Origin of the sequence: Endozoicomonas sp. G2_2, assembly GCF_017744135.1 — a bacterium.
Taxonomy (GTDB): domain Bacteria; phylum Pseudomonadota; class Gammaproteobacteria; order Nevskiales; family Salinisphaeraceae; genus Salinisphaera.
This window is the reverse complement of record NZ_JAGHQU010000008.1, coordinates 111,447-168,231: the sequence shown is the minus strand read 5'-3', so window position 1 is coordinate 168,231 and position 56,785 is coordinate 111,447. Positions and strand designations below refer to the sequence as shown.

At 64.5% G+C, this 56,785-nt stretch carries 55 protein-coding genes (2 of these 55 only partly in view); 20 read left to right on the top strand and 35 right to left on the bottom strand.

What is annotated here, in order from left to right; all coding sequences use genetic code 11:
- From J7355_RS11545 to J7355_RS11530, 4 genes are all read right to left on the bottom strand, one after another.
- On the bottom strand, window positions 1-72 hold the 5' end (the start) of the coding sequence (locus J7355_RS11545) for a tetratricopeptide repeat protein (RefSeq protein ID WP_209062824.1). The gene continues 519 nt to the left of window position 1, outside the view; the window shows 72 of its 591 coding nt (coding positions 1-72); its start codon is at window positions 70-72; its stop codon lies beyond the left edge, outside the window.
- Between the two features lie 15 nt (window positions 73-87).
- Window positions 88-1,614 carry a CoA-acylating methylmalonate-semialdehyde dehydrogenase gene (locus tag J7355_RS11540; RefSeq protein WP_209062822.1) on the bottom strand — a complete coding sequence of 509 codons (1,527 nt, stop codon included), beginning with the start codon at window positions 1,612-1,614 and terminating at the stop codon, window positions 88-90.
- Window positions 1,615-1,702: 88 nt separating this feature from the next.
- A complete protein-coding gene (locus J7355_RS11535; RefSeq protein ID WP_247739934.1) occupies window positions 1,703-2,926 on the bottom strand; it encodes an ABC transporter substrate-binding protein in 1,224 nt (407 codons plus the stop codon).
- A 245-nt stretch (window positions 2,927-3,171) separates the two neighbouring features.
- On the bottom strand, window positions 3,172-6,621 hold the full coding sequence (locus J7355_RS11530) for a pyruvate carboxylase (RefSeq protein WP_209062818.1): 3,450 nt from the start codon (window positions 6,619-6,621) through the stop codon (window positions 3,172-3,174).
- Window positions 6,622-6,733: 112 nt separating this feature from the next.
- On the opposite strand from J7355_RS11530, the gene J7355_RS11525 reads away from it, so the two are divergent.
- Window positions 6,734-6,877: a hypothetical protein gene (locus J7355_RS11525; RefSeq protein ID WP_209062816.1), complete on the top strand. Its 144-nt coding sequence runs from the start codon at window positions 6,734-6,736 to the stop codon at window positions 6,875-6,877.
- Window positions 6,878-6,935: 58 nt separating this feature from the next.
- Here J7355_RS11525 and J7355_RS11520 read toward each other — a convergent pair whose 3' ends face one another.
- From J7355_RS11520 to J7355_RS11500, 5 genes are all read right to left on the bottom strand, one after another.
- Window positions 6,936-7,298 (bottom strand): hypothetical protein, encoded by a 363-nt coding sequence (locus tag J7355_RS11520; protein WP_209062813.1) that lies wholly within the window; start codon window positions 7,296-7,298, stop codon window positions 6,936-6,938.
- Window positions 7,299-7,462: 164 nt separating this feature from the next.
- A complete protein-coding gene (locus J7355_RS11515; protein WP_209062812.1) occupies window positions 7,463-7,690 on the bottom strand; it encodes a hypothetical protein in 228 nt (75 codons plus the stop codon).
- A 2-nt stretch (window positions 7,691-7,692) separates the two neighbouring features.
- Window positions 7,693-9,753 carry a TonB-dependent receptor gene (locus J7355_RS11510; protein WP_247739933.1) on the bottom strand — a complete coding sequence of 687 codons (2,061 nt, stop codon included), beginning with the start codon at window positions 9,751-9,753 and terminating at the stop codon, window positions 7,693-7,695.
- A gap of 214 nt (window positions 9,754-9,967) precedes the next feature.
- The gene (locus tag J7355_RS11505; RefSeq protein WP_209062808.1) at window positions 9,968-11,014 is read right to left on the bottom strand and encodes a methyltransferase domain-containing protein; all 1,047 of its coding nucleotides are present in this window, start codon (window positions 11,012-11,014) and stop codon (window positions 9,968-9,970) included.
- A 73-nt stretch (window positions 11,015-11,087) separates the two neighbouring features.
- Window positions 11,088-12,626 (bottom strand): methyl-accepting chemotaxis protein, encoded by a 1,539-nt coding sequence (locus J7355_RS11500; RefSeq protein WP_209062807.1) that lies wholly within the window; start codon window positions 12,624-12,626, stop codon window positions 11,088-11,090.
- Window positions 12,627-12,775: 149 nt separating this feature from the next.
- Between J7355_RS11500 and J7355_RS11495 the strand changes: the two genes are divergently transcribed.
- The 5 genes from J7355_RS11495 (at window position 12,776) to sat (ending at window position 17,228) form a co-directional block, all read left to right on the top strand.
- Window positions 12,776-13,054, top strand: a complete 279-nt coding sequence (locus J7355_RS11495; protein ID WP_209062805.1) for a Trm112 family protein — start codon at window positions 12,776-12,778, stop codon at window positions 13,052-13,054.
- A complete protein-coding gene (locus J7355_RS11490; RefSeq protein WP_209062803.1) occupies window positions 13,051-13,926 on the top strand; it encodes a 6-carboxytetrahydropterin synthase in 876 nt (291 codons plus the stop codon). Before J7355_RS11495 ends, J7355_RS11490 begins: the two co-directional genes overlap by 4 nt.
- A gap of 76 nt (window positions 13,927-14,002) precedes the next feature.
- The gene (locus tag J7355_RS11485) at window positions 14,003-15,349 is read left to right on the top strand and encodes a dihydroorotase (RefSeq protein WP_209062801.1); all 1,347 of its coding nucleotides are present in this window, start codon (window positions 14,003-14,005) and stop codon (window positions 15,347-15,349) included.
- Window positions 15,350-15,433: 84 nt separating this feature from the next.
- Window positions 15,434-15,865, top strand: a complete 432-nt coding sequence (gene fur / locus J7355_RS11480) for a ferric iron uptake transcriptional regulator (RefSeq protein ID WP_209062799.1) — start codon at window positions 15,434-15,436, stop codon at window positions 15,863-15,865.
- A 178-nt stretch (window positions 15,866-16,043) separates the two neighbouring features.
- Window positions 16,044-17,228, top strand: coding sequence for a sulfate adenylyltransferase (gene sat, locus J7355_RS11475; RefSeq protein ID WP_209062797.1), 1,185 nt, complete (start codon window positions 16,044-16,046; stop codon window positions 17,226-17,228).
- Window positions 17,229-17,343: 115 nt separating this feature from the next.
- Here the strand turns inward: sat and J7355_RS11470 are convergent, their stop codons facing one another.
- The 6 genes from J7355_RS11470 to J7355_RS11445 form a co-directional block, all read right to left on the bottom strand.
- Window positions 17,344-17,535, bottom strand: a complete 192-nt coding sequence (locus J7355_RS11470; protein ID WP_209062795.1) for a hypothetical protein — start codon at window positions 17,533-17,535, stop codon at window positions 17,344-17,346.
- Complete coding sequence (locus J7355_RS11465; RefSeq protein ID WP_209062793.1) at window positions 17,532-17,885, bottom strand: DUF488 domain-containing protein; 354 nt, start codon at window positions 17,883-17,885, stop codon at window positions 17,532-17,534. Before J7355_RS11465 ends, J7355_RS11470 begins: the two co-directional genes overlap by 4 nt.
- An 80-nt stretch (window positions 17,886-17,965) precedes the next feature.
- Window positions 17,966-18,928 (bottom strand): cation diffusion facilitator family transporter, encoded by a 963-nt coding sequence (locus tag J7355_RS11460; protein WP_209062790.1) that lies wholly within the window; start codon window positions 18,926-18,928, stop codon window positions 17,966-17,968.
- 5 nt (window positions 18,929-18,933) lie between these two features.
- On the bottom strand, window positions 18,934-19,245 hold the full coding sequence (locus J7355_RS11455; RefSeq protein WP_209062788.1) for a metalloregulator ArsR/SmtB family transcription factor: 312 nt from the start codon (window positions 19,243-19,245) through the stop codon (window positions 18,934-18,936).
- 411 nt (window positions 19,246-19,656) lie between these two features.
- Window positions 19,657-21,087, bottom strand: coding sequence for a glutamate--tRNA ligase (gltX, locus tag J7355_RS11450; protein WP_209062786.1), 1,431 nt, complete (start codon window positions 21,085-21,087; stop codon window positions 19,657-19,659).
- A 153-nt stretch (window positions 21,088-21,240) separates the two neighbouring features.
- Window positions 21,241-22,137 carry a LysR family transcriptional regulator gene (locus tag J7355_RS11445; RefSeq protein ID WP_209062784.1) on the bottom strand — a complete coding sequence of 299 codons (897 nt, stop codon included), beginning with the start codon at window positions 22,135-22,137 and terminating at the stop codon, window positions 21,241-21,243.
- Window positions 22,138-22,227: 90 nt separating this feature from the next.
- Between J7355_RS11445 and J7355_RS11440 the strand changes: the two genes are divergently transcribed.
- Entirely contained in the window at window positions 22,228-22,974 is a 747-nt protein-coding gene (locus J7355_RS11440; RefSeq protein WP_209062782.1) for an NAD(P)H-dependent oxidoreductase, read from the top strand.
- 84 nt (window positions 22,975-23,058) lie between these two features.
- Here J7355_RS11440 and metE read toward each other — a convergent pair whose 3' ends face one another.
- Window positions 23,059-25,332 carry a 5-methyltetrahydropteroyltriglutamate--homocysteine S-methyltransferase gene (metE, locus tag J7355_RS11435; protein ID WP_209062780.1) on the bottom strand — a complete coding sequence of 758 codons (2,274 nt, stop codon included), beginning with the start codon at window positions 25,330-25,332 and terminating at the stop codon, window positions 23,059-23,061.
- A gap of 158 nt (window positions 25,333-25,490) precedes the next feature.
- Between metE and J7355_RS11430 the strand changes: the two genes are divergently transcribed.
- On the top strand, window positions 25,491-26,408 hold the full coding sequence (locus tag J7355_RS11430; protein ID WP_348523030.1) for a LysR family transcriptional regulator: 918 nt from the start codon (window positions 25,491-25,493) through the stop codon (window positions 26,406-26,408).
- Window positions 26,409-26,588: 180 nt separating this feature from the next.
- Here the strand turns inward: J7355_RS11430 and J7355_RS11425 are convergent, their stop codons facing one another.
- The 3 genes from J7355_RS11425 to yidD all read right to left on the bottom strand — a co-directional run bounded on the left by J7355_RS11425 (window position 26,589) and on the right by yidD (window position 30,497).
- Window positions 26,589-26,849 (bottom strand): type B 50S ribosomal protein L31, encoded by a 261-nt coding sequence (locus J7355_RS11425; protein WP_209062777.1) that lies wholly within the window; start codon window positions 26,847-26,849, stop codon window positions 26,589-26,591.
- Window positions 26,850-26,916: 67 nt separating this feature from the next.
- Complete coding sequence (gene ileS / locus J7355_RS11420; RefSeq protein WP_209062775.1) at window positions 26,917-30,111, bottom strand: isoleucine--tRNA ligase; 3,195 nt, start codon at window positions 30,109-30,111, stop codon at window positions 26,917-26,919.
- Window positions 30,112-30,215: 104 nt separating this feature from the next.
- A complete protein-coding gene (yidD, locus tag J7355_RS11415) occupies window positions 30,216-30,497 on the bottom strand; it encodes a membrane protein insertion efficiency factor YidD (protein WP_209062773.1) in 282 nt (93 codons plus the stop codon).
- A gap of 972 nt (window positions 30,498-31,469) precedes the next feature.
- Between yidD and J7355_RS11410 the strand changes: the two genes are divergently transcribed.
- Window positions 31,470-31,886 carry a SufE family protein gene (locus J7355_RS11410; protein WP_209062771.1) on the top strand — a complete coding sequence of 139 codons (417 nt, stop codon included), beginning with the start codon at window positions 31,470-31,472 and terminating at the stop codon, window positions 31,884-31,886.
- A gap of 172 nt (window positions 31,887-32,058) precedes the next feature.
- Entirely contained in the window at window positions 32,059-32,829 is a 771-nt protein-coding gene (locus J7355_RS11405) for an SDR family oxidoreductase (protein WP_209062769.1), read from the top strand.
- Between the two features lie 41 nt (window positions 32,830-32,870).
- Here J7355_RS11405 and J7355_RS11400 read toward each other — a convergent pair whose 3' ends face one another.
- From J7355_RS11400 to J7355_RS11385, 4 genes are all read right to left on the bottom strand, one after another.
- Window positions 32,871-34,046: an alpha-hydroxy-acid oxidizing protein gene (locus J7355_RS11400; RefSeq protein WP_209062768.1), complete on the bottom strand. Its 1,176-nt coding sequence runs from the start codon at window positions 34,044-34,046 to the stop codon at window positions 32,871-32,873.
- A gap of 125 nt (window positions 34,047-34,171) precedes the next feature.
- Window positions 34,172-34,702 carry a DUF1043 family protein gene (locus tag J7355_RS11395; RefSeq protein WP_209062766.1) on the bottom strand — a complete coding sequence of 177 codons (531 nt, stop codon included), beginning with the start codon at window positions 34,700-34,702 and terminating at the stop codon, window positions 34,172-34,174.
- 196 nt (window positions 34,703-34,898) lie between these two features.
- On the bottom strand, window positions 34,899-35,312 hold the full coding sequence (locus J7355_RS11390; RefSeq protein WP_209062764.1) for a CoA-binding protein: 414 nt from the start codon (window positions 35,310-35,312) through the stop codon (window positions 34,899-34,901).
- A 5-nt stretch (window positions 35,313-35,317) separates the two neighbouring features.
- A complete protein-coding gene (locus J7355_RS11385; RefSeq protein ID WP_209062762.1) occupies window positions 35,318-36,160 on the bottom strand; it encodes a hypothetical protein in 843 nt (280 codons plus the stop codon).
- A 53-nt stretch (window positions 36,161-36,213) separates the two neighbouring features.
- Here J7355_RS11385 and J7355_RS11380 point away from each other — a divergent pair, with 53 nt between their 5' ends.
- Window positions 36,214-36,717: a hypothetical protein gene (locus tag J7355_RS11380; protein ID WP_209062760.1), complete on the top strand. Its 504-nt coding sequence runs from the start codon at window positions 36,214-36,216 to the stop codon at window positions 36,715-36,717.
- Between the two features lie 42 nt (window positions 36,718-36,759).
- On the opposite strand, the gene gpmA is transcribed toward J7355_RS11380, so the two are convergent.
- The 4 genes from gpmA to gorA form a co-directional block, all read right to left on the bottom strand.
- Window positions 36,760-37,509, bottom strand: coding sequence for a 2,3-diphosphoglycerate-dependent phosphoglycerate mutase (gene gpmA / locus J7355_RS11375; RefSeq protein ID WP_247739932.1), 750 nt, complete (start codon window positions 37,507-37,509; stop codon window positions 36,760-36,762).
- Window positions 37,510-37,553: 44 nt separating this feature from the next.
- A complete protein-coding gene (locus J7355_RS11370; RefSeq protein ID WP_348523029.1) occupies window positions 37,554-37,934 on the bottom strand; it encodes a hypothetical protein in 381 nt (126 codons plus the stop codon).
- 77 nt (window positions 37,935-38,011) lie between these two features.
- Complete coding sequence (locus J7355_RS11365) at window positions 38,012-38,854, bottom strand: alpha/beta hydrolase (protein WP_209062757.1); 843 nt, start codon at window positions 38,852-38,854, stop codon at window positions 38,012-38,014.
- A 32-nt stretch (window positions 38,855-38,886) separates the two neighbouring features.
- Window positions 38,887-40,233, bottom strand: coding sequence for a glutathione-disulfide reductase (gorA, locus tag J7355_RS11360; RefSeq protein WP_209062755.1), 1,347 nt, complete (start codon window positions 40,231-40,233; stop codon window positions 38,887-38,889).
- 149 nt (window positions 40,234-40,382) lie between these two features.
- Between gorA and J7355_RS11355 the strand changes: the two genes are divergently transcribed.
- The gene (locus J7355_RS11355; protein WP_209062753.1) at window positions 40,383-42,455 is read left to right on the top strand and encodes a M3 family metallopeptidase; all 2,073 of its coding nucleotides are present in this window, start codon (window positions 40,383-40,385) and stop codon (window positions 42,453-42,455) included.
- A gap of 39 nt (window positions 42,456-42,494) precedes the next feature.
- On the opposite strand, the gene J7355_RS11350 is transcribed toward J7355_RS11355, so the two are convergent.
- Window positions 42,495-42,965, bottom strand: coding sequence for a DUF1499 domain-containing protein (locus J7355_RS11350; protein WP_209062751.1), 471 nt, complete (start codon window positions 42,963-42,965; stop codon window positions 42,495-42,497).
- An 89-nt stretch (window positions 42,966-43,054) separates the two neighbouring features.
- Between J7355_RS11350 and J7355_RS11345 the strand changes: the two genes are divergently transcribed.
- From J7355_RS11345 to J7355_RS11335, 3 genes are all read left to right on the top strand, one after another.
- Window positions 43,055-43,828: an exodeoxyribonuclease III gene (locus J7355_RS11345; protein ID WP_209062749.1), complete on the top strand. Its 774-nt coding sequence runs from the start codon at window positions 43,055-43,057 to the stop codon at window positions 43,826-43,828.
- Between the two features lie 111 nt (window positions 43,829-43,939).
- Window positions 43,940-44,725 carry a PD-(D/E)XK nuclease family protein gene (locus tag J7355_RS11340; RefSeq protein ID WP_209062747.1) on the top strand — a complete coding sequence of 262 codons (786 nt, stop codon included), beginning with the start codon at window positions 43,940-43,942 and terminating at the stop codon, window positions 44,723-44,725.
- Between the two features lies 1 nt (window position 44,726).
- Window positions 44,727-45,335 carry a hypothetical protein gene (locus J7355_RS11335; RefSeq protein ID WP_209062745.1) on the top strand — a complete coding sequence of 203 codons (609 nt, stop codon included), beginning with the start codon at window positions 44,727-44,729 and terminating at the stop codon, window positions 45,333-45,335.
- A 95-nt stretch (window positions 45,336-45,430) separates the two neighbouring features.
- On the opposite strand, the gene J7355_RS11330 is transcribed toward J7355_RS11335, so the two are convergent.
- The 3 genes from J7355_RS11330 to J7355_RS11320 form a co-directional block, all read right to left on the bottom strand.
- Window positions 45,431-46,495, bottom strand: a complete 1,065-nt coding sequence (locus tag J7355_RS11330; RefSeq protein WP_209062743.1) for a hypothetical protein — start codon at window positions 46,493-46,495, stop codon at window positions 45,431-45,433.
- Between the two features lie 165 nt (window positions 46,496-46,660).
- Window positions 46,661-47,530: a bile acid:sodium symporter family protein gene (locus J7355_RS11325; protein ID WP_209062741.1), complete on the bottom strand. Its 870-nt coding sequence runs from the start codon at window positions 47,528-47,530 to the stop codon at window positions 46,661-46,663.
- Between the two features lie 165 nt (window positions 47,531-47,695).
- Entirely contained in the window at window positions 47,696-48,646 is a 951-nt protein-coding gene (locus tag J7355_RS11320; protein ID WP_209062739.1) for a Gfo/Idh/MocA family oxidoreductase, read from the bottom strand.
- 157 nt (window positions 48,647-48,803) lie between these two features.
- On the opposite strand from J7355_RS11320, the gene J7355_RS11315 reads away from it, so the two are divergent.
- The 3 genes from J7355_RS11315 to J7355_RS11305 all read left to right on the top strand — a co-directional run bounded on the left by J7355_RS11315 (window position 48,804) and on the right by J7355_RS11305 (window position 52,192).
- Window positions 48,804-49,199 (top strand): MerR family DNA-binding protein, encoded by a 396-nt coding sequence (locus J7355_RS11315; RefSeq protein ID WP_209062737.1) that lies wholly within the window; start codon window positions 48,804-48,806, stop codon window positions 49,197-49,199.
- Entirely contained in the window at window positions 49,192-51,627 is a 2,436-nt protein-coding gene (locus J7355_RS11310; RefSeq protein WP_209062736.1) for a heavy metal translocating P-type ATPase, read from the top strand. The genes J7355_RS11315 and J7355_RS11310 overlap by 8 nt, the downstream gene beginning before the upstream one ends.
- Window positions 51,628-51,805: 178 nt before the next feature.
- On the top strand, window positions 51,806-52,192 hold the full coding sequence (locus tag J7355_RS11305) for a DUF2267 domain-containing protein (RefSeq protein WP_209062734.1): 387 nt from the start codon (window positions 51,806-51,808) through the stop codon (window positions 52,190-52,192).
- 79 nt (window positions 52,193-52,271) lie between these two features.
- Here the strand turns inward: J7355_RS11305 and J7355_RS11300 are convergent, their stop codons facing one another.
- From J7355_RS11300 to J7355_RS11290, 3 genes are all read right to left on the bottom strand, one after another.
- Entirely contained in the window at window positions 52,272-53,513 is a 1,242-nt protein-coding gene (locus tag J7355_RS11300; RefSeq protein WP_348523028.1) for an MFS transporter, read from the bottom strand.
- A complete protein-coding gene (locus J7355_RS11295; protein WP_247739931.1) occupies window positions 53,510-53,962 on the bottom strand; it encodes a MaoC family dehydratase in 453 nt (150 codons plus the stop codon). Before J7355_RS11295 ends, J7355_RS11300 begins: the two co-directional genes overlap by 4 nt.
- A gap of 91 nt (window positions 53,963-54,053) precedes the next feature.
- Complete coding sequence (locus J7355_RS11290; protein ID WP_209062732.1) at window positions 54,054-54,662, bottom strand: TetR family transcriptional regulator; 609 nt, start codon at window positions 54,660-54,662, stop codon at window positions 54,054-54,056.
- Between the two features lie 149 nt (window positions 54,663-54,811).
- Between J7355_RS11290 and J7355_RS11285 the strand changes: the two genes are divergently transcribed.
- Together J7355_RS11285 and J7355_RS11280 are read left to right on the top strand one after the other, a co-directional pair.
- Window positions 54,812-55,366, top strand: coding sequence for a carboxymuconolactone decarboxylase family protein (locus J7355_RS11285; protein WP_209062730.1), 555 nt, complete (start codon window positions 54,812-54,814; stop codon window positions 55,364-55,366).
- 52 nt (window positions 55,367-55,418) lie between these two features.
- Window positions 55,419-55,835, top strand: a complete 417-nt coding sequence (locus tag J7355_RS11280; protein WP_247739930.1) for a hypothetical protein — start codon at window positions 55,419-55,421, stop codon at window positions 55,833-55,835.
- 284 nt (window positions 55,836-56,119) lie between these two features.
- Here J7355_RS11280 and glmS read toward each other — a convergent pair whose 3' ends face one another.
- Window positions 56,120-56,785 carry the final stretch of a glutamine--fructose-6-phosphate transaminase (isomerizing) gene (gene glmS, locus J7355_RS11275; RefSeq protein WP_209062728.1) on the bottom strand. The gene runs 1,179 nt beyond the window's last position, so the window shows 666 of its 1,845 coding nt (coding positions 1,180-1,845); its start codon lies beyond the right edge, outside the window; it ends in the stop codon at window positions 56,120-56,122.

Sequence of the window (56,785 nt, the reverse complement as noted above, 5' to 3'; positions counted from 1 at the left end):
GTCGCCGGGAGTCGTACTGCACCCCATTGCCATCATTACTAACGGCGCTATGATAAAAACAAGTCGGCGCATACCTTTTCTCGAAACTCAGCGCATGCTGATCGTCATGTTCGGACCCGCAGGCACGTCGTCCTCGGGCCAGCGCGAGAGCACGGTCTTGGTTTCGGTATAGAAGCGCACGGCCTGTTTGCCGTAGGCGTGCAGGTCGCCGAAGAAGGAGTTCTTCGAGCCGGTGAAGGAGAAGAACGGCGCGGGTACGGGAATCGGCAGGTTGATACCGACTTGGCCGACTTCCGTCTCGTGCTGGTACTTGCGAGCGGCCGCGCCCGACTTGGTGTAGATCGAGGTGCCGTTGCCGTAGGGGTTGGCGTTGACCAGTTCGATCGCCTCTTCGAGCGTGTCGACATGCATCACGCACAGCGCCGGGCCGAAGATCTCTTCGTTGTAGATCTTCATGTCGGTGGTGACGTTGTCGAACAGGGTCGGGCCGATCCAGTTGCCGTCCGGGTAGCCGTCGACTGCCACATCCGAGCCGTCGAGCAGCACATCGGCGCCTTCGGCGGACGCGCCCTGGATCAGGTCGCGCACGCGATCGCGTGATTTTTTGTTGATGAGCGGGCCGTAGGCCGCGCCGTCGTCGCCCGGCGCGCCGGGACGGATCTCGGACAGCGCCTGCTTGATGTCGTCGACCCAGTCGCGAGTCGATTCGCCCACGAGCACCGCGACCGAGATCGCCATGCAGCGCTGGCCGGCCGCGCCGCAGGAGGAACCCACCAGCGAAGACACGACCTGTTCCTTGTCGGCATCGGGCATGACGATCATGTGGTTCTTGGCACCCGCCATGGCCTGCACACGCTTGAGGTTGTGCGTGCCTTTTCGATAGACGTGCTCGGCGACCGGCACGGAACCGACGAAGGACACGGCCTTGACGTCCGGGTGATCGAGAATCGCGTCCACCTGGCGCTTGTCGCCGTGGATCAGCTGCAGCAGGCCTTTCGGGAAGCCCGCCTCGGCGAACAGTTCGGTGAGCATGACCGGGGTGAGCGGATCCTGCTCCGACGGCTTGAGGATGAAGCTGTTGCCGCAGGCCACGGCCAGCGGGTACATCCACAGCGGGATCATGGCCGGGAAGTTGAAGGGCGTAATCCCGGCACAGACGCCGATCGGGTGTACATAGCTGTGCGTATCGATATTGCGGGCGACGTTCTCGGCGGTCTCGCCCATCATATGGGTGGTCATGCCGCAGCCATGTTCGACCACTTCGATACCGCGCCAGACGTCGCCCATGGCATCGGCGAAGGTCTTGCCCGTCTCCTCGGAAAGCACCTTGGCGATCTCTTCCTGGCGCTCCTTGAGCAACGTCTGGTACTTGAACAGATAGCGCACGCGCTCGACCGTGGGCACATCGCGCCATTCCTTGAACGCCGCCTTCGCGGATTCGACCGCGCGCTGCATCTCGTCGTCGGTGGCGACCGGAACCTGGGCGATGACCTCCTGGGTCGCCGGGTTGTTCAGCTCGATCCAGTCACTCGTGGTGCTGTCGACGAATTCGCCGTCGATGAACAGCGGCACCTTGCCGTTGGCACGGATACGGTCAATTTGCTTGTCGGTCATGGTCGGGCACTCGATGGTCAGAGAGGTATAGAAAGAGCGCCGCCGGCGCGAACGCCGGCGGCCTGGGTTTCATGCCGTGAATGGCGCGCTAGTTGTCGAGCATCGCGCAGCCGGATTCGGACAACGGCGGGTAGGCCTGATCGCCGGGAATCGTGCGTTCGACGGTGGCGATGTCCCAGCGGCTTTCGGATTCCGCCGGCTTCTTGACCTTGAGCAGATACATGTCGTGCTCGAGCAGACCGTCGTCGCGAATCTGGCCGCCCTTGGCGAAAAAATCGTCGATCGGCTTGTTACCGATCGCCTTGCGCACGGCGTCGCTCTCGTCGGTGCCGGCCGCTTCGACCGCGTTCAGATAAGCCGTGGTCGACGAATACAGCGCCGCGTGCGGGAAGGTCGGCGTGGTGCCACCGTTGTCGAGATAGCGCTCGGTCCACTCGCGCGACTGCTCGTCGTGGTCCCAGTACCAGCCAACGGTGAACTGCAGCCCGGCAGTACTATCCAGGCCCAGGCTCTGCACGTCGGAAATCAGCACCAGCATGCCGGCCAGCGACTGGCCGCCGGAGACGATGCCAAACTCGTTGGCCTGCTTGACCGCGTTGGTGGTGTCCTGACCGGCGTTGGCGAGGCCAATCACGTCCGCGCCCGAACTTTTCGCCTGCAGCAGATAGGACGAGAAATCGTTGGTGTTCAACGGGGCCCGCACCGAACCCGCGACGCTGCCGCCCAGTTCCTCCACCACCGCGCGGGTGTTCTTCTCCAGCGAATGACCGAAGGCATAGTCGGCGGTGATGAAGAACCACTTCTTACCGCCGTTTTTCACGATGGCGGTCGCGGTACCCACCGGCAGCGCATGAGTGTCGTAGCCGTAGTGGATGCCGTAGGGCGTGCAGGCCTCGTTGGTCAGCTCCGACGTGGCGGCGCCGGTGTTGATGGTGATGATGCCCTTGTTTGATGCCAGTTGCTGAACGGCGAGACCGACCGCGCTATTGGTCAGGTCCATGATCACGTCGACCTTCTCGCGGTCGATCCACTCACGCGCGGTGGCCGAGGCGATGTCCGCCTTGTTCTGGTGATCGGCCGACAGCACTTCGACCTCTTCGCCGAGTGCTTCGCCGCCAAAGTCCTCGACCGCCATCTTCACGGCGGCTACGGCGCCGCGCCCACTGAAGCCGGTGGAGTAGACGCCGGACATGTCGCCCAGCACGCCGATCCGAACCTTGCCGTCGTCGTTGCCGGCGGCGTGTGCCGGCATGCCGACCGCCATCGCGCCGGCCACGGTCAGCGCCGACAGGGCGCCTCGAAGATTGCCCATCGCCATTTCTCCTCGTTAATAATTGTTGTCGTTGCACAGTGCAGCACCCGCCAAACAGCGGCCCATACGACTTTGGTGGAAGACCTCGTCGTCCCGAACGGGTTGCCGAAATTACCGTGCTGACGGCCCGGGCAGCCGCCAGTGCGCGGCACGCGGTCACACCATGCGCCGGCCGGCACGACGCGGCCAGCCACCGATCATGGGCAGCGTGCGGGCGGCCCACGCATTTCAGCCGAAGATTTCGGCTAAGGCGCGTCGAGCGTGACCAGCAGGTCGCCGGCCGCGACCGTCACCCCGCTGGAGACATGCAGCGTCGCGATTCGGCCGTCGTGGGGCGCCGAAATCGTCGTTTCCATCTTCATTGCCTCCAGACCGAGCAGCGCGTCGCCGGCCTTGACCTCCTGGCCTTCGCGCACCGCCGTGTGCACCACCATGCCCGGCATGGGCGCACCGACCTGGTTGGCGTCGTTCTTGTCGGCCTTGGGATGGGCGATCGCCGCGTCGCTACCGGCGCGGGCGATACGGATCGGTCGCGGCTGGCCGTTGAGCTCGAAGAACAGGCGCACGATGCCGTCCTCATCGGCATCAGCCTGGCCCTGCAGACTGATGAGCAGGCGCTTGCCGGGCTCGATATCGACCCGTGTTTCCTCCTCGCCGCGCAGGCCGTAGAAGAACACCTGGGTCGATAGCGGGCTGACGTTGCCATAGCGCTGGCGATGGGCGACATAGTCCGCGAACACCTTGGGATACATCAGATGCGAGGCGAGCTGGGTATCGCTGAGCGTGGTGCCGAGTGCTTCGCCGGCGGTCTCGCGCTCGGCTTCCAGATCGATATCGTCGAGCAGCGCGCCAGGGCGGTCGGTGAGCGGCTTTTCGCCGCGCAGCACCTTCTTCTGCAGGGATTCGGGAAAGCCGTCGGCCGGAAAACCCAGCTCGCCCTTGAACAGCGCCACCACGGAATCCGGGAAATCGATATCCACGTCGGGATCGGCGATCTCTTCGGCGCTGCGGTCGTTGGCAACCATATGCAGCGCCATGTCGCCGACCACCTTGGACGTCGGCGTGACCTTCACGATATCGCCGAACAGCTGGTTGACTTGCGCATAGGCCTTGGCGATCTCGGGCCAGCGATCGGCCAGGCCGAGTGCCCGCGCCTGCTCGCGCAGATTGGTGTACTGCCCGCCCGGCATTTCATGGCGATAGACATCCGCCGTGCCGGAGCGGACATTGGCCTCGAACGGCGCATACACACTGCGCACGCCTTCCCAGTAGTTCGACAGCGACTGCATGGCCTCGCGGTCGATCCCGGGATCGCGATCGGTATGTTCGAGCGCGGCGGCCATCGAGCCCAAATTCGGCTGCGAGGTCAGCCCGCTCATCGAATCCAGCGCGCCGTCGATGGCGTCCACGCCAGCCTCGACCGCGGCCAGCAGCGTCGAGGCTGCGATCCCCGAGGTGTCGTGGGTATGAAAATGGATCGGCAGGCCGGTTTCCTGTTTCAACACGCGCACCAGTTCGGCGGCCGCGCGCGGTCGGCAGATACCGGCCATGTCCTTGATACCGAGTACATGCGCGCCGGCTTTCTCCAGCGCTTTCGCCTTGTCGACGTAGTATTTGAGGTTGTACTTCGGCCGGGCCGGATCGAACAGATCGCCGGTGTAGCAGATCGTACCTTCACAAACACCGCCGGCCTCGATCACCGCGTCCATGGCCACGCGCATGTTCTCGACCCAGTTGAGCGAATCGAACACGCGGAAGATATCGATACCGTTGCGCGCCGCCTGCGCCACGAAATAACGCACGACGTTGTCGGGATAGTTCGTGTAGCCGACCGCGTTGGAGGCGCGCAGCAGCATCTGCAGCGGGATATTCGGCGCAGCCTCGCGGATCAGCGCCAGGCGTTCCCAGGGGTCTTCCTTGAGAAAACGCAGGGCCACGTCGAAGGTCGCCCCGCCCCAGCATTCCAGCGACAGCAGGCCGGGCAACATGCGCGCGTAATAGGGCGCGATAGCGGCGATATCGTGCGTGCGCATGCGCGTGGCCAACAGCGACTGGTGAGCGTCGCGCATGGTGGTGTCGGTGAGCAGCACGCGCTGTTGCTCACGCATCCACTGGCCGAAGGCGGCCGGGCCGCGCTCGAGCAGTTCATCGCGCAGGCCGCGCGGCGGGGCCGCATGCAGGTCGCAGGCCGGTCGCGGCGCCTCGGGAAACACGACGCGCGGCACCGTGCGGCCTTCCATCTGCGGATGGCCGTTGACGGTCACATCACCGATGAAACGCAGTAGCCGCGTGGCGCGGTCCTGACGGGCCTTGAACTCGAACAGCTCGGGCGTTGTGTCGATGAAGCGGGTGGTGTATTCGGCCGCCATGAAACTCGGGTGGCCGATGACGTTTTCGAGGAACTGCAGGTTGGTCGACAGCCCGCGGATGCGGAATTCTCGCAGGGCGCGATCCATACGCGAGATGGTGGCGTCGACGGTACGCGCCCAGGTGGTGACCTTGACCAGCAGCGAGTCGTAGTACGGCGTGATCACCGCGCCGGTATAGGCCGTACCGCCGTCCAGGCGCACGCCGAAACCGGCCGAACTGCGATAGGCGGTGAGCCGTCCGTGATCCGGCGCGAAGCCATTCTCCGGGTCCTCGGTGGTCACGCGGCACTGCAGCGCATGGCCGTCGATGGTGATCAGCTCCTGAGCCGGCAGCGCATCGTCGGCGCCGATCGCCGCACCCTCGGCGATCCGGATCTGGGCGCGCACCACGTCCACACCGGTGACTTCTTCCGTGACCGTGTGCTCGACCTGAATACGCGGATTGACCTCGATGAAATAGAACGCGCCGCTGTCGACATCGAGCAGGAATTCCACCGTGCCCGCACCGACATAGCCGACGTGCGAACACAGCCGCATGGCCGAATCGCACAGGCCCTGGCGGGTGGCGTCGTCGAGATACGGCGCCGGCGCGCGCTCCACCACCTTCTGGTTGCGCCGCTGGACCGAACAATCGCGCTCGAACAGATGCACGACATTGCCGTGGCTATCGCCCAGAATCTGGACCTCCACATGGCGGGCACGCTCGACCAGCTTTTCCAGATAGACGGCATCGTTGCCGAACGCCGAGCCGGCCTCGCGTTTCGCGATATCGACCTCGTCGAGCAGCTTGTCGGCATCCTCGACCCGACGCATGCCGCGCCCACCGCCGCCCCAGCTCGCCTTGATCATGAGCGGGTAGCCGAGCTTGTCCGCGATGGCGGCGATCTCGTCGCGGTCGTCAGGCAACACGCCGGACGCCGGGATGACCGGCACGCCAGTCCGCTCCGCGGCCTCGCGGGCCGAAACCTTGTCGCCGAAGGCGTTGAGCACGGCGACCGGCGGGCCGATGAATACGATACCGGCGGCCTCGCAGGCTTTCGGGAAGTTCGGGTTCTCGGAGAGAAAACCGTAGCCCGGATGAATCGCGTCCGCACCGCAGTCGCGCGCCACCTGGATGATCGCGTCGATATCCAGATAAGCGGCAATCGGCTGTTGGCCGCTGCCCACGAGATAGCTCTCGTCGGCCTTGAAGCGGTGCAGCGCGAAACGATCCTCGTGGGCATAGATCGCCACCGTGCGGATGCCCATCTCGTTGGCCGTACGCATGACCCGGATCGCGATCTCGCCGCGGTTGGCCACCAGCACTTTCGTGATCGACTGCGTCATCGCTTCGTCCTGATCCGGTCAACCACCGACACACGAGATGCCGGGCTCAGCCTCGATCCTACTGTATCGACGTCGCTGCCTTGCAGGAAAAGCGCTTGGCTACCCGCGCTGCATGAGCGCGATCATGCGCCGGGCCGCGGTCGGCCCCTGCCCGCATAGCGCCGAGCAAGGCATGCCGATTGATCTGAAAGCGTTGCGGCAATCGCCGAAGGCAGCTCCGGTTCGCGATAGCGGCGAATCGCTGTACGGCTGCTAAATCAGCCGGCTATGGCGCGCAGACCCAGCATCAGTCCCATCCCCAGGCCCACCGGTAATCAGAGGCGCCAACCCGGCGTCTTCAGGGCGCTGCCACCGCCCGGGCCTTCCGAGGCGACGCATTCCAGACCGACTTGCAAGAAGATGCCGGCAGCCGGGCCCTGGCACAGAGCGCCGACCGGCGCCGAAGGCGGCAGCCCGGCCGTGACCAACGCGGCCGGCACCGCCACCACCCCGACGGCACAGGCCGGCAGCGCCACGCTGGCCAGCGCCCCGCCCTGCGCACGCAGGCGCCTCGCGATGGCGTAGCCGGCGGGCAGTTTGTGCGCGACGATGACCGCGCCCAACCAGAGGCCCAGGTCCGGCATGCGTCCATAGAGCATGCCAATGACCACACCGGCGCCTGCGGAATGGACGGTCAATGCGATGAGGCTGGACTCGCCGAGCGCGCCCGCTCGCCATGACTGTTCGCGACAGGCTCGATGCAGCACGAGCCCGAACAGCAGGCCAAACGCGATCCCGGCGCCGGCGAATTACGGCTCCAGCGCGACGGCCTGCGGCAGCAACAGAATGCAGGCCGCGGCGATCATCGCGCCGCCGGCCACGCCGTCCAGGCAACGCTCGCGCCAATCGCGCGATAGCCGAGCGCGGCCCCAGCACACATCGCGCTGCAGGCAATCAGAGCGATCAGCACCACCTTGTGATAACCCGCCAGTGCGCCCACGGCTACAACAAGCAGGAAAAGCCCTGCCATCGAATAACCGGCGCTGCGGCCGAGCGGATCGTCCGCCCCGTCTGAAGCGAGCTGCGCCATCGCTAGCCGCCGAACGGCACGCGCGCCGTCAATCGGATATCGCGACCGGGCGACAGCGCGTAGCCCTTGTAGGTGTCGAGAAAGCCACGATAGTCCTCGTCGAGCAGGTTGTTGACGGCCAGATCGAGATGCACGGTCTGGCCGGCGATACGCGGCGAAAAGCCGGCGCCGAGATCGATCAGGAAATAGTCGTCGGTGGAGGCGCTGCCAAACGGCGCATCGTCGAACTGTGCGAAGGGTTCGCCGGGCGCGGCATCCTTGGAAGCGTAGTAGCGCAGCGTGACCGAGCCGCGCGGGTCGCGCAGCCAGCCGTCGCTGGCCGGCGTGAATTCGGCGCCCAGACGCACGTTGTCGGCCGGCAGCAGCGGGAGTTCGTCGCCGTTGTCGCGGCGTTCGCCGTCGACGGTCGAGGCGGCTGCGCTCAGCGTCATCCAGTCGTTGACGTCTTTCTCGATCGACAGCTCGGCGCCAATGAGTTCGGCGTCGGTCTGGTCGTTGGCGAACACGGGCAGACCGTTGAAGGTATCGCCGGTGTCACGCAGGAAGACATAGTTATCGATCGCATTGCGATAGACCGTGGCCTTGGCGCGCAATGTGTCGGAGGCCCAGCGCAGCGACAGATCCGTGTTCAGCGAGGTTTCCTCTTCGAGATTCGGGTCGCCCTGCTGGAAGGCCGCGACGCCGCCGTGTACACCGCTGGCGTACAGCTCGAAAAGCGTGGGCGCGCGAAAACCCCGCCCCACGTTGGCCGCTACGGAAAGTCGATCGGTCAGGCTGTAGATGCCGCCGAGCGAGCCGGTGACCACATCGTAGGACTGTTTTTCCGCATCGATCACGCTCTGCGACGGGTTGGCGGTCTTCGACGCATCACCTTCGATCTCGTGATGGTCATAGCGCAGCCCGGCCTGCAGCAGCAGATCCCCGAAGCCTTTCTCCTCGAAGACGAACACGGCCAAGTTGTCCACATCGCCACCGGGCGAGAGCTGGGTGGTGCCGCGCGAGACCTGATCCTTGGTCACGTATTCGATGCCAACCGTGCCGCCGTCAAGCCCGAGCACTGGCCCGTGCTGGCCTTCCAGACGCGCGGTGTACTGGTCGAATTCGATATCGAGGGCGTTATCGAAGCCGGCCACCCGCGGCGTACCGGCCGCGTTGGAACGCCGGCGGTTGTTCTGCCAGACGAGCTTGGGCTTCCAGGTGATGCCGCCGGCTTCTTTCTCACCTGCCAGCTCAATCTGTTCGTTGTCGATATATTGGCCGACGCCCTCTTCGCCCGCGCTAGGTGGCAGATTGCCCGCCGGCGGCGGCAGCAGGAAGTTGTGCTCGTCGTTGTAGCGCGAATAGCGCGCAGTCCATTCACCGCCGCCGTCGTCACGATAGCCCAGTGCGAAATCACCGTTGACCTGGTCGAAGTCGGTATTACCGAGCTTGCCGGTATAGGCCGGCGCATCCTGCAGATCGGCGCTCGGCGCCGGCGGGAAATAAGTCGATTCATCCGGCGTTTCGATATCGCCCGCGCTGCGGCGGATAATGCCTGCGGAATACCCGAAGCGGCCGTTGCCGCCGGTGGCTTTTATACCGGTATCCCACTGGTCGTTATTCGTGGAATAACGGGTTAGCGTTTCGCCTTCAATCCGCTTATCCCAGACGATGTCCGGCGGCAACAGGTTGATCGCGCCGCCCAGCGCGCTCGAGCCGTAAAGCACGCTCGACGCACCGCGCACGACTTCGGCGCGTCCGAGCAGGAAGGTATCGGTCGTGGGCATGTGGCGCACGCCGTATTGCTGATGATCTACGCCCACGCCGTCGGACAGTATCTTAATGCGCTCGCCCGAGAGACCGCGAATCACCGGCTTGCCCACGCTGTTGCCCGTGCCGATCGAGTCCACGCCGGCCAGATCGCTCAATGCTTCGCCGAGATTGGTCGCGCCCTTGGCTTCGATTGCCTCGGATTCGACTACGTCGACATCGGCGGCCTGCGATAGCGGGCTACCGGGCAGCGGCACGCCGGTAACCGAGATCGGGCCGAGCGCCTGATCGGCATTGCCGCTACCGGACGCCATGTCCAACGATTTTACCGGACCCGCGCCCGATTGCGCCCAAGAGTTATGTAATATCATTACATTTATGAACAATGCGCATGCGAACGCTGACCCGCGTCTGATTCGCATCATGATTTCTCCCTGTAGGAACGACGCCCCGGTGGCACTCGTGCCGGAGCGCTCAATCTATTTTGTTATATTATTACATACCCATCAAGCATGGGCCGGCTGGCTCTCAACAACAGCCGCCCGTCGACGCCGTCGAGGCCGCGCCCTCGGCAAACGGCAAGGCGGTACCACAACCTTCGAAGATGCCGTAGTGGGTTTCGAAATCGCCAATGAACTGGAAATGCGGCGCGAAGCGACTGTCGGCGAGCATGCGCCAGGTGTTTCCGCAGACCGGGAACACGCGCCCGGTCTCGATATGGTGGTGGCTATCGAGAGTGAAGCCATGCGGGGCGTCGGCGAGCGTGCCCTTGTAGATGACCGCCTGGCCATAGTCCTCGCAGGCCGGCTCCAGGCCGTCGATATTGAACAGCCGGTAGGTCGCGGAATAGAACCGGATATTGCCGAGCTTTTCCTCGATCGCACGGTTGTCGATACCGAGCCGGCGGGACTCCACCAGACGCGGATCGCCGAAGCCGCACTGGCGGGCGAGATTCTCGAAATCGTTCCAGTACAGCGCGCCGGCCAGGCATTCGCCGTAGAGCACCGGATCGGTGGCCAGCGGCGACGGAATACGCCGGTCGGCATAGACATCGGAGAAATAGAACTCGCCGCCAGGCTTGAGCAGCCGCTTCACGTCGCCGATCACCTTGGCCTTGTCAGTGCTGAGGTTGATCACGCAGTTGGAGATGACGATATCGAAGCTGGCGGGCGCCAGATCGAGCGCGTCCAGTTCTTCGATATAGCCCTTCAGGAACCGCACATTGGATTCGGCGAAGCCGAAGACTTCGCGATGGTAGTCCTGATGTCGACGCGCAACGGCCAGCTGCTCGTCGGTCATGTCCACGCCGACGACCTCGCCGGTCTCGCCCACCAACGCGGCCAGCAGATAGACATCGCGGCCCGAACCGCTGCCCAGATCGAGAATGCGCATGCCTTCGAGCGCGGCCGGCGCAACCAGACCGCAGCCGTAGTAGCGGGTGACCACTTCATCGTGCAGCTTGGCCAATAGGGGCTTCAGATGCTCGGGCGGCGCCTGATCGCAGCAGGCGGTGGTCTGCAGATCGGCGCTGCCGGTCAGCTGGCGGCCGTAATAATCCTGAACTTCGTCGCGCATGCTCGCTCTCCGTGGGTCGCCCTGCATGGTAACCCTGCGGACCGCGTGTTGGATGCGCGCCGCGAAGACGCGATCAGGTCGGCAGCACGCCCTGGCGTACGGCCTCGGTGACCGATTCCTTGGGCGGGCGCTGGCGATGACGACGTTCGCGGGGTACGTCCGTGGCGTCGGCGACCGGCGCGGTACGGAAATAGCGGATCGCCGTGTTCAAAGCTTCCGCTTCACTCGCCAACCGTGCGGCCACCTGATCGGTACGCTCGATCGACTCGGCCGACAGGGCCAGCGCCTCCTGCATCCCCAGAATGCTCGTATTGAGCGTTTCGATGCCCTGATGCTGTTGCTGGCTCGACGTGCTGATCTCGTGCATGCGCTCCCGTACTTCCGCGAACACCGCGACCACCCGCTGCATGCGATCGGCCGCATCGCGCACATCGGTCACGCCGGCTTCCACATGTCCGATCGAGCGCTGTACGCGCGCACGAATGGCCTTGGCGGTCTCGGCGCTGCGCTGCGACAGGCTGCGCACTTCGCCAGCCACCACCGCGAAACCGCGGCCCTGCTCGCCTGCGCGGGCTGCCTCCACCGAGGCATTGAGCGCGAGCAGATTGGTCTGGAAGCTGATGTCGTCGATCTCGCCGAGCAGGCGCGCAATGTCCTTCGCGCTGTCTTCGATCCGGCCCATGGTTTCGTCGAGCCGGCGCACGCTGCCGGCGCTGTGTTCCACCGATTCGCCGGCGGTCAGTGCGAGCTCGTGGGTACGCTCGGCCTCGGCCGCAGCCTGGCGCGTGGTGCTGGAAAACTGTTCGGTACCGGCAGCAATACGTTCGATCTGTTCGCCGCTGCGTACCGACTGGGCCTTGAGTTGCTGCTGGGCCCGGGCCGTATCGGCACCGAGCGCTTGCACCGTGGCGGCAGCACGGGCGGCATCGCCGAACACGCCGGCCAGGCGCGTCTGCAGTTGGGCCACGGCCGCGATCGCCGGGCGCGCCAGCCGCCTGGGCGTGAACGCCATGTCGAGCGCGCCCTTGTCGGCCTGGCGCGCGAAAGCCGTGACCTCAAGACCGTCGATCACCACCTGACGCAGCGACTCGGCCAGATAGACCAGCACGATCGCCTGACCCACCACCGCGCCGGCATGCATGCCCAGACAGGCCAGCAGCGCCGTAGGCGTCATCGCCATGCCGGCATCGTAGGCATAGAAATCGAGCAGGCCCTGGTACTGCAGATAAGTGAACGCGACGTGATGGATGGCAATAATCGCCGCACCCGCCACGGTCACGCGCCAATCGCAGTAGAGAATGAGCGCCGAGAGCATGATGAAGATGCTGAAATGCGCCTCGATCAGCCCGCCGGACTGCTGGATGAGCAGCGCCGACAGGGCCATGAACTGGCCGGCCATCGCCACGCCGCTGAGCAGGCTGCCCGGCCGCAGCCAGCCGACGAATGCCGTGACGGCGGCGGCTGCCGCCATCACGCAGAGCGCCAGCGCGATGGTCTGCGTGAACAGCCCCACGCCGATACACACCAGCATATGCGCGATCGCCGCGCGCCAGAGCAGGCGATCGATCCGCTGTCGATACGCCGGGGTGATGAGGCCGGCCGGCTCACTCATGAACGCTTTCCTTATGCCGACCGGGCCGGCGCCGCGCCAGACACCACGGCCGAACCGTCAGTTGCTCGTTAACGGCATAGCGGCGCGAGGCCGTATTTCTTGAACGCCGGGGCCGCATGAGCCCGCGGCGGCAGTGCTAGAATTCGTCTTTGAACTGCAAGCGAGTCGCCTTCGTGGACAAGAAACTGCTCGATATTCTGGTCTGCCCGGTTTCCGGCGCGGCCGTGTCGCTGGCCGACGGCGACACCCTGGCCCGCCTCAACGAGCGCGTGGCCGCCGGCGATGCCCGCTATGTCGACGACAGCACGGTAGACACGCCCCTGGAGGCGGCGCTGATCACTTCCGATCGCAGCACGGCCTATCGCGTGGACGACGGTATTCCCGTGATGCTGCCCGAGCGCGGGATCGATTTGCCCGTCCGGGCGTGACCCCGGCCCCCGCGGCACAGGCGCCGGCCGAGCCGGCCCTGGACCTGTTCGTCGAACAGCTCACGCATATCGATTGCGGCGTTCTGGATACCGAACTCGGGCTGATCGGGCGCACGTGGCTGGTGGATGTCGTGCTCACCGGCCGGCGCGACGAACACGGCATGCTCTTCGACTTCGGCCCGGCCAAGCGTGAGATCAAGGCCGAAATCGACGCCCTCATCGATCACCGGCTGCTCGTGCCGCTGCGCGCACCGGGGTTGTCGCGCCATGGCCACAAGCTGGCGCTGACCACCGCCGATGGTGCCCGCATCGACTACGAGGGCCCGGCCACGGGCACGGCCACGCTCGACGCCGAACGCATCACCACCGACCTGCTGCAGGACTGGCTGACCGAGCGTCTGCGCGCGCTGCTGCCCGCCAACATCGACTGCCTCGAGCTCACGCTTCACGAAGAGACGATTCCCGACGCCCACTATCACTACTGTCACGGCCTGCGCACACACGACGGCAATTGCCAGCGCATGGCGCACGGCCATCGCTGCCGGCTCGGCGTGGCGATCGACGACCACGAGCGGCCGGATATCGCCCGGGACTGGGCCGCACGCTGGCAGGGCGTGTTCATCGGTCAGCGCGCGGACCTGGCGCATACCGACGACGCCGGCCGACATCATTTCGCCTATACCGCCCCCCAGGGCGATTTCGCGCTGGCGATCGACGCCGCGCGCTGCATCGTGCTCGATGGCCCGCCGACGGTCGAAAACATCGCCGACCACATCGCCGGCGAACTGGCCCGGGCGCACCCCGGCCAGCGGGTGGCCGTGCGCGCCTATGAAGGCGTCGGCAAGGGGGCCATCGCGCGGCGTGGCGGCTGAAACGCCACAGCCGCTAACACGGGTGCCGGCCTGAAGCGCTAGACTTGGGGCGAAATCCGAACCGTGCTGTCGCCGCATGACCGACTATCTGATCGCGAACGCCCGTATCGTCAACGAAGGCCAGCGCCGCGAAGCCGACGTGTTCATCCGCAAAGGCCGGATCGAGAAGATCGCCCCCGCAATCGACGCGCCGAGCGATGTCGAGGTGATCGATGCCGAAGGGCGCTTTTTGCTGCCGGGCATGATCGACGACCAGGTCCACTTCCGCGAACCGGGCCTGACCGCGAAGGCAGATCTGGCCAGCGAATCGCGCGCGGCGGTCGCCGGCGGCATCACCAGCTTCATGGACATGCCGAACGTGAAGCCGCCGACCATCGACAACGACAGCATGGCTGCCAAGCACGAGCTCGCGCGCGGGCGCTGCGCGGCCAACTTCGGTTTTCATTTCGGTGCGACCAACGACAATATCGAGGACATCAAGCAGCTCGATACGCGTCTGGCGGCCGGCGTGAAGATCTTCATGGGCGCGTCCACCGGAAAGATGCTGGTCGATGACGACACCGCGCTGGAGCAGATCTTCGAGCATTCGCCGCTGACCGTGCTCACGCACTGCGAAGACACGCCCATGATCGAGCGCAACGCCGCGCGGGCACGAGAGCTGTACGGCGACGACGTGCCCATGAGCGAGCACCCGATCATCCGCTCGCGCGAGGCCTGCTATGCATCGTCCTCCAAGGCGATCGACCTGGCGCGGCGGCACGGCACCCGGCTGCATATCCTGCATATCACCACCGCGGACGAATTGGAGCTGTTCGAGCGCGGCGCGATGGGCAACAAGCAGATCACCGCGGAGGCCTGTATTCATCACCTGTTCTTCGAGGATACGGACTACGCCGCCCGCGGCACGTTGATCAAGTGCAATCCGGCGATCAAGACCCATGCCGATCGCAGCGCGCTGTTGAAAGCGCTCGCCGAGGACCGCATCGACGTGCTAGCGACGGACCACGCGCCGCATCTGTTCGAGGAAAAGGACAACCCCTATTTCGACGCGCCGGCCGGGCTGCCGCTCGTACAGCACGCGCTGGTGTCGCTGCTCGATCACGTGAGCGCGGGGCATTTCAGCCTCGAACAGCTGGTGACCAAGGCGGCGCACAACCCGGCAGATCTGTTCGGCGTCGCCGAGCGCGGCTATATCCGCGAAGGCTACTGGGCGGATCTGGTGCTGGTCGACATGGACGGCCAGACCGTGGTCGACAACGAACCGGTACTGGCGAAATGCGGCTGGACGCCGTTCGCCGGCCATACGTTCCAAAGCCGCATCATGAGCACCTTCGTATCTGGCCAACTGGCCTATCATGGAGGTAAACTTAGCCAAGGCTGTATCGGTCAGGCGCTGACCTACGACCGCGAACGCGGGCGTTGAAGGCGGCGCCGATCGGGCTGAATCATTCAGCGCCCGGGCGGTCCAAACACACGGCCACCGCCTGATTCATTGAGGTGTCGACGCATGCAAACCAGCGATCTGCGCAAAGCCGGACTCAAGGCGACACTGCCCCGCCTGAAGATCCTGGAAGTGCTACAGAACAACCGCGAGGATCATCTCTCGGCGGAAGACGTCTATCGCCGTCTTATGGAGGACGACGAGGACATCGGCCTGGCGACGATCTATCGCGTGCTCTCGCAGTTCGAGGACGCCGGCCTGGTGATTCGCCACCATTTCGAGGACGGCCACGCCCTGTTCGAACTGGAGCAGGGCCCGCACGATCACCTGATCTGCGTGAAGTGCGGCAAGATCGAGGAATTCTTCGATACCGAAATCCAGCAGCGCCAGCGCGATGTGGCCCAGAAGTCCGGCTTCGACCTGTCCAAGCACACGCTCGTGCTTTACGGCGAATGCCGCGCGGACAACTGCGAAAACGACACCAAGAAGAACTCCTGAGCACGCGGGCCCGTTCGGCACGCATCACCGTACGCGGCGCGCCCATGCCGCAATGCGTTAGAATCCGCCAAACTTTCGTGTAAGAAGCGCGGTGCGACCGCGTTTTTTTCATGCGTCCGGCCGCATGGCGCGGCCGGGCGGCGAGCTTTTGCCATTCGACAACGCAAGGCGCGATGACATGATCAAACCGCACGGTTCCGATACGCTCAATCCGCTCTATGTGGCCGACGACGCGGCCCGCGAGCAGCTCATGCAGGAGGCCCACGAACTGCCGTCCATCACGGTGAGTTCCGCAGCCGCGGCCAATGCCGTCATGCTCGGCGCGGGCTACTTCAACCCGCTGACCGGCTTCATGAACAAGGCCGACGCCCTGTCGGTGGGCGAGAGCCTGCGCACCACGGACGGTCTGTTCTGGCCGGTACCCGTGCTCAACGTGGTCGACGATATCGAGCCGATCAAGGGCGCGGCCCGTATCGCCCTGCGGGACCCGAACGTGGACGGCAACCCGGTCATTGCCGTCCAGGACGTCGAAGGCATCGACGAGTTCAGCGAAGATGAACTGAACACGCTGGTCGAACAGATCTTTTCCACCAGCGACGCCGAACACCCCGGCGTGGCGACGTTCAAGAGCCTCGGTCGGCACGTGGTGCACGGCCCGATCCAGGTGCTGAACTTCAGCTACTTCGAAAAGGACTTCCCCGACACCTTCCGCACCGCGGGCTCGATCCGCGACGAGTTCGCCGAGCGCGGCTGGGAAAAGGTCGTGGCGTTTCAGACCCGTAACCCCATGCACCGTGCCCATGAGGAACTGTGCAAGATGGCCATGGAGGCCACCGGCGCCGACGGCATTCTCGTGCACATGCTGCTGGGCAAGCTCAAGCCGGGCGATATCCCCGCCAACGTGCGCGATGCCGCCATCCGCAAGATGGTCGATGTGTACTTCCCGCCGAATACGGTGATGATCACCGGCTACGGTTTCGACATGCTCTATGCGGGCCCGCGCGAAGCCGTGCTGCATGCGGTGTTCCGCCAGAACGCCGGCTGCAGCTATCTCATCGTCGGCCGCGACCATGCCGGCGTGGGCGATTTCTATGGCCCCTTCGATGCGCAGACCATCTTCGAGGAGCGGGTGCCGGACGACGCGCTGGATATCGAGATCTTCGCCGCCGATCACACCGCCTTCTCCAAGAAGCTGGGCAAGGTGGTGATGATGCGCGACGTGCCCGACCACACGAAAGAAGACTTCGTGCTGCTGTCCGGCACCAAGGTGCGCGAGATGCTCGGCAACGGCGTGGCCCCGCCCGAGGAATTCTCGCGCCCGGAAGTCGCCGAGATCCTGATGGACTACTACCAGAGCAAGTAGCCGGCAGGATCGCCTTTATGGCGCATAAGGCCGGTGGGCCGGCGGGCAATCAAGCCCGGTGGCCCGCCGGCTTTTTTGTGCGCGCCAGGCCGAGGGATGCCCTGACCGGAGGCTTTCAGTCGTCGCGCGGCCCGCGTGCCACGATCGCGTCGATATCGACCTGTCGCATGGCGCTGATCGCGACCTCCAGGGCCCCCTCACCACAGAGGCCGGCCACCGCGGCGTTCTCGTAGCCCGCGAGTGCGGCTTCGATACAGGCCGCGCGGACCCGCTCGGCCAACGCGAGTCGATCTTCGGAATCGTTCACGCGCTGTCCTCCAGATAGCGCTTGAGCACGACGGCGTTGTTGTGCTCGGTATCGCGGGCCGCGTACAGCAGCATCAGGCCGGTCTCGGCGGCCCGGGCGCGCAGTTCGTCGATCACGTCGGCCTCGGCCTCATCGAGTTCGGCGCGATAGCGCGCGCAAAACGCGTCCCAGCGCGCCGGGTCGTGCCCGAACCAGCGGCGCAGTTCGGTGGACGGCGCGAGTGACTTGTACCAGCCGTCGAGTGCGGCATCGCGCTTGGACACGCCCCGTGGCCATATGCGATCCACCAGGGCCCGATAGCCGTCGTCGTCGCAGGCCGGGTCGTAGATGCGTCGGGTCGCGATGTGCATGGCTTCATCCGGTCGGCAAGACGCCCACGGGCAGGATAACGCGCCCGCCTGCCCTGCCCGCAGCATCGCCCCCGGATCGGTCAGCTGGCGATGCCGCAATCCGCTTCGCAGACACAATCTCGGGCGGTGGCGCGATCCTCCGGCTGCAGCGTCGTATGCGTGATCGAGAACCGCTCGGCGAGCAGCTGCTGCAGCTTGGGCAGAATACGCTGCCACTCGGAAAGCCGCGCGATCTCCACATGCGCCGCCAGCGCGCGCTGACTTGAGGACAGGCTCCAGATATGCAGATCATGCACCGCGCGCACACCCTCGACCGCGGCCAACGCCTGGCCCACGTTCACGACGTCCACCCCGCGCGGTACGCCCTCCATGAGCACGTGCACCACGTCGCGCAGCAGCCGCAGCGCGGAGACCATGATCAGCGCGCTCACGCCGAGGGACAGCAACGGATCGATCGGCATCCAGCCGGTGAGGATGATCACCAGCCCGGCCGCCAGCGCGGCCACCGAGCCCAGCAGATCGCCGATCACGTGGATCAGCGCGCCGCGTACGTTCATGGTCTGCTCGCCGCGCATGAGAATGGCGGCGACGCCGATATTCATCACCAGGCCGATAGCGGCGATGATCATGACCGGCGCGCCGGCGACCTCGCGCGGATCGGAAAAGCGCTCGACCGCCGAGACCGCGATCGCGACCACCACGACGATCATCAACACCGCATTGATCAGCGCGCCGAGCACCTCCGCGCGCTGCAGACCGAAGGAATGCATCTTCGAGGCCGGGCGCTTGGCCATCCAGGCCGCGAGCGCGCCGATCGCCAGCGAGGAGCTGTCGGTAAACATATGCCCGGCGTCGGACATCAGCGCCAGCGAATCCGCCCACCAGCCGCCGATCGCCTCGACGAAAGCGAAAGCGAGCGTCAGGCACAGCGAAAACACCAGTACGCGGCCGCTGCCGCCGTGATGATGATGGCCACCCAGACCGCCGTGGTCGTGGTCATGACCATGGTCATGAGGGTGTGCGTGATCGTGCGTGTGGCCCATGTCGGTTACGCCTCGTCGCCGTGTTCGGCCATGTCGCGCAGCACGCGCTGAACGTGCGCGTCGGCGGCGACATAGAACACCTGCTTGCCGCGACGCTCGGCGCGCAGCAGACGCGCGGCTCGCAGCAGACGCAGGTGATGGCTCGCCAGCGACATCGAAATATCGATATCGGCCGCCAGCGTCTGCACGCTGCGCGGCTCCTCGAGACAGGCATAGACCAGCGACAGGCGATTGGGTTCGCCCAACAGCCGAAACATCTCGGCCAGGCGCGATGTCTGGCCGGTGCTCAGAACCTGGAGTTCAAGATAGGTGGTCATGCTTGCCTCGATAGTTGAACAAGCATTGTATCGACTGGGCGGGCGTTATGGTATTGCGCTGCCGTCGGCAAAACGCGGGGCTTTCGGCCCAGCGCGGCGCCGGCTATTGCGCGTCATCTTCCCTATGCGGCGCCGAACCACCGGCTTCAGGCCAGCGCCCACCCACAACGGCGGCAAGCGTTCTGGCACCTGAGTCGGGCATTCGCCCGGCCCTGTCCGGCATGGACGTCGATCAGTTTGCTCGGTGTTTTCGGGCACCGGCGCGGCGCGCCGGCCACCCCTCGCGGCGGCGCTTTTCGTCGCCGCAGACGGGCTCCGGCCCACGCCATCATCTTTCACGTCGCAGGGCGGTGTTTGCCCTCCGGTGCTCGCTTGCGCCGGATGACAATAAAAACTCGGACGCGAACGCGCTCAGCCCGCGCCGTCGCCGAAAGCCGCGACCGCGGCATCCAGCCGGGCCAACGTCTCTTCACGGCCAAGCAGCAGCAGGGTCGCGTCGATCGAGGGCGATACCGCACTGCCGGTGACCGCGATACGAATCGGCTGGGCCACCTTGCCCATGCCGACCTCGTTGTCGGTCGCGGTCTGCTTGACGGCCGCGCCCAGTGCCTCGCCGTCCCAGGCGTCGAGCGCGGCCACCCGTTCACGCACGTCGGCCAGCAGCGCCGGCGAGCCGGCCTTCATGTGTTTCTTGACCGCTTTCTCGTCGTATTCGCTGACCGGCGAGAACAGGAACAGGCTCTGCCGAGCCATATCGAGCATGGTCTTGCAGCGGCCTTTCTGAATACCCGCAATCTCGGCCAGGCGCGCGCGATCGACGTTCTCTACACCTTCGCGTGCCAGATGCCAGGCCAGTTCGTCGACCAGCGCCTCGGGCTCGGCCATTTTCAGGTGTTCCTGATTCACCCACAGCAGCTTGTCCGGGTCGAAGGTGGACGCGCCGCCCTGCACGTTCTCGATATCGAAATGTTCGAGCATCTCGTCGCGGGTGAAGATTTCCTGGTCGCCATGCGCCCAGCCCAGGCGTACGAGATAGTTCAGCAGCGCCTCGGGCAGATAGCCTTCTTCGCGATAACGCATCACGCCCACCGCGCCGTGGCGTTTGGACAGGCGCTTGCCGTCAGAGCCGAGGATCATCGGCACGTGGGCATAGACCGGCAGCTCGCCGTCGTCACCCACAAACGCCTTAAGGATGTTGATCTGGCGCGGCGTGTTGTTCACGTGGTCGTCGCCGCGGATGACATGGGTGATACCCATGTCCATGTCGTCGACCACCACGCAGAAGTTGTAGGTCGGCGTGCCGTCGGCGCGGGCGATCACCAGATCATCCAGCTCGGTGTTGCTGATGGTGATATCGCCCTTGACCAGATCGTGGATCACCGTGTCGCCTTCCAGCGGCGTGGCGAAACGGATCACCGGATCGACCCCGGCCGGCGGCTCCGGCAGCGTCTTGCCCGGCATGGGCCGCCAGGTGCCGTCGTACTTCGGTTTTTCGCCTTTGGCGCGCGCCGCCTCGCGCATCGCCTCCACGTCCTCGGCGCTGGAATAGCATTTATAAGCCTTTCCTTCGGCCAGCAGCCAGTCGATGACTTCAGCATAGCGACCGAAGCGCTGGGTCTGATAATAGATGTCGCCGTCGTGCTCGAGATTCAGCCACACCATGGCATCGAGAATGGCCTGCACGGCTTCGTCGGTGGAGCGTTCGCGATCCGTATCCTCGATGCGCAGCACGAAGTTGCCGCCGTTCGCCTTGGCGTGCAGCCAGGAATAAAGCGCGGTGCGTGCGCCCCCGATGTGCAGGTAGCCGGTGGGCGATGGGGCGAAACGGGTGACAACGGACATGGGGACGTACCTGGTGAACGGCGGCGGCGCGGCGCCGGCAAAAGGCCGCTAGTTTAACAATGCGCTCGCCATCGCCGGGATGCCTATGGTTTCAACCGCGGCGCGCAGTGCTATCGATCCGATACCAGGACAGCGCGCTTTCGCACACGCCCATTATTGGTCCGGCGATTCGCCCGCCAGCCGTTTCTGAACCGCGGCCCGAGCCAGCGCCCCGACGATCACGTCGCGCACCGCGCGAATACGCGCGACCTTGCGCAGATCAGGATGAATCAGCAGCCACAGATCGGTTGCGACTTCTTCGATCGGTGGCGCCAGGCGCGCGAGAGCCGGATCGTCGTCGGCCAGATAACAGGGCAGCACGGCCTGGCCGGCCCCGCTACGCACCGCCGCGCGCAGCCCGAGCAGGCTGTCCATGCGAAAGCGGCACGCCGATCGTTCGGCGTGTCGTGCCATCCAGGTTTCGAGGGCCGGAAAGCTAACGCTGTCGTCCAGCCCCAGCCAGTTCCGCTTCGGTGGCGCGGGCTCACCGGCATCAGCCGCAGCATAAACCGCCAGCGCGACCCGCCCGAGTCGACGCGCGATCAACGCCTCGGGCGGCTTCGCGATCGGGCGGATCGCCATGTCTGCCTGACGCCGGGTGAGGTTGAACGGCTCGTTGGAGATCGCGATCTCCAGGTCGATGTCCGGATACGCGCGGCGGCATTCCGCCAGCACCGGAGCCAGCAGCCCTTCGAAGAGGGTGTCTGTCGTCGTCAGCCGCACGGTACCGGACGGGCGCAGGTCGCGCCCGGCGACCCGGCGTTGCACGCCGAGCACTTCCTGCTCGACGCGCACGGCCGCCTCGGCCAGATCGTCACCCGCCACGGTTGCGGTGTAACCGCCACGATCGCGCTCGAACAGCGCGACGCCGAGACGCGCCTCGAGGGTCTTCAAGCGCCGGAACACGGTGGCGTGACTCACCGAAAGCGCCCGCGCCGCGCCGGCAAGCGAGCCGGCCCGGGCAATGGCCAGCGCCAGCCGAAGCTCGTTCCAATCGAGGCTTTCTTGCATAAATGCAAACGCGGTTATCTATCCTGGCGAATTCTATTTCATATTCGCAAAGACTACCGTAAGCGTCTCATTTCGACTGCTGCCGATGTCATGCATGCCCTGATCGTTCATTGCCACCCGGAACCGACCTCGTTCAACGCCGCGCTAAGCGACATCACGCACAAAACCCTGCGCGCGAGCGGCGCGCAGGTGACCGTTTCGGATCTTTATGCCGAACACTTCGATCCGGTCGAAGGCCCGCACCATTATCGGCAACGCGCGGACACAGACGTGTTCGCGGCCCTTACCGAACAGCGTTACGCCGGCGACCAAGGCACGCGCGCGGTCGACGCACAGCGCGAAATCGACCGGCTCGAAGCCGCAGACCTGGTCGTGCTGCAGTTTCCGCTGTGGTGGCATGCCCAGCCGGCCATGCTCAAGGGCTGGTTCGATCGTGTGTTCGTCTACGGCGAGCTCTATACCGGGCGCCGGCGCTACGACGAGGGTCATTTTCGCGGCAAACGCGCCCTGCTGTCGGTGACCACCGGCGGCCCGGCCCACACGTTTTCGCCCTTCGGCCGTGGCGGGCCGATCGAGCGCCTGCTCTGGCCCATCCACTACTCGCTGCACTACATGGGCTTCGACGTGCTTGCGCCGTTCGTGGCGCACGGCGTACAGGGCGGCGGCATCGCCTACCAGGACACTGCGGCGTTCGAGGACCATCTCGACCAACTCAAGAACCGCTGGGCCGAACGCCTACGCCGCATCGACGACATCACGGCCATTCCCTTCACGGGCTGGGCCGACTGGGAAGACGGTGTCCTGGCCTGCGACCATCCACAACGCTGGCTCGGCTGACGCGGCGCATAAAAAAACCGCCCCGGCGAACCGGGGCGGGGACGCTACGATCTGACCAGGACCGCAACGACGGGGACTGGCGGGTCAGGCAGCCTTGTCGCGGAGCTCGCGCGCGGCCTCGACCATCTGCTTGAGCGCCGGCTCGACTTCGGCCCAGCCGCGCGTCTTGAGGCCACAGTCCGGGTTCACCCACACGCGCTCGGCGGGCAGTACCTCGGTGGCCTTGTGGAGCAGGTCGACCATTTCGTCCTTGCCGGGCACGCGCGGGCTATGGATGTCGTATACGCCCGGACCGATCTCGTTCGGATACTTGAACTGCACGAAGGCATCCAGCAGCTCCATCTGGGACCGGGATGTCTCGATGGAGATGCAGTCGGCATCCATGTCGGCGATCGCCTCGATGATGTCGTTGAACTCCGAGTAGCACATATGGGTATGGATCTGGGTATCGTCGGCGACACCGCAGGAGGCGAGCCGGAAGCACTCGACCGCCCATTTCAGATACGCCTCCCAGTCCGCACGCCGCAGCGGCAGGCCTTCACGGAACGCGGCCTCGTCGATCTGGATCGCGGCCAGGCCGGCGGCTTCCAGATCCACCACCTCGTCGCGGATCGCGAGCGCGACCTGCTTCACGGTCTCGGAACGCGGCTGGTCGTCGCGCACGAACGCCCACTGCACCATGGTGACCGGACCGGTGAGCATGCCCTTCATGGGCTTGTCGGTGAGCGACTGGGCGTACTTCGACCATTTCACGGTCATGGCCTCGGGCCGTGAGACGTCGCCAAAGATGATCGGCGGCTTCACGTAGCGCGAGCCGTAGCTCTGCACCCAGCCGAATTTCGTGAAGGCGTAGCCGGCGAGCTGTTCGCCGAAGTATTCGACCATGTCGTTACGCTCGAATTCGCCGTGCACGAGCATGTCGAAGCCCATGTCTTCCTGCATCTTCACGGCTTCGGCGATCTTTTCCTCGAGAAAGGCGTCGTAGTCGGCATCCGACATCTTGCCCTTCTTGTGCGCGGCGCGAGCCTTGCGCACCTCCTGCGTCTGCGGGAAGGAGCCGATGGTCGTGGTCGGATACGCCGGCAGATTCAGCTTGGCGTGCTGTTTCTTCGCCCGCTCGGCGTACGGCGCGCCGCGCTGCATATCCTTGTCGGTTGCCGCCTCGGCACGGCGCTTCACGGCGGCATCGTGGATACGTGCAGAATCCGCGCGGTCGGCCATGGCCTGCTGGTTCGCCGCCAGCATGGCCTTGTCGACCTTGCCGTCCGCGGCATTGGCCAGGAAAACGATCTCGTCGAGCTTTTCCTCGGCAAAGGCGAGCCAGTTCTTGAACTCGTCGTCGAGCTTGGTTTCGCTGCGCAGGGTGACCGGCGAATGCAGCAGCGAGCAGCTCGGGCCGACGATCAGACGCTCGCCGCCGATCTCGCCCTTGATCGTCTGCAGCACGTTCGAGGCGCGCTCGAGATCCGTCTTCCAGATATTGCGGCCATCGATGATGCCCACCGACAGATACTTGCTATCGTCTAGACGCGCGGCCACGACCTCGGCCTCCTTGAGGCCGCGCACCGCGTCGATATGCAGTGCCGCGACCGGCAGCGCGGTGAACAATTCCATATTGTCGGCCAGACCGCCGAAGTAGTTGGCCACCATGATCTTGATGCCATCGACCTGGGCCAGCTTGGCATAGGCCTTTTCGATCACCGCACGCTGCGTGTCGTCCAGGTCGAGCGAAAAGATCGGCTCGTCGATCTGCAGCCATTCGGCGCCGTCGGCGGCCAGTTTCTCGGCGATCTGGACATAGACATCGATCAGCGAGTCGGCGAGATCGAACTTGTTCAGATCCGAGCCGTCGGTGACCTTGCCCAGCGTGAGATAGGTCGCCGGGCCGACCATCACCGGCTTGGTGACGATGCCCTGAGCCCTGGCTTCGGCGAACTCGTCAAAGATCTTGGAGCCGACCAGCTTGAACGATGTGTCCTGCGTGAATTCGGGGACGATGTAGTGGTAGTTGGTATCGAACCACTTGGTCATCTCGCAGGCGATCGCACCGTCTGTCCCGCGCGCCATGTCGAAGGCGACATCGATATTCATATCGCTGCCGTCCCAGCCGAAACGCGCGGGCACGTTGCCGACGAGACACGACAAACCCAGCACCTGATCGTAGAAGGAGAAGTCGTTGGACGGAATCAGGTCGATGCCCGCGGCCTGCTGCTTGGCCCAGTTGCTGTGGCGCAGCTCTGCGCCGGTGGCTTCAAGACCGGCCCGGTCGAGATCGCCTTTCCAATAGGCTTCGGTCGCTTTCTTGAGTTCGCGACGTTCGCCGATACGGGGAAAACCGAGGTTCTGGGAAATCGTCATGGCCACTCCTGTCGTTTGCCGAACGAAAAGGCAGACAGCCCTGCTTTCGCGCCCGGCGTTGTTCGATGGCCGAAACTCTATAGCGCCCGTTCAATGAATAAAATTGGTATGTTTGCATGTATACATGACTATTACTCATTGATCGAATGATCGAGCGGATGCACCTGAGCATTCTTCGCGAAATCGAGCGCGAAGGCTCGCTGACCGCGGCCGCTAAGGCCCTGCACTTGAGCCAGTCGGCCTTGAGCCATGCGATTCGCAAGCTGGAGACACGATCCGGCACGGCGATCTGGGTGCGTGAAGGCCGGCGGGTGCGACTGACCGACGCAGGCGAGCATCTGCTCGCGGCCGCCAATCGGCTACTGCCGCAACTCGAGCGTGTCGACGCCGTATTGGCAGAACACGCCACCGGCGAACGCGGCTCGCTGCGGATCGGCATGGAATGCCACCCCTGCTATCGGTGGCTGCTCAAGATCGTTGCGCCGTATCTGCAGGAATGGCCGGGCGTGGATATCGACGTGGTCCAGCAGTTCCAGTTCGGCGGCATGGCCGCGCTGTTCAACCACGAGATCGACATCCTGGTCACCCCCGATCCGCTACGAAAGAAGGGCGTGAAGTTCACGCCGGTGTTCGACTACGAACAGGTGCTGGCCGTGGCACAGGATCATGCGCTGGCCGGCAGAGACCACATCGCTGCAGAAGACCTCACCGATCAGGTGCTGTTCTCCTACCCGGTGGATACTTCGCGGCTGGATATCTATACCCAGCTGCTGGTGCCGGCCCGCTGCAGCCCGCGCCGGCACAAGACAGTGGAATCCACCGACATCATGCTGCAGCTGGTCGCTGCCGGGCGCGGCGTGGCGGCTCTGCCGCGTTGGCTGGTGGCCGAATACGGCCAGCGACTGCCGCTGTCAGCCGTCTCGCTCGGCGCCCGGGGCATCCCCAAACAGATTCATCTGGGCGTGCGCGACGGCGATCGCGGGTTGCGTCATGTGGCGGGGTTTCTGGATCTGGCTGCGAGCCTGTCGCGCCAGCACGAGGACGCTACTGCGCCGGGGCCAGGTATCGACGGCTAGGTATCGACTGAGGCGGCAGGTATAAACCTCGCGCGCACAAAACGCTGCGCGACCCCGGGGGATCGCGCAGCGTTTGGCAGTAGTTCAGAACATGCGCCCGCCCTGATCAGGGATACAGGGCGTGAGCGCGGCATCGACGTGGCCGATGCGACCGGCGATCGCCGGCCTGAAGCAGACGTCTTACTGCTTCTTGCCCTTCATCATGCCGAAGCGGCGGTTGAAGCGCTCGACCTTGCCGGTCGTGTCCATGATGTTCTGCTTGCCCGTGTAGAACGGGTGCGTGGCGCTGGTGACTTCCAGCTTGACCAGCGGGTAGGTGTTGCCGTCTTCCCACTCGATGGTTTCGTTGGACTCGATGGTCGAGCGCGTCAGGAACGCGAAGTCGCCGCCCATGTCCTTGAACACCACGGGGCGATAGTTGGGATGAATGTCTTTCTGCATGGCCTGCTGTCTCGACTGTCTGTCGTTCGTTGAAAACTAAAGCTGCTTGTCTCTACCGCGTCGCCCGCTATCCGTTAACGGACAGACGCGTCAGGGCCAGCGTGATGTTCGCGCCGTCGATCTCGAACGCCTGCTCGACGTCGCCCGTCGGCTCGGCGTCGTGCGCATAGCTTTCGGCAAGGGTCTCACGTGCCATCATCGCCCCATGGGCTTCGATGGCCTTTGCCAGATCGTTGTCGGCGCGATACTGCACCCGAATCCGATCGGCGACATGAAACTCTGCCTGCTTGCGCAGCCGCTGTACGCGGTTGATCACTTCGCGCGCCAGCCCGCGTTCGCGTAGTGAATCAGTCAGTGTACTATCAAGTGCCACCGTGACGCCATCCTCGCGTCCGACCAGCCAGCCTTCGACGCCCTCGGCCGAGACGAGCAGATCGCCCTCGCCGAGTTCGATGGCCTCGCCGTCGGCGGTCACGGTAATCGCGTTGTCGCGCATGTAGGCAGCGATATCGCTGTCGTCCAGCTGAGCGACGGCAGCTGCGACCGCCTTCATCTGCTTGCCCAGTCGCTTGCCCAGCGTCTTGAAGTTGGGCTTGGCGCTGCGCTTGACCAGATCGCCCTCGCCGGCGACGAACTCGATGGCGTCGACGTTGACTTCCTCGCGCACGATCGCGGCGACCGCCTCGACGTCGGCGCGGGCCACGCCCGGCTCCTCGACCACGAGAATACGGCCCAGCGGCTGGCGGACGTTGATCGAAGCCTCGTTGCGCAGCGCCAGCACGTTGCCGACGATCGCCCGCGCCAGCGCCATGCGCCGCTCGAGATCCGTATCCACCAGCTCGGCGTCGGCAGCCGGGAAATCGGCCAGATGTACCGAGGCCCGTACGCCGGTCTGCGCGCTGACGTGGCTGTAGAGCCAGTCCGAGAAGAACGGCGCGATCGGCGCCATCATCGCGGCCACGTCGCGCAGGCAGGTGAGCGTCGTGTGATAGGCCGCGCGCTTGTCGGCGACGGCTTCTTCACTCGCATCGCCGCCGGCATCCGCACGCGCACCGGCCCAGAAGCGGGCCCGGCTGCGGCGGATATACCAGTTCGACAGTGCATCGATGAAGCGCTCGACGGCTCTGGCGGCACGGGTCGGGTTGTATTCGTCCAGTGCGGCCGTGGCTTCGGCCGCGGTCGATTGCAGGCGCGACAGAATCCAGCGATCCAGCTCGGGGCGATCCGCCACCGCCGGCGCCGGCGTGTCCGCGCTGAAGCCGTCGATATTGGCGTAGGTCGCGAAGAACGAATAGACGTTCTCGAGCGTGCCGAACACCTTGGTACGCGTATCGCGCAGGCCGCGCTCGGCGTACTTGGTGTTGTCCCAGGGCTGGGAGCTGGCGAGCATGTACCAGCGGATGACGTCCGCGCCGTGGGTATCGAGCGCCTCGAACGGGTCGACGGTATTGCCCTTGGACTTGGACATCTTCTCGCCGTTCGCATCCAGCAGCAGGCCGTTGACGATGACGTTGCGATAGGCCGGCGAATCCTTCACCAGCGTGCCGATGGCGTGCAGGGAATAGAACCAGCCACGGGTCTGGTCGACGCCTTCGCAGATAAAGTCTGCAGGGAAGTTGGCCTCGAAGCGCTCCTTGTTCTCGAACGGGTAGTGCCACTGGGCGAAGGGCATGGCGCCGGAGTCGAACCAGACGTCGATGATCTCGGGCACGCGCTTCATGGTGCCGCCGTTCTTCGCCGGCCAGGTGATCGCATCGACCTGCGGCTTGTGCAGATCGAGTTCCTCGTCGGCCGGCACCGCGTCGCCGGCGTACTCGCGCAGTTCGGCGATGGAGCCGATGACGACGATATCGCTCTCGTCGCGGTCGTTGACCCAGATCGGCAGCGGCGTGCCCCAGTAGCGATGCCGGGAGAGCGCCCAGTCGACGTTGTTGGCCAGCCAGTCGCCGAACCGGCCGGTGCCGACATGCGGGGGGTGCCAGTTCACACGGTCGTTGTATTCGACCAGTCGATCCTTGTGCTGCTGGGTGGCGATGAACCAGGACTCCACCGGATAGTTCATCAGCGGCGTGCCCTTGCGCCAATCGTGCGGGTAGCTGTGCACGGTGACGTCCTGGGCGAACAGCAGGCCGCGATCCTTGAGATCGCGCGCTAGAACCTTGTCGGCGTCCTTGAACCACTGGCCGCCGACCAGCGGGAAGTCGGCCGTGAAATGGCCGTCGCGCTCCACCGGGTTAAACAGCGGCAGGCCGTTCGCCTGCGCGGCGGCATAGTCGTCGCCACCGAAGGCCGGCGCCATGTGCACGATGCCGGTGCCGTCCTCGGTGGACACGAAATCGGCCGGAATCACGCGCCAGGCCTTGTCGGCGTCCTCGTGGTCGACAAAACAGTCGAACACCGGCGTATAACGCATGCCCACGAGGTCGCGACCGGCGTAGCGCGTGCCGATCTCGGCAGTTTCGCCCAGCACCCGTTCCGCCAGATCGGCGGCAACGATGTAATCGCGCCCGTCGAGGGTGGCGCGCACATATTCGACATCCGGGCCCACGGCAAGGCCGGCGTTCGAGGGCAGCGTCCAGGGCGTGGTCGTCCAGGCCAGAAAGAACGTATCGGTTTCACCCTGTACCGGAAACGCGATGGTCACGCTCGGATCCTGCACTTCCTTGTAGCCGAGGCTGACCTCGTGCGAGGACAGCACCGTGCCCGAACCCGGCGAGTACCAGTGGATCTTGTGGCCCTTGTAGAGCAGGCCCTGATCGTGAATCCGACGCAGCAGCCACCAGACGCTTTCGATGTACTCGTTGGAGAACGTCACATAGGGCGCGTCGAGATCCACCCAGTAGCCAATACGGCGCGTGAGTTCGTCCCACTGATCCTTGTAGCGCAGCACCGAGGCGCGGCAGGCCGCGTTGTATTCGGCAATGCCGTAGGCGTCGATATCCTCGCGCGACTGCAAGCCGAGTTCCTTCTCGACCTCGATCTCGACCGGCAGGCCGTGCGTGTCCCAGCCGGCCTTGCGGTCGACCCGATAGCCGCGCATGGTCTTGTAGCGACAGAAAGCGTCCTTGACCGTGCGCCCGAGCACGTGATGAATGCCCGGACGGCCGTTGGCCGTGGGCGGGCCTTCGTAGAAGGTGAACACCGGCGCATCGGCGCGCGCCTCGGTGCTGGCCTCGAAGACATTCGTCTGTTCCCACCACTGCCGGATCTCGGCGTCGAGCGCGGGCAGATTCAGGGGCTTGTGTTCGGCAAAACCGGTCATGGGAGACACGTTGCTGTCGGGCGCGAGCCCATCAATCGAAGCGCGACATCATAAACCTTGCGCGCCAAGGCTGCATCGCCTTTCCGGGCATCAAACGCGGCGTGTCAAGTGCGATCCCGTCGCGGCGGCACGGGATCGAAGCCGCCTTCGTTCAACGGGTGGCAGCGGGTGATGCGCCGGAATGCCAGCCAGCCACCGCGGATCGGGCCATGGCGTTCCAGCGCTTCCAGCGCATAGGCCGAGCAGGTGGGCATGTAGCGGCAGCGTGGGCCGATCATGGGCGAGATGGCGTAGCGATAGATCAGGATCGGCAGTTGTAGTGCGCGTACGAGTAGCCAGCGTATGGTCTGGCGTAGTGGTAACAGGATGCGCGTCAAGCCGTTCATGGCTGTCAGTCTAACGCGGTGCCGCGGCGAGTCCGGCTCGCATATGAAATCGCGTCGCGGCTTTTCGTAGTTTTTAAACGATCGGAGCGGATCGTCGGTGTAATACTGGCTTTCCTTCCCGCGAGTTCTTTAGCACTCACGAGTTTGTCGTTCCTTTTGTTTCGCACTGCTGTGCGACTCACTTTCTTTTGCTTGTCCAAAAGAAAGTAAGCAAAGGAAAAAGACACCCAGATGGCGCGCCGGCGCGAAGCGCCGGTGCACTGCGATGCTCGGTCCGAAGGGATGCGGCCAGAACTCGGATCGCTTTGGCGATCCTCAGACATGCTGTCCGCACCGGCGCAGTGCGCCGGACACCCTTCGGCCCTGCGCTTCTCGTCGCTCCACACGGGGCCCGAATACAGGCGCGGCCTACCCAGCTACGGCGTTGGGACGGCTGCCGAGTCGAACGTTTCGGTTTCTGGCTGCGTTCCGGGTCGGACTCGCCTTCGGCGTTGTCCGACCAAAGATCGCTTCGCGATCTTGGCGAAGCGTCAGCGAGCCGGTCTTAGTTTGTATTGCCCCCCTTGGGCGTAGCGCCGAGCAGTGGAGGCCGCAAGCGGATAAGACAGCCGGATGTTTGAGCGTAGCGAGTTTCCGGCTGGCCCGCTTGCGGACGGAGCCGCGCAGGGCATCGGCGCGAAGCGCCGACGCAAGACAGGGTGTCTTTTGTTTTGGTGACTTTTATTTGGACAAGCAAATAAAAGACACTCGCACAACAGTGCGAAACCCCAAGTAAAAATTCACCCGCCCCGTTGATCCCACGACGCCGGCATTGAACCAGCCAACTTCAAACGACTAAAACTGAACTCCCTGGCAATAAGACAACTAGGACGAGAACAGCGGCCAATCCCTCTCGTCTCGACCCCCCACGCTTGACTGCACCCATTCATGACCCAAGCTTGTACATAGAACATCCCTTCGCGCGCCCCGGTTATGGATACACAGATCGAGCAACTCAAGACCACTTTCGAGATGCTGCCCGACTGGGAGGAGCGCTATCGCTTCATCATCGACTTGGGCCGCAAGCTCGAACCGCTGGAAGACGACGAACGCAACGAGGCGACCCGCGTTCGCGGCTGCATGAGCCAGGTCTGGCTGATCGCGGACGACGAAGACGACGACAAGCTGCATTTTCGCGGCGACTCGGACGCCCATATCGTGCGCGGGCTGATCGGCGTGCTGTTGATGATCTACTCGGACAAGACGCCGCAGGAAATCGCCGAAATCGATATCAACCAGATCTTCGCCGATCTCAACCTCGAACAACACATCACCATGAACCGCCGCAACGGCCTGTATTCGATGGTGGAAACCATCCAGCGTACGGCCAGCCGCCGGCTGGACGCCTAGACGCGCCCAACCGCGGCGCATGTCGCGCCGGGCACGTACAACAACACGCGCACACCGCAGAATAGCGTTCGCTCGCTCGGGCGAGCGCTGCCTGATCGGCTATGCTCGACGACCCGCCGCTACGCCCATACGGGCGTAGCGATCGTCATTGCCCGATCGAGGAATCCTGTCCATGTCGAACGACCGTCCCGTTGCCCTGATCACCGGCTCCTCTTCCGGTATCGGCGCCGCCAGTGCCCGCCTGTTTGCCGAACGTGGCTACAACGTCGTGATCAACTATTCGCGCAGCGCCGAGGCTGCCGAGAGCGTCGCACGCGAGTGCGAGGCACTGGGCGCCGAGACCATCGTGCAGCAGGCCAACGTCGCCGAAGACGCGGACTGTCGTGCACTGGCCAAGGCCGCAGAGGACAAGTGGGGCCGTATCGATGCGCTGGTCAACAACGCCGGGACCACGCGTTTCTGTGCGCACGAGGATCTCGACGGGCTGAGCGCACAGGATTTCCAGGACCTGTATGCGGTGAACACGATCGGCGCCTATCAGATGGTGCGTGCGGTGGCGCCAAGCATGCAGGCCGCAGGCCGGGGCAGCGTGGTAAACGTGGCATCCATTGCCGGGGTGATGGGATTCGGCAGTTCGATCGCCTATGCCGCCTCCAAGGGCGCGCTGATCACCATGACCAAATCCCTGGCCCGCGCGCTCGGCCCGGCGATTCGCGTGAACGCCGTCTGCCCCGGCTTCGTGCGCGGCAGTTGGCTGGCCGAGGGCCTGGGCGAGAAACGCTACAACGCGATGATCGAACGGCTTGAATCGAACACGCCCCTGGCCAAGGTCTGCACGCCCGAAGACGTGGCCGAGTCGATCGCCTGGTTCGCTGCCGGCGCCGGTATCACTACCGGCGAAACGCTGCTGCTCGACGGCGGCATGCATCTCGGACGCATGTAACGCGCCGCGACGCCCGCGCCGAAGCGCGGGCGTCGTGGAGTCTAACGCGGCGCAGGCGCGAGAGAGGCACGGCTGAGCCTGTCGATACGGCTCTGGCCGATCAGGGCGAGGCTGAGGTCGATATCGGCCAGCAGCCGGCGCAGTACCTCGGCCACGCCTTGCTCGCCGGCACAGGCCAGCCCCCAGGCGAACGGCCGGCCGACCAGCACGGCATCCGCACCCAGCGCGATCGCCTTGAGCACGTCGGTGCCGCGGCGGATACCGCTATCGAACAACACGTCCATATGCGCACCGACCGCGTCCACGACGCCGGCCAGCGCATCGATCGCGGCCACGCTGCCGTCGACCTGGCGCCCGCCGTGGTTGGACACGATCACGCCGTCCATCCCGGCGGCACGCGCGGCCAGCGCGTCTTCCGGATGCAGCACGCCCTTGAGGATCAGCGGCAGATTGGTCGCCTCGCGCAGCTTGGCCAGATCCGGCCAGCTGCGTTCGGGCGAAGCATAGACCTGCGACCAGTGGCGCACGGTGGCCTGCACGTCGTCGGCCGGCGGCTGGTCGAGCCCGGCACAGAAGACCGGATCGCTGGTGTAGTTCGCCAACCCCTTGCCTTCCAGGAACGGTAGATAGGCGCCGTCGAGATCGCGTTCGCGCCAGGCCAGCATCTTGGTGTCCAGCGTGATCACGATCGCCTCGTAACCGGCCTTTTCCGCCCGTTGCACCAGGCTTGCCGCCAGCGCGTCGTCGTTCGGCCAGTAGAGCTGGTACCAGCCCGCGGTCTCGCCGAGCTCGCGCTTGACGTCTTCCATGGGGTTCGAGGAGACAGTGGACAGGATCATCGGTACGTCGAGCTGGGCGGCGGCACGCGCGGTCGCCATCTCGGCGTCGTCGTGCAGGATTTCCTGTACGCCCAGCGGCGCCAGCATGATCGGCGTCTTGCGGCGCTTGCCCAGAACGGTTGTGCCCAAGTCACGCTGGCTGACGTCGGTGAGCACGCGCGGCATGAGCGGATAGCGATCGAAACCTTTGCGGTTGGCCGCCATCGAGGCCTCGCCGGCGCCGCCGGCGACATACCAGTAGGCGCCGGAATCGAGCACTTCACGCGCCCGGGCTTCGAGATCCTCGTAGCGCAACGGCAAGCCGGGCAGCTGGCCCTCCTGCCCGGCCATGTAGATGCCGAACTGGTAGTTGCCGTAGTGATTCGTCGCTCGTGCCACCGTCGCTCTCCTCGTCGTGTTGTCGTTATTGCCACGCCCGAACTGAAACAGCCGGCACGGGGCCGGCTGGAATCAAAACAGCATTTCGAATCAGGCGCAACCGCGCAGGGCGCGCCCGGAAAGGATCACTCGAGACCGTAGCGTTTGCCGCCCTTTTCCTTGCTTTCCTTGTTCCAGGGGCGATCGTTCGAGGAGTCGCTGTTCATCACCGCGTCGCGGTTGGGCGCATGTGTATCGCCCCTGCTCGCCGCGGACGGCTGATCGGCCGTGGCCGGTTTGGCGTCCGTGTCGGTCGCTTGCTCGGCGTTCTGGCCTTCTTTCTGACCCTCGACGGCGGTATCACGGGTGATGGCCTCCGGCGCAGGCGGCGGGGTGACCAGCTTTTCCGGATGCATCTCGGCCAGCTTCTCGGCGCCTTCAGCCATGTGCTGATACATGTCGCGATAGTCGTCGACCATGCGCGACATGATGGCGGAGGTCTGCTCGAAATGTTCGCGCACGTCGTTCTTGTAGCTGTCGTGCTTTTCGGTGGCCTCTTTCATGGCCACGGATTTCTTGCCGCCGAACCGGCTACCAAGGAAATAGCCGATCAGCAGCGCGACCACTGCGCAGACGACGACGATGAGAATCAGGGCTACGGGGCTCAGATTGGCCATGGATAAGGTTCTCCCTTGTAGTGCCGGGATGGGATGACGTCCCCATACTGTGTGGTCAGATTGCGCACGGCAAGTTGTGGGCGTTAGACCTTAGCCCAGTGCACGCACCGCACGGCACCGGGCAACAGGCCGCGCGCCGGCGCACGCGACGCGGCACACGGGCCGGGCCGCTCGCGGGCGGCCCGGCTCGCCTGTTCTAACCCAGCAGGCGCCGGTATTCCTTGAGCATGCACCGATCCATGACGACATCGATGCCGGCCGCGGCCGCCTTTTCGGCCGCCGCCTGGTGCACCACGCCTTCCTGCAGCCAGAGCGTACGCACGCCGCGCTCGATGCAGGCATCGACGATCTGCGGCACGTGCTCGGGCCGACGGAACACGTCGACCACGTCGACCATTCCGGTGATATGCGACAGATCCGGAAACGCGTTCTCACCGAGGACCTTGTCCTCGTTCGGGTTTACCGGAACGATGCCATAGCCCTCGTCCATGAGCGCCTTGGCGACGCCGAACGACGGGCGCGACTCGTTCGACGACAGCCCCACCACGGCAACCCGCCGGGTCTGGGCCAGAATCTCGCGAATATCGGCATCTTCGGTAATCAGTGGCATGGGTATCAGGAGGCGTTCTGGAAGTTGCTCGCGACGCGCTCACCGGCATCGGACAGCGCGTCGATGATGGATTTCTTGAGCGCCTGGTTGGTCCAGACCAGCTCGGGCCGGCTCTGCAGCTGGACATAGCTTTCCAGCTCGGCATTCGACACGTCGCGATAGACGTACAGCAGCATCAGCGGAACCCGCTGCTCGAGCTTGCCTTCGATGTTCCCGCGCGTCTTGGCGACCATCTGCTCGATACGCGGCGCGTCGACCTGATGCTGCGGCCCCGAGGCGGCGTTGCGTGCCCGGATCATGGCTTCGAGCAGCGTGACGTTGAAGCCCGTCTGCAGTTCGATAATCTGCATGTCCTGGGCCAGCGAATCGATCTGGCGCAGGCGCGCCTTGCGGCGATCGGTTGCCGGCTGATCGACGAAGGCCTTGAAGTTCTGTGCGAAATTCGCCTCGCCGGTGGTCGACTCCAGGCCGATCATCTTGGTGGCCAGCGGGGTGTCGAGCGCCTCGGCAGCCGCGACCAATGCCGCCTCGCGGCCATCCGTGCCGGCCTGTTCACGCAGGTTCTCGGCCACGTCGGCCTGCAGGGCCTGCGGATCATAGGCGTCGAAAACCACGTCGCGCAGGCGCTGGCGATCGGTATCGCTCACGTCGTCGGGCAGGTTCTTGTCCAGCGACTGCGACACGGCGGGCGCCGCCTGGGCGAGCAGATCGGGCACTTCATAGGCCGCGAGCACGCGATTCGACGCGCTCGCCTGCGCCTGCTTTCCGGCCGGCCCGGTGGCACAGCCGGCCAGCAGCAGCGCCCCCATGAATACAGTGATCAGATAGGATTTCGCTTGTGGTTTCACGTTTCACCTGTGCATTGAGCAATCCGCATACTGTACGCCAATCCCCCGAACCCATGCCTGACACGAATGGCGTGCTCACGGTCGACGCCATGGGCGTCGCTCCCCTGCGCACGCTGTTCGCGCGCCTGGGCCTTACCCTCGTACGCACGGAGCACGGCAAACCGATTCCCGGCAGTTTCTGGGGCGACGAGGAGGCCGGGCTGATCGGCGACACGATCTATGTGCGTGGCGACACACCCGTGCATTCGGCGATGCACGAGGCCGGCCACTATGTCTGCATGGACCAGACGCGGCGGGCCGGCCTGCATACCAATGCCGGCGGCACCTATGACGAGGAGAACGCGGTCTGCTACTGGCAGATCCTGGCCAGCGCACACTTGGGCGGCATGGACCGAGAGCGCATGTGTGCGGATATGGACCGCTGGGGTTATACCTTCCGGCTCGGCAGCGCCGCGGCGTGGTTCGCCGAAGACGCCGAGGATGCCCGCGCCTGGCTCACGGCTGCCGGCCTGATCGATAACGACAGCGGCGAACTCGTGATTGGCGTGCGACGCTGACCCACCGAGCCGCGTGTCGGCCGCCTGCGACGGCCGATACGGCTATTTCGACTTGGCCTGATCCGCGACTGCCTTGGCGGCCGCTTCGGCGGCGTCGGCATCCCCGAGATAACGCGATTCGATCACGTTGAGCTGTTCGTCGAGCGTGTACAGCTGTGGAATCCCGGTGGGAATATTGACGCCGGTGATCACATCGTCGGCAATGCCTTCGAGGTATTTCACGAGTGCGCGCAGGCTGTTGCCGTGGGCGGTCACGAGTACCGTCTCCCCGGCCTTGAGACGCGGCGCGATCGCGTCGTGCCAGTACGGCAGTACGCGATCGAGCGTCAGCGAAAGCGACTCGGTGCCCGGCAGGACACGGGCGTCCAGATGCCGGTAGCGGCTGTCGAAACGCGGATGACCCGGATCATCCTGCGCCATTTCCGGCGGCGGGATGTCGTAGCTGCGACGCCAGGTGTGAACCTGTTCCTCGCCGTGCTTCTCGGCCGTTTCGGCCTTGTCGAGGCCCTGAAGGCCGCCGTAGTGGCGCTCGTTCAGGCGCCAGTGGCGCACCACATCGACCCACGGCTGCTCGAGCTCCTCGAGCGCCAGCCACATGGTCTTGATTGCGCGCTGGAGCAGCGAAGTGAAGGCGACGTCGAAGCGGATGCCCTCATCCGCCAGCAGACGGCCGGCGGCACGCGCTTCGGCACGGCCCTTGTCGGTGAGGTCGACATCGACCCAGCCGGTGAACCGGTTTTCGAGGTTCCACTGGCTCTGGCCGTGGCGTAGCAGTACAAGCTGGCCGGGCATCATCACTCCTTGCTCGATTGTGGCCGGCCGCTGGCCGGCGAGGATCAGCTGTCGGGTTCGGCCCAGCTGATCCGGATATCGTGTTGTATGCCGAACTCGCGCGCGGCCGCGACATCCTTGCCCATGTAGATGTCGATCTTCTTGCGCCAGCGACGATTCATCTTGTCGCGCACGACATAGACGCCGGGCATGCCTTCGATCTTCACGCGCGCACCATGGGTAAGCCCCTGCTCGATCAGATCGCGGGACACGGCGATTGCGCGCATGCCGGGTTTGAGTTCGTCACCCCAGGCAGCGATGGCCGGTTTCTTTGCCGTCGTCTGCCACGGCACGGAATTATACGCCGTTGCGGACACGTTGAGTTCCTTCCACTCTACCGGGTCGGCATGGGCCAGAGAGACCGACGCGCACAGTAGCGAAAGCACGCTTATCGTTGTTGTGACAAAACGACGCATGAGATCGATGCCGCTCAAATGAAGCGCGCGATCATACATGCGAAAGCTTAACGGGGGCTGTCTGAGGCGATTTCTTTGACGAAATTCGCGAACACGTCGAGCTGGTCGCCGGTCATGCGCAACGGCGCAGCAAGCGGTGCAATAAGGCCAATATGCCCGACATCCGGATAGATTTCCAATTGGGCCGATCCGCCGGAGGCTTTAATTTTATTGGCAAGATTTCGGCTGTTTTTGGGATAGACCGTCTCGTCCGCCGCGCCGTGCATGAGCAACATCGGCGGCTCATCGCCATCCACGAACTCGATGGGCTGGGTACGCGGCCAGGTTTCACGCGGGGCAAAAATCCGCTGCAGCACCGGGTCTCTTATGGGAAGAAAATCATAAGGCCCCGCCATGCCGACAAAGCCGGCGAGGTCCGCTATCGACGCGCCGGCGGCGGCCAGATAGCGGCCATCGGTCGCCAGCATCGCGCCGATATGGGCACCGGCCGAATGCCCGGACACGAACAGCCGATCCGGGTCGGCGCCATAGTCGGCCGCATGCGCCTTGGCCCACGCCACGGCACGGGCGCCGTCTTCGATGAAGCCGGGAAACGTGGTCGGCGGATAGAGCCGATAGTCCGGCACCACGGCGACCAGGCCCCGCGACGCCAGCGCCTGGCCCACGAAGCGATAACCGTTCTTGTCGCCGCTCTGCCAGCTGCCGCCGTAGAAAAACACCACCACGGGCGCGTGAGCGGCCTTGTCCGAGGGCACGTAGACGTCCAGGGTCTGTCGCGGATCGTCGCCGTAGGCGATATCCGCATGCCGGTCGTAGCCCCAGCGCGGCGTCAGCGCATTGGCCCAGAACTGCCCCGAGCAGGCCGAGAGCATCAGCGACAGCGCGCCCATCAGCAGCGCGCCGAGGACCCGGCGGCCATGCCTCACGTCATGGTGACGAACTCTTCCGCACTGGTCGGATGAATCGCCACGGTATTGTCGAAATCGGCCTTGGTCGCGCCCATCTTCACGGCCACGCCGAAGCCCTGCAGCATCTCGTCGGCACCATCGCCGATCACGTGCGCGCCCACGATCTTCTCGTCGTCACCCACGCAGACCAGCTTCATGTCGCTGGGCACCTTGTGCTCAAGCACGCCGTGATAGAGCGCGACATAGTGACTGGTATAGATCTTCACCGCGTCGTCGCCGTACTGGGCGCGCGCCTCGGCCTCGCTGAGACCCACGCTGCCGATCGGCGGATGGGTGAACACCACGGTGGGGATGTTGTGATAATCCAGCCGCCGATCGGGCTGGCCGCCGAACAGCCGGTCGGACAGCCGCCGCCCGGCAGCGATCGCCACCGGCGTGAGCTCGGCCTGGCCGGTCACGTCGCCCAGCGCGTGTACGCCCGCGATCGCGGTGTCCTGCCACGCGTCGACGGGGATGGTCCCGTCGGCGGCGGTTTCCAGCCCCAGGCTCTCGAGATCCAGATTGTCGGTATTCGGCAGCCGGCCGATCGCCCATATCAGCTTGTCGACGGTGATCGAATCGCCATCCTCGAAATCGACCCTGACCTGCGTGCCGGCCTCGCTGAGCTCGGCGGTCTGACGATTCATCTGCACGTCGATACCCGCTTGTCTCATGCGCTCGATGAGCGTATCGCCGAGCATGGCATCGAAATTCTTGAGCACGTGTTCCTTGCGCAACAGCAGCGTGACGTGCGCGCCCAGGCCATTGAGCACGCCGGCCAGCTCGCAGGCGATATAACCGCTGCCAACGATCGCCACACGGTCCGGGCGCTCACGCCAACCGAAAAAGCCGTCTGAGTCGGTGCCCAGCGCGGCACCGGGCACATCCGGCCAGTGCGGCTTGCCGCCGGTGGCGATCACGACATGGTCTGCTTCGAGTTCGCGCTCGCCGACCGCGACCCGGCGTTCGCCGACAAAGCGCGCGTCGCCGGCAACGAACTCGACCGCGTCCTTGTCGAGGTTGCGCGCGTAGATACCATTCAGCCGCTGGATATAGGTTTCACGGTTGTCGACCAGCTTCGTCCAGTCGTGCTCGGGCACGCCGGTGGCAAAGCCGTAGTCCGCGGCATGGGCCGCGTGGGCGGCGAACTCGGCGGCATGCCACATCACTTTCTTGGGCACGCAACCGATGTTCACGCAGGTGCCGCCGAGTCGGCCGCGCTCGATCAGCGCGACCTTCTTGCCGTAGCTCGCCGCACGGCGCGCCGTGGCCATGCCGCCACTGCCGCCGCCGATCACCACGAGATCGAAATGCTCACTCATGTCTGCTCACCCGCAATATGATGGCCTGCATTGTATGTGTGCACCGCCAGCCTGTCAGGCGCTCTTGATTGGCGCGCCCCGGCCCGCACATAGTCAACTTGAGCCGGCGCCGCGCGCCGCAATCACCGATTTCGCGAGAACCTGAATCCATGACCGACGTTCAGAACAACCCGCTCCTCACCATGCTCGAAGGCGGCCAGTTGCCCGACTTCTCGGCGATCGCACCGGAACATGCCGAGCCGGCCGTCGACCAGATGATCGCCGACGCCCGGCGCGCGGTCGATCGCGCCATTGCTCAGAGTGTCGACCCCAGCTGGGAAACGCTGGTCGAGCCACTCGACGCCGCCGAAGATCGCATCGAACGGGCCTTCTCGCCGGTCTCGCATCTGCACGCGGTGATGGATTCGCCGGCCTGGCGCGAGGCCTATCAGGCCTGTCTGCCGAAACTCACCGCCTTCTCGTCGGAACTGGGCCAGAACACGGCACTGTTCGAGGCCGTGCAGCGCCTGCGCGATGCCGACACCTTCGACACGCTCGACGCCGCGCAACAGCGGGTCGTCAACGACATGCTGCGCGACTTCCGGCTGTCCGGCGTGGCGCTGGACGACGAATCCAAGGCACGTTTTGCCGAGATCGCCCAGCGCATGAGCGAGCTGTCGACGAGCTTTCAGCAGAATCTCCTGGACGCGACCCAGGCCTGGCGCAAGCACGTGACCGACGAATCGCAGCTCAGCGGCCTGCCCGATTCCGCCCGTGCGCTGCTTGCCCAGAACGCGGCGAACAAGGATCTCGACGGCTGGCTGGTCACGCTCGACGCGCCCAGTTTCATCGCCGTGATGACGCATGCCGACAACCGCGAACTGCGCGCCGAAATCTACGAAGCCTTCTCCAGCCGCGCATCGGAAGTCGGTCCGCAGGCCGGCGAATACGACAACAGCGCGATCATGGACGAGATCCTGGCGCTGCGGCACGAAGCAGCCGGCCTGCTCGGCTTCGACAATTACGCCGAGCAATCGCTGGCCAAGAAGATGGCCGACAGCCCCGACCAGATCGAAGCCTTCCTGCTCGATCTCGCCGAGCGCAGCCGCGCCCCGGCCGAAGCGGAGCTGGCCGAGCTGCGTGCACTCGCGGCCGCAGACGGCATCGACGAACTGCAGGCCTGGGACGTCGGCTACTACGGCGAAAAACTCAAGGAACAGCGCTACGACTACTCCGCCGAGGATCTGCGCCCCTACTTCCAGGCGCCGCAGGTCATCGACGGCTTGTTCAAGGTGGTCGAACGCCTCTACGACATCCGCATTACCGCGCTCGACGATGTCTCGACCTGGCATGAAGACGTCACCGTCTACGAAATTCGCGACGCCGAGAACACCCGCCGCGGCGTGTTCTATCTCGACCCCTACGCGCGCGAGGGCAAGCGCGGCGGCGCCTGGATGGACGGATTCCAGACGCGCCGGGCCAGTGCCGACGGCGTGCAGACACCGGTCGCGTTTCTGACCTGCAACTTCTCGCCGCCGATCGGCGACGACCCGGCCCTGCTGACCCACGACGAGGTCACCACGCTCTTCCACGAATTCGGCCACGGCCTGCACCACATGCTCACGCGGGTGGATTACGGCCCGATCTCGGGTATTTCCGGCGTGGAGTGGGATGCTGTCGAACTACCCAGCCAGTTCATGGAGAACTGGTGCTGGGAGCGCGAGTCGCTGGACCTGTTCGCCGCCCATTACCAGACCGGCGAGAAGCTGCCGCAGGACCTGTTCGACAAGCTCCATGCCTCGCGCAACCACATGGCCGGCTGGCAGATGCTGCGCCAGATCGAGATATCGCTGTTCGATCTGCGCCTGCATCGCGACTACGACCCGCAGACCGGCGCCCGGGTGCTCGATACGCTGAACCGGGTGCGCGCCGAGGTTGCGGTCATGCAGCCGCCGGCGATCAACCGCTTTCCGCACAGCTTCATGCACATCTTTGCGGGCGGCTATGCGGCCGGCTACTACAGCTATAAATGGGCCGAAGTCCTTTCGGCCGACGCGTTTGCGGCGTTCGAAGAAAGCTCGCTGTTCGACAAGGCCACGGGCCGGCGCTTTCTCACCGAAGTGCTGGAACGCGGCGCGACCCGCGACGCCCTCGACAACTTCGTGGCCTTCCGTGGCCGCGAGCCGTCGATCGATGCGTTACTGCGCCATAGCGGGCTGGACCAGAGCGAGCGCGCGGCCTGACACCACGCGCCCGCCGGTCACCGGCGGGCGATGGCTAGGCTAGACCGCGGTGTCGAGCAGCGCATCGAAACGTGCCCGCAATTGCTCGACACGCCTTCGGTTGACGTTAAAGTCGTAGTAACCGATCCGGGACGACGATTTCACATCGATGATCTGTGCATCGGGCTGGATCAGAAAGGTCACGTCGTCGACAAAGCCCACCGTGGTGCGAAACGTGGCGTGAACAAAACGATTTTCGGCGCGCTCTACCTTCGCGCCTTCAGCCGCGTAGAGCGTCTTGAGCAGCGCTTGGCGGGCCGCCGCGACGGTCGCGCCTTCGAAGCGCAGCGGCTCGACATGCTTCGAGCCGTCGCGCGGCGCCTGCGACGACACGCAGTGCGGCGCGCTCGAGCACGGTGTGAACTCATCCGCCGAGCGGGTGAACTGCTTGGGCGGCGAACTCGCACAGCCGACCAGTCCGGTGGCCATTACAATGGCGGTCGCAAACGGTTTGAACAGAACTCGAATCATCGGGTGAATTCGCCGGGCTGGGTATAGGTCTCGCACTGTACACCGCCGCCCGCTCGATTCATGCGTTGTCGACCGCAAGGAAGTCTTGGATGCAGATCGCCACCTGGAACGTCAATTCGCTCAACGTCCGCCTGGAGCACGTCCTCGCCTGGCTGGAGAAGAACCCCGTCGACGCGCTCGCGTTACAGGAAACCAAGCTCACCGACGACAAGTTTCCCGCCGATGCCATCCGCGCGGCCGGCTACGAGACCGTTTTCACCGGCCAGAAGACCTATAACGGCGTCGCCCTGCTCACCAAGACCGGAGCAGAGGACGTGGTCTACGCCCTGCCCGGCTTCGAGGACGACCACAAGCGCGTGATCGCCGCGACCGTGAACGGCGTGCGCGTGATCGGCGTGTATTGCCCCAACGGCCAGGATCTCGATTCACCCAAGTACGCCTACAAGCTCGCCTGGTTTGAAGCGCTCGCCGCCTGGCTCACCGACGAACTGAAGGCCCACGACAAGCTCGTGCTCACCGGCGATTTCAATATCGCGCCCCGCGACGAAGACACCTACGACCCCGAGAAATGGCAGGGGCGCATCCTCTGCTCGCCCCCCGAGCGTGCGGCTCTGCAGACGCTTCTCGACGCCGGCCTCACCGACTGCTGGCGCCTGTTCGACGAGCGCGAAGGCCGCCATCGCTTCACCTGGTGGGACTATCGCAACGGCGGCTGGGCGCGCAACGCCGGGCTGCGTATCGACCACGTGCTCGCCACCCGCGCGCTCGCCGAGAACTGCCGCGAATGCAAGGCGCACGTCGGCGAACGCGGGCGCAAGCGACCGTCGGATCACGTGCCCGTGGTGGCCGACTTCGTTATTTAAGAGGGCCGCCTGCGATCGAATTCCGATAGACAGCTCCCCTTCCATTTAGCAGACCCCCGAGTTAGGGTCGATTTACTCGAAACTATAACTACAACTCGGGGAAAACTGAGTATGCAGAATGGGTTAAATTCGACTTACAAATCCGTTGTAGCGGAGGCGGATCTGTGGTCGAGAAACCCGGTTCTCGATAGCCAAGTCGTCGATTTCGTTCGGAATCGCTTCGGAACTATTCTCACAAATAGCGAGCGAGTAACAGAGTCGAGCCGATCAATCAGCTCGTTTCAGGCTAGCTCGATAACGGACTACTTTCCCGGCTTGCGGGAGCGCCACGCTCTCAATCTGGCAGAACCATTCGGTTTCAGGCTCCATGAGCCTCAGGCATCCAGTGGAATCGCCCATTTTTCCCATGCCGGGGATATGCCGGAGCTGAAAGCAAATCGTTGTAAGTCGCTCATTCGAGCGCTGATCCCGAACGAACCCTCCTCAAGTAATTTTCTCCACTCCTTAAAATCAGCGACGGGCTTTTATGTTGCTGCTGAAGACCGTATAGATAACTCATCTATGCGGATCGACTTATTGATTAGCTGGCGCGATGAAAATTGCCGAAGATATCGTCAAATCGTCGAGATGAAATTCGATCACAAGCTGACGAAAGGTCAGCTGGAGAAATACGGCCGCGACGCGCTGCAGAATGTCGACGATCCGGAGCATCTGCGGCTCGTATTACTCACACTGGATGGGGCCTTCTCACGAGCAGACAGGCGCTCGCTTAAGGAACTCTGGCATCCGCTCTCATGGCTGAATTTTCTTCGTCATTGGGAAGCGGAATTAGTGTCCGATCACGACAATACCTTTATCGCATTCCGACGCCAACTCTGGGCGCGGATCGGAGCCTGACATGTCAAAAATCGATATTCCCGAATCGTTGCAGTTCTACTACGAATCCCCAGGTAACGCACAAGCGATTGAGACGCTCGTAGAAAAGATTCACGGGCGCAATGACGGCGTCACGGAAGATATGAGCTGGGATGATCTCGCCACTTATCACCGCGCGCTACTGGCTGGTTATCAGACCCAAGTCGACCTATGGCTATTTTACAAAGCTCTATGGGAAGAAGTTTGGGCGCCGGCGACGAGCCTATTGATCGAAGCTGGCGCTACCGATTGCAAAGCACACGAATACGAGGGAGAGCTCTCGCTTTCAACCACTTGGGATGAGTGCATGTATCGCATGCACAATATCGAAAACGGCCGATTTATCTCTTCCGTGTGGAGCGACCAGAAGGCTATAAAAATTGGCTTTCACTTTGAAGAGAAAGGCGGCGGCTACGGATTCTCAAACAGTCTGACTCTCGATGCGGCCGCTTGGGAACATGATGGCAATGAAGATGAGTGGACTACAAAGCCGGTGGACTTGCCGGTTCGAGGTTTAGATCACATCGATGTAACGCCGCTGCAGAAAGCCGCTCTTGCAGCAGTACGTGCATTTACACAGGCGCTTATCTAGTCATAAGCCTTGTCCCGACCGCGAACTGTGAGCGATAGGCTTTTATCTCACGGTACCGCCGAATAACTTCCGCGCGAATCTAAAAAATTCAAAAGCTAGAACAATAAATTGCCAGGCCGACGCTGGACGGTCCTCCCAAGTCGGCTATCTATCACGTCTTGAGTAGCGACCGCGCTCACGCCATTTGCCGGCAATCGACCTTTTGTCTGATCGTATTCGCGATGGATTTTGTCAAGTTGTAGCCAGCCCTCTTCGGTAAGCAGCGCAGTCACTACACCATAGTGAAACAGTTCGTTGCGGACGGCCCAATCTTCATAGCCAAGTCGCCTGAACTCATCTGAAACTTCCAGCAAGCAGTCCAAAAAGTCCACGCCGCGATGTCGAACCACGTGCGCCGCGGCTCGACGCTGAAGCCATAGTCCGAGCGTCGAAAAACCTGGGAGGTGCATCGGCTGGGCAGCGACTATGGATCGAATCACCGGCGCGTCCGGTTCGAAGCGGCGCACGATGGCCAGCGCGGCGAAATCGCCGATGAAACGTGCATGCAGACTGCTCGTATTTGCCGCCGTCTCCTCGCGGGCGGGCGGCTGAACCTTGGGCATCGCTTGGACTTCATGCTGGTCGGCTGGCCAGAGCAATGCGACGCACCATAAGTCCAAGTATTCATAGAGACGGGCTTTTGCGTGCCCGACTAGCGCGGTGCGCTGCGCCATCAACCGGGACCAGGCCTTGCGATGCTGGTAGATCGTGACGTCGGTGAGCTCGGAGCCCAGCGAGTCCGGCTGCGCCTCTCGACTTGTCTCAAAAAACGCAGAGATAGCGGCGTGGCCATAGGTGTTCTGCACCGCTTCGAAGACCGATGCGTCGAATCCGCGCAGCACGTAATGCTCGACAACACGCGCTATGACGACTTCGAGCGCGTGCTTCTCCGGATTCAAGTCGATGAGGGCGGCAGGCAGGTCATCAATCTCCTCGAGCGCATCGATTGGCGGATCAAACGCGTCCAGCAACTCTTGGTCATTGAGTTCGTCAAGATGGCCGACAAGAGCCGATTCCAAGCAAAAGCGACACATCCGCAAGGCCTCCGAAAACGCGAGCTGCTGCTGCGGCGATAATGCCGCGCCTTCCTGTAACCGAGTGTGCGATGCATGGTGGGTCACTGAACGACCCGGCCACCGTAAGTCGCGCACTCAGACGTCGCAAACGCGAGGGCCGCTACGACTGACGCCGGTTGATGGGAGCGCACGCGATCCGGCCGCCGGGAAGGGGCGGCCTTACGCCGCCGAGCGCGCCCTGTTCTGGTGCGGCCTAATCGTGCGCCCGGCCTAGTCAGGCGCGCGCTGGGTCTTGCGCCCGAAGATGATCAGCCCGATGCCGAAGACGAACATGAGCACGCCGTAAACCGCGGACGGCACCGACATCTCGCTGGAGTCCAGCAGCGTGAGCGTCACGAGCAGGCCGAGCGTGGCGTTCTTGATGCCGAGCTCGATTGCGACCGTCAGTGCGTCGCGCGCCGGCAGGCCAGTCAGCCGGCCGCCGAGAAACCCGAGCGCGATACCGGCGACGTTGAGCGCAGCCGCCGCCAGGCCCGCCGTCTGCAAAAGCGTCCAGAACTGATCGCGCACCTGCATGACGATGGCCACAATGAGCGCGACCAGCACCAGCATGCCGAACAGGCTGACCACACTTTCCGAGCGTTTCGCGAAGCCCGGCGCAATACGTCGCACACCCATGCCCAGCGATACGGGGATGAGGATGATGACTACCAGCGTGGCGATGGTGCGCAGCACGGGCAGCGAGATCTGCTCGCTGGTGTCCATATAGAGGCGCATCGCCAGGTTGGTGAACAGCGGCAGCGTGAGGATGGTGACCAGGCTTGCCAGCACGGTCAGCACGATCGACAGCGCCACGTTGCCGCGGGCCAGAAAGGTGAACAGATTGGAGGTCGTGCCACCGGGGCAGGCAGCGATGATGACCAGCCCGACCGCGATCGGCCCCGGCAGGCCGAGCACGGCGGCGATCGCAAAGGCCATCACCGGCAGCAGCAGAATCTGGGCCACGGCCCCCATGATCGTGGCGCGCGGATACACCAACACGTTGCGAAAATCGCGCGGCGCGAGGGTCAGCCCCATGCCGAGCATGATGATGAACAACGAGACCGGCAGCCCGATCTGAATCAGTACCCCTTGTTCCACGCGGCGCTCCCCTTCGTCTTGTGTCTTGTTATTGCTTGTTGTTTTCCTCGATATCGATGTGTTCGATATCGCTGTCTGCAATATGCGGGGCGCACGCCAATCGAGCAAGCAAAAAACGGCGCCTCGAGGGCACCGTGATATGAGCTGCCGTGTCGTGACGTTCGGCTAGTAGCGGCTCGATTCCTCGACCGCCGTGTTGATGCGTTCCAGAGTCTCGACCACGGCCAGTGCGCTTTCGCCGTCCGAGCGCGCCGGCTGGCGGTCGGCCACGCGGTCGATGAAATGCTGCAGTTCCAGCTTGAGCGGCTGGCCGTCGCCGCGATGCACGACTTCGCTGCCCTCGTCGTGGTTCTGCAGATCGTCATCGATCCACTTGCGGTGATGCGTGACCGTCTGGCCGACTTCGTCGTAGACGAGCATGCCGCGCGAGCCGCGCAGAATGGTGCGCCGGTTGGTCTCGGGCCAGAGCCAGGAGGTATGGATATTGCCGCGCACGCCGTTCTCGAACTCGAGATGCACATGCACCTCGTCCTCGACGCCGAGACCGAGCATGCGATGGCCGGTGCCGCGTACCCGGTCCGGCGCCATGCCGACCAGATAGAGCATGATCGCCATGTCGTGCACGCCGATATCCCAGATCACGTTCTCGGCGCTGCGTGCGCGGCCCAGGTTGAGCCGTTCGTGACGGATCGAGAACAGCTCGCCGATCTCGCCGGCGGCGACATAGTCGCGAATCCAGGCGATCGCCGGCTGATAGATCAGCAGATGGCCGACCATGAGAATCGCGTTCTTGTGCCGGGCCGCGTCCACCAGCTGGCGCGCCTGCGCCGAGCTGTGGGTAAGCGGCTTTTCGACGAATACGTCCTTGCCCGCCTCGAGCGCGGCCATGGCGATCTCGAAATGCGACGGCGTCGGCGTGGCGATGGCCACGGCCTCGCAGTCCGATTCCAGCGCGGCGCGATAGTCGGCAAACAGCGCCGCCTGCGGATATTGCTCGCCGAATTCGTTGAGACGATCGGCATTGCCATCGACGATACCGCCCAGCGCGCCGATCTCGGCGAGATTGCGGATGATGTTCTTGCCCCAGGCGCCGGCGCCAATCGCCACTACTCGCATACGTCTCGTTCCTGTCACCGGTTCGTAACGCGCCGTAGTGTACGCGCTTGCAGCGTTTGAGGCCTCCAGCGACGGGCACATGCGCCTGCCGGACTCCACTTGACCCCGTACCTTGGTACGGGATTATGTTTCGATCACCTCATTCCCGTGAGACCCGATGCCGTACTCCATTGGACAACTCGCCACCGCGGCCGACGCCGGCGTCGAAACCATCCGCTACTACGAGCGGCGTGGCTTGATGCCGGAGCCGCCGCGCGCGGCCAGCGGCTACCGGCGCTACCCGGAAGATGCCGCACGACGGCTGCGGTTCATCCGCCGCGCCAAACGGCTGGGCTTCACGCTGGAGGAAATCCGCTCCCTGCTGGAATTGCAGGCCGGTGGCCAGCGTGCGGACATCAAGCGTGTCGCCGAGGCCAAGCTGGCCGAGATCGAAGCCCGGCTGGGCGATCTGCAACGCATGCGCGCCACGCTGTACGACGTCACCTGCCGCTGCTCCGGCGAGGGCTCGGTCGACGGCTGCCCCATTATCGAAACCCTGAACGACGATGACTGATCACTGCTGCCACAGCGCCAACACGCCCCACGACGACGGCGCCGCCAAGGACCCGGTCTGCGGCATGACCGTGACCGCGCCGGACGCGCCGGCCCACGAATACGCCGGTCGAACCTGGCAGTTCTGCTGCACGCGCTGTCGCGATCGTTTCGCCGCGGATCCCGAATCGTTCCTGAACCCGACGGCGTCCGATGCCGCGCCGGCACCGCCGGGCACGCGCTATATCTGCCCGATGTGTCCCGGGGTGGAAAGCGACGAGCCGGACGACTGCCCCAAATGCGGCATGGCGCTGGAACCAGCCAAGCCGCCGAAACGCCAGACCCGGTACACCTGCCCCATGCACCCCGAGATCGTCGAGGACGAACCCGGCGACTGCCCGAAATGCGGCATGGCCCTGGAGCCGACCACCGTCAGCCCCGATACCGACGACCCGGAACTCAAGGCCATGCTGCGCCGATTTACGGTCAGCCTGCCGCTGTCGGCGGCCGTATTCGTGCTGGCCATGGGCGACATGGTGCCGGGCGTGGACCTGCACGGCATGTTCGGCGCCGCCTTCGGCTGGGTCCAGCTGCTGCTCGCCACACCGGTGGTGTTCTGGTGCGGTGGCTTCGCCTTCAAGCGCGCCTGGCAGTCGGTGGTCAACGCCAGCCCCAACATGTGGACGCTGATCGCGCTCGGCGTGGGCGCGGCCTACGGTTTTTCCATCGTGGCGCTGCTTTTGCCCGGCGTGCTGCCGGAATCCTTCCTCTCCGGCGCCGGGCACGCGCCGCTGTATTTCGAGGCGGCGGCGGTCATCATCACCCTGATTCTGCTCGGTCAGGTGATGGAAGCGCGGGCCCGTGGCCAGACCTCGCGGGCGCTGGCGTCGCTGCTCGATCTGGCGCCGCCCAGCGCGCATCGCCTGGACGAGAACGGCAACGAAACCGATGTCGCGCTCGACGATCTGACTGCCGGCGATCGCCTGCGCGTGCGGCCGGGCGAAAAGGTGCCGGTGGACGGCATCCTGGTCGACGGCCGCTCGACGCTGGATGAATCCATGATCACCGGCGAGCCGGTGCCGCAGGAAAAACAGACCGGCGACAGCGTAACCGGCGGCACGGTCAACCAGACCGGCAGCTTCGTGATGCAGGCCGAATCGGTCGGCGACGACACGGTGCTTTCGCGCATCGTCGACATGGTCGCCAACGCCCAGCGTTCGCGGGCGCCGATCCAGGGCCTGGCGGACAAGGTCGCCGGTGTGTTCGTGCCGGCCGTGGTGCTGTGCGCGATCGCGGCCTTCGTGGTCTGGGCGCTGATCGGGCCCGAGCCGTCGCTGTCGTATGCGCTGGTCGCCGCGATTTCGGTGCTGATCATCGCCTGTCCCTGTGCACTGGGCCTGGCCACGCCGATGTCGGTGATGGTCGGCATCGGCCGCGGCGCGCGCGAAGGCGTGCTCATTCGCGATGCCGAGGCGCTGGAGCACATGGAAAACATCGACGTGCTGCTCATGGACAAGACCGGCACGCTCACCGAGGGCCAGCCACGCCTGGTGGCGGTGGAGCCCAGTGGCGATCTTGCCGAAGACGAACTGCTGGCGCTGGTCGCCGCGCTGGAAAACGCCAGCGAACATCCGCTGGCACGCTCGATCGTCGACGGCGCGGCCGAGCGCGACATCGCCCTGCGCGACGTGACCGATTTCGAATCGCTCACCGGGCGCGGCGTGCGCGGCCGTATCGACGATCGTGATGTGCTCATCGGCAATACCGCGCTGATGCAAGACCACGACATCGACACCGAAGCGTTGCGCGCAGCGGCCGACAAGCGCCGCGAGGCCGGCGATACGGTGATGTTCGTGGCCGTGGACGGCGCGCTGGCCGGACTGGTCGCGGTTGCCGACCCAATCAAGCCCAGCACCCGCGAGGCCGTCCGGATTCTGCACGACGCTGGCCTGCGGCTGGTGATGCTCACCGGCGACAGCGAAACCACGGCCCGAGCCGTGGCCGGCGATCTGAGTATCGACGAAGTCCATGCCGGTGCGCTTCCCGAAGACAAGCACGCCCTGGTCGAGCAATTCCAGCGCGACGGTCTCACGGTGGCAATGGCCGGCGACGGCGTGAACGATGCCCCCGCACTGGCCAGGGCCGATGTCGGCATTGCCATGGGCACCGGCACCGACGTTGCCATGGAAAGCGCGCGCATCACGCTGGTGAAGGGCGATCTGCGCGGCATCGCCAAGGCGGTGCGCCTGTCGAAACAGAGCATGCGCAATATTCGCCAGAATCTGTTCTTCGCCTTCATCTACAACGGCGCCGGCGTGCCGATCGCGGCGGGCGTGTTGTATCCGCTGTTCGGCGCCATGCTCTCGCCGATGCTGGCCGCGGCGGCGATGAGCCTGTCGTCGGTGTCGGTGATCAGCAACGCGCTGCGGTTGCGGCGCGCCTCGCTTTGAGCGACCGCGACCGAGCCTGAAGGTTTTGGGCCCGGTCGCCCGCTGAGCGACGCGCGAATACCGAGATTACGGGTTTGTCCTGATAGCCGCGGGTATCTGCGGTGGGCACAGTCTGCGCCACGCCGACACGCCCCGTGCGTGTCGCACCGCATAAAACAGGACGAACAAGGACCAACGTATGCAGACCGAAGAATTCATCAATCGCGTCGAGCAGGCCGGCATCAGCGACCGTACCGTAGCCACGAACGTGAGCTTTGCGACCATCGAGGCGCTGTGCCTGCATCTGCCGCAGGAAGAAATCCGGCAGATGACCTCGCAGCTGCCCAGCGAGCTGTCGCAGGCCGCTCTCAAGGGTGGCCAGCAGCAGACCGGCGAGGCCGACGGCAAGGTCGAGCTTGAGGATTTCTACACGGAAGTCGCCACCCGTGCCGACATGAGCGCCGACGACGTGCGTGAGCCCGTGCGCGTGGTGATCAACACGTTCAAGAAAGCCGTCACCACCGGCGAATTCGTCGACGTGACTTTCGAGCTACCGGCCGATATCAACACGCTGCTCGCGAGCTGATCAGCAAACCGAGGCAGCGCTTTCAGCGCCGCAGGAGAATCGAGCCCGCATGCAAAGACGCATGCGGGCTTTTTCACGTCTACGAGAAGCCTTCGGTTCGATTCGCGTATCTTTTCTCGATCCGCGCCAGTTTTTGCATCGCAATCGTGCCGACCAGGGGCCCCAGCGCGAGCAGGGCAAAAGCGGCGCCCCATCCGAAAGCGCCGTGCACGATCGGGATCAGCCACAGCGTGGGTACGGTCAGGACATAGCCGATGGCCAGCTGCAGCGTCAGCGCGGTGCCGACATACGCCTGATCACCCAGCTCGGTGATAACGGTGGAGAACTGGGCCGAGTCGGCCACCACCCAGAAGCCCCAGACCAGGCCGACAATCAGCACCAGCGGCCAGGCGGCGGCCGGAATCAGCCCGATGATCACCGCGCAGCTGCCGGACACGATCATCGCCAGAGACGTCGCGCGCCCACGCCCCCATCGGTCGCCGAGCATGCCGCCGACCCAGCAACCCAGCGCCCCGACACCGATGACAACGAACGTGGCGATCGCACTCCAGGCCAGCGGCGCGTCGATGGCCTGCGCGGTAAGCACGTCGCCGAAGAACACGGAGAACCAGGCCCACATGGCGTAAAGCTCCCACATGTGCCCGAAATAACCGATGGAGGCGAGATAAACCGGCCGGTCGGAAAACGCCTGCCAGGCCTTGCGTGGATCGAACACGGCGCGCGGAAAATCAAACGGCCCATCGCGGCCGAGATATTCAGCGACCAGGCCGCCGGCCAGCGACATGATCGAGGTCGCCAGAATCACGGTACGCCAATCCAACCCACCCAGGCCGTTGACCAGATGCGGCGCGGCCGAACCCATGGTCAGCGCGCCGACCATGATACCGAGCGCCGTGCCGCGCTTGAGCTTGAACCAGGTCGCCATGGCTTTCATGGCCGGCGGGTACACGCTGGCCAGACAGAACCCGGTGATCGCACGCAGGGCGATCGCAATCGCGATGGGCGGGCCGGCGAGCAGCAGAAGGTTGGCCACCGCCGCGCCGACCCCGCCGTACAGCATTAGCCGGCGCGGCGGCACGCGGTCGGCGATGTTGAACACTGCAGAGGCCAGCGCCCCGGCCACGAAGCCCAGTTGAACGGCGATCGTCATCCACGCGGACTGCGCCGGACTCAACGCCCAGAGATCACGCAGCTGCGGCACGACCGCGGTCGCGGAAAACCAGGTCGTCATGCCCAGCAGCATGGCGCTGGCAAGCACGACGAGCGCGCGCCAGCGTCCGGCCGGATCCTGCAGCGGTGCGGCAGCGGGCGCGTCGGTCACTGCGGCAGCGGGGTCGTGTAGGTTACCGCATCGCCGGAAACACAGACCTCACCCTTCTGGTTCTCGACCGTGGTGCGTATGTTGCAGAACGGTTTGTCCTCGCGGACGCTCACGATTTCCACCCGCCCGGTGATGGTGTCGCCAACGTATACCGGCTTGGAGAACTTCCAATCCACGCTGAGAAACACGCTACCCGGGCCCGGCAGATCCTCGGCGACCACGGCATTGAGAATGCCGGTCGTCACCCCGCCCTGCACGATCAGACCGCCGAAACGGGACTGCTCCGCCGCTGCCCGGTCGGTATGCAACGGATTGCGATCCCCGCTCATTTGCGTGAACAGATCGATATGACGTTCGCTGATATCGAGTCGGCGTTCGGCGGTATCGCCCACGCGGGGCATATAGCGACGCGTACCGGCCCAGCCATTGGTTTTTTCTTGTTCGCTCATGCGCTCCTCCTGCGAGGCAAGATCGCACAAGCAGCGTAGAACCGGCTACACGTCAAAGGTTGTAGACCGCAGCAAACGCGCCGCGACGACGTCAGCGACCGGCGGACGGGTCGCGCAGCTTCTCCACCGAGCCGGCCATGTCTTCAGCCAGCTCGTGCAAGGCGGCGGCATCGACATCGCGCTGCGCGTAAGCGCGCATGCCCATCACTTGGGCCTGCAGGCGGCGCCCCAACCGGCGCGGATCGTGCGCTGCAGACAGCTCACCCGCCGTCCGGGCCGCCTCGAAGCAGGCCACGAAACGACTTTCCATGGCCGCCAACAGCTGGTCGGCCTGACGCCGTGTAGCGTCATCGCGCTCGTTGAGCTCGAGCAGACTCTTGACTAGCATGCACGCCCGGCAGGGCATCTGCCGGTCCCGCAATCCGCCCAGGCTGCGCAGGTAGGCCGCCAGCCCGGCCAGCGGGGAGGCGTGCGCCTGCAGCTGCGCATCCAGCTCGGCGAGGCCCTGCTCGGCATAACGATCCAGCGCGGCCTGGAAAAGCCGAACCTTGTTGCCGAACGCGCCATAGATACTGCCCGGACGCATATCCAGCGCGCGCTCCACGTCCTTGATCGACGTCGCATGAAAACCCTGTTCCCAGAACAGCTGCACCGCCTGGTCGAGAGCGTGCTGACGATCGTAGAGCGGTTGGCGCGGCATGGCGTATACGAAGCAGGTGGCGGTTAGACGCCGGAAAAGAGAAAATCATTCTAACTTGAGTGATTGCTCAATTACGATTAATCTGTGCCGCAGCATTCTGCCGGCGCCGCATCCCCGGGCAGCGCCACTCGAACCCAAGGATTCGCCCCATGGCCGATTTCATGCGCCACGATCGACAAACCGCCCCCGAAGACAGCAAGCCATTGCTCGAGAACTCGGTAAAGGATTTCGGCATGATTCCGAACCTGCATGCCGTAATGGCCGAAGCACCCGGCCTGCTCGAGGGCTATCAGCACCTGCATGCGTTGTTTCTCCACACCAGCTTCAGCGCCGAGGAACAGACGGTTGTCTGGCAGAGCATCAACGTCGAGCACGGCTGCCACTACTGTGTACCCGCGCATACCGCCATCGCGAAACAGATGGGGGTCGATGACGCGATCACGGACGCGCTGCGCGACGAAACCGAGCTGCCCACGGCACGACTCGAAGCCCTGCGCGACTTCACGCTGAGCGTCGTGCGACAGCGCGGCGAAGTCAGCGACGACGCGGTCCAGGCGTTTCTCGACGCCGGCTATACGCGCCGTCAGTTGCTCGAGGTGGTTCTTGGCGTATCGCAAAAAGTGATGAGCAACTACGTCAATCACCTCGCCGAGACGCCGGTCGACGCGCCGTTCCAGAAGTTTGCGTGGCAACACAACGGCTGATCGACACGCGACCGCGACTTCCAACGCCAACGCCTGCTGGAGCATGGACGCCATGACCGACCGGACACGACTGCAACTGAGTCTGCTGCTACTGCGCCTGGGCGTGTTCATCGTCATGGCCATCTGGACCATCGACAAGTTCGCCAACCCGTCCCATGCGGCCGGCATCTTCGAGAAGTTCTACGCGATTCCCGGGGTCGGCTCGATGCTGGTCTGGGGGCTGGGCATTCTCGAGGGTGTGCTGATCATCGCGTTCGTCGCCGGGCTTCGAAAGCGGCTGACCTATGGTCTCGTCATGGTCTTGCACGGCGTATCGACCTTCTCGGCCTTTCGCCAGTATCTGACGCCGTTCGAAGGCACACACCTGCTGTTCTTCGCGGCATGGCCGATGCTGGCCGCCTGTATCGCCCTCTATCTGCTGCGCGATCAGGATCGCATGTTGAGCTTCACCAGCTCGCAGCGCAGCTGACACCTAGGCTACCGGGCAGCACACGCTGCCGCGCGGGCCCGCGAGCACACTGGAAATCGGCCGCGATCACGCCACGAACCATCGATGCGCCACGTGCGAACCGCATCGCGCGGCTGAGGTAACGCTTCGCGCCCGACGAAGCGCCACAATCACCGGATACAGGCGGCACCCTGCCGCCCGACGATCCGGGCGACGGCCGGCGGGCAGACGCCGCGCCGGCTCGGGGAAAACAGTTCGGGCCCTGCGGGCTCGATGTGCGTCCGTCGTTCTAAGGGTACGCGCCGTTATTCGACAGTGACCGACTTCGCCAGGTTGCGCGGCTGGTCGACATCGGTGCCCTTGGCCACGGCAACGTGATAGGCGAGCAGCTGCAGCGGCACGGTATAGGCAATCGGCGCCAGGGTTTCGTCCACATGCGGCATATCGAGCACGGTGATGCCGGGGCCGGTATCGAGTCCGGCTTCGGCGTCCGCGAACACATAGAGCTTGCCGCCCCGCGCCCGCACTTCCTGCAGATTCGATTTCACCTTCTCGAGCCAGTCGTTCTTCGGCGCCACCGCGATTACCGGCATCTTTTCGTCCACAAGCGCGAGCGGGCCGTGCTTGAGTTCGCCGGCAGCATAGGCTTCGGCGTGCAGGTAGGAGATTTCCTTGAGCTTGAGCGCGCCCTCCATGGCGATCGGGTACATCGGCCCGCGCCCCAGAAACAGGGCGTGCTGCTTGTCGACAAACTCTTCGGCCAGTTTGCGAATAGCGTCGTCGAGATCGAGCACCTGCTCGACGGCTTCCGCGACGCGATGAACGTCCTGCGCGAGCGCGCGCCGGTCGGCGCTATCGCGCTCGAGCATGCCGGTAAGCAGCAGCAGACACAGCAGCTGCGTCGTGAAGGCTTTAGTCGACGCCACGCCGATTTCCGGTCCTGCGTGGGTCATCAGCACCAGGTCGGATTC

Coding starts and splice junctions, on each gene's coding strand:
- J7355_RS11440 (WP_209062782.1), top strand. CDS start 22,228: ATGCATGCCCTGATCGTTCATTGCCACCCGGAACCGACCTCGTTCAAC.
- J7355_RS11465 (WP_209062793.1), bottom strand. CDS start 17,885: ATGCACATCGCGACCCGACGCATCTACGACCCGGCCTGCGACGACGAC.
- J7355_RS11410 (WP_209062771.1), top strand. CDS start 31,470: ATGGATACACAGATCGAGCAACTCAAGACCACTTTCGAGATGCTGCCC.
- J7355_RS11525 (WP_209062816.1), top strand. CDS start 6,734: ATGAGCGCGATCATGCGCCGGGCCGCGGTCGGCCCCTGCCCGCATAGC.
- ileS (WP_209062775.1), bottom strand. CDS start 30,111: ATGACCGGTTTTGCCGAACACAAGCCCCTGAATCTGCCCGCGCTCGAC.
- yidD (WP_209062773.1), bottom strand. CDS start 30,497: ATGAACGGCTTGACGCGCATCCTGTTACCACTACGCCAGACCATACGC.
- J7355_RS11295 (WP_247739931.1), bottom strand. CDS start 53,962: ATGAGCGAACAAGAAAAAACCAATGGCTGGGCCGGTACGCGTCGCTAT.
- gorA (WP_209062755.1), bottom strand. CDS start 40,233: ATGAGTGAGCATTTCGATCTCGTGGTGATCGGCGGCGGCAGTGGCGGC.
- J7355_RS11290 (WP_209062732.1), bottom strand. CDS start 54,662: ATGCCGCGCCAACCGCTCTACGATCGTCAGCACGCTCTCGACCAGGCG.
- J7355_RS11530 (WP_209062818.1), bottom strand. CDS start 6,621: ATGACGCAGTCGATCACGAAAGTGCTGGTGGCCAACCGCGGCGAGATC.
- gltX (WP_209062786.1), bottom strand. CDS start 21,087: ATGTCCGTTGTCACCCGTTTCGCCCCATCGCCCACCGGCTACCTGCAC.
- fur (WP_209062799.1), top strand. CDS start 15,434: ATGCAAACCAGCGATCTGCGCAAAGCCGGACTCAAGGCGACACTGCCC.
- J7355_RS11535 (WP_247739934.1), bottom strand. CDS start 2,926: ATGGGCAATCTTCGAGGCGCCCTGTCGGCGCTGACCGTGGCCGGCGCG.
- J7355_RS11485 (WP_209062801.1), top strand. CDS start 14,003: ATGACCGACTATCTGATCGCGAACGCCCGTATCGTCAACGAAGGCCAG.
- metE (WP_209062780.1), bottom strand. CDS start 25,332: ATGACGATTTCCCAGAACCTCGGTTTTCCCCGTATCGGCGAACGTCGC.
- J7355_RS11280 (WP_247739930.1), top strand. CDS start 55,419: ATGACCGACCGGACACGACTGCAACTGAGTCTGCTGCTACTGCGCCTG.
- J7355_RS11310 (WP_209062736.1), top strand. CDS start 49,192: ATGACTGATCACTGCTGCCACAGCGCCAACACGCCCCACGACGACGGC.
- J7355_RS11390 (WP_209062764.1), bottom strand. CDS start 35,312: ATGCCACTGATTACCGAAGATGCCGATATTCGCGAGATTCTGGCCCAG.
- J7355_RS11335 (WP_209062745.1), top strand. CDS start 44,727: ATGTCAAAAATCGATATTCCCGAATCGTTGCAGTTCTACTACGAATCC.
- J7355_RS11365 (WP_209062757.1), bottom strand. CDS start 38,854: ATGGGCGCGCTGTCGCTGATGCTCTCGGCCTGCTCGGGGCAGTTCTGG.
- J7355_RS11380 (WP_209062760.1), top strand. CDS start 36,214: ATGCCTGACACGAATGGCGTGCTCACGGTCGACGCCATGGGCGTCGCT.
- J7355_RS11460 (WP_209062790.1), bottom strand. CDS start 18,928: ATGGGCCACACGCACGATCACGCACACCCTCATGACCATGGTCATGAC.
- J7355_RS11345 (WP_209062749.1), top strand. CDS start 43,055: ATGCAGATCGCCACCTGGAACGTCAATTCGCTCAACGTCCGCCTGGAG.
- J7355_RS11445 (WP_209062784.1), bottom strand. CDS start 22,137: ATGCAAGAAAGCCTCGATTGGAACGAGCTTCGGCTGGCGCTGGCCATT.
- J7355_RS11455 (WP_209062788.1), bottom strand. CDS start 19,245: ATGACCACCTATCTTGAACTCCAGGTTCTGAGCACCGGCCAGACATCG.
- J7355_RS11500 (WP_209062807.1), bottom strand. CDS start 12,626: ATGAGTGAGCCGGCCGGCCTCATCACCCCGGCGTATCGACAGCGGATC.
- J7355_RS11510 (WP_247739933.1), bottom strand. CDS start 9,753: ATGGCGTCCGGTAGCGGCAATGCCGATCAGGCGCTCGGCCCGATCTCG.
- J7355_RS11505 (WP_209062808.1), bottom strand. CDS start 11,014: ATGCGCGACGAAGTTCAGGATTATTACGGCCGCCAGCTGACCGGCAGC.
- sat (WP_209062797.1), top strand. CDS start 16,044: ATGATCAAACCGCACGGTTCCGATACGCTCAATCCGCTCTATGTGGCC.
- J7355_RS11285 (WP_209062730.1), top strand. CDS start 54,812: ATGGCCGATTTCATGCGCCACGATCGACAAACCGCCCCCGAAGACAGC.
- J7355_RS11425 (WP_209062777.1), bottom strand. CDS start 26,849: ATGCAGAAAGACATTCATCCCAACTATCGCCCCGTGGTGTTCAAGGAC.
- J7355_RS11350 (WP_209062751.1), bottom strand. CDS start 42,965: ATGATTCGAGTTCTGTTCAAACCGTTTGCGACCGCCATTGTAATGGCC.
- J7355_RS11315 (WP_209062737.1), top strand. CDS start 48,804: ATGCCGTACTCCATTGGACAACTCGCCACCGCGGCCGACGCCGGCGTC.
- J7355_RS11305 (WP_209062734.1), top strand. CDS start 51,806: ATGCAGACCGAAGAATTCATCAATCGCGTCGAGCAGGCCGGCATCAGC.
- J7355_RS11540 (WP_209062822.1), bottom strand. CDS start 1,614: ATGACCGACAAGCAAATTGACCGTATCCGTGCCAACGGCAAGGTGCCG.
- J7355_RS11340 (WP_209062747.1), top strand. CDS start 43,940: ATGCAGAATGGGTTAAATTCGACTTACAAATCCGTTGTAGCGGAGGCG.
- gpmA (WP_247739932.1), bottom strand. CDS start 37,509: ATGCCCGGCCAGCTTGTACTGCTACGCCACGGCCAGAGCCAGTGGAAC.
- J7355_RS11405 (WP_209062769.1), top strand. CDS start 32,059: ATGTCGAACGACCGTCCCGTTGCCCTGATCACCGGCTCCTCTTCCGGT.
- J7355_RS11320 (WP_209062739.1), bottom strand. CDS start 48,646: ATGCGAGTAGTGGCGATTGGCGCCGGCGCCTGGGGCAAGAACATCATC.
- J7355_RS11515 (WP_209062812.1), bottom strand. CDS start 7,690: ATGGCGCAGCTCGCTTCAGACGGGGCGGACGATCCGCTCGGCCGCAGC.
- J7355_RS11395 (WP_209062766.1), bottom strand. CDS start 34,702: ATGGCCAATCTGAGCCCCGTAGCCCTGATTCTCATCGTCGTCGTCTGC.
- J7355_RS11355 (WP_209062753.1), top strand. CDS start 40,383: ATGACCGACGTTCAGAACAACCCGCTCCTCACCATGCTCGAAGGCGGC.
- J7355_RS11430 (WP_348523030.1), top strand. CDS start 25,491: ATGCACCTGAGCATTCTTCGCGAAATCGAGCGCGAAGGCTCGCTGACC.